Raw genomic sequence first — 56,070 nt, forward strand, 5'->3', positions numbered from 1 at the left:
ACTTGTTTGACTTCTTCATGGCTCAATCCTCTCAGAGAAAAGAGCCTCCTCAAAACCCGGGGCGATTCATTTGCTTCAATAACAATAGCTGCTAGCGCTTTACCCATAAGAGCTAGAGGCCAAAAACACTCAAACTCCATGCGGTAGCAACCGTTGCAGCAGCCCTTCCGCTCCAGCCTTCCCCCGCTCTGGGGGCAAGCCCGCCTGCCACCGGGCCGTTCTGCAACAATGCCGCACGACCTAGACAACGTGACCCCTCTCTACAAAGAGGAAGCTGGAGAAGTGCCTTTCGTAGTTGCTATGTGGCGAAATTCTCATGCCAAATCAGCCTTTAGCAGCTGTGGAATAAGCGAAAGCAGCTATGAAAACCATAGTGAATGCAAGGTAACTCTGCCATGAAGAAAGCAACCAACGCCACCGAACCCGCAAACCACATCGCGGTATTCCAGGAAACCACCATCCGCCGCGTCTGGCACAACGAGGAATGGTGGTTTGCACTCAGTGATGTCATTGTGGTGTTGACCGATTCAGCAGACCCTCGGCAGTACATCAAAAAGATGCGCAGCCGTGATGCGGCGCTTGATGCCAACTGGGGTACAACTTGTACCCCCCTTGCGCTACTGGCCCCAGACGGCAAGATGCGCGAAACCAATTGCGCCAACACCGAAGGCCTTTTCCGCATCATCCAGTCCATCCCGTCGCCCAAGGCCGAACCCTTCAAACGCTGGCTGGCGCAGGTGGGCTACGAGCGGGTGAAGGAAATCGAAAACCCCGAACTGGCCAGCGCTCGTGCGCGCGAGCTGTACCAGGCCAAGGGCTACCCGCAGGCATGGATTGAAAAGCGCCTGCGTTCCATCTCCGTTCGTGGGGAGCTGACCGACGAGTGGAAGGCGCGGGGCGTGGCGGAGGGAAGGGAGTATTCGATACTCACCGCCGAAATCGCCCGCGCTACTTTTGGCGTGACGCCTGGCGAGCACAGCCAGATCAAGGGCTTGGACGTTGTGAAGACGGGCAACAACCTGCGCGACCACATGACTGATCTGGAGTTGATCTTCACCATGCTGGGTGAAGCCAGCACCACCGAGATTGCCCGCCGCAGCGATGCTGTGGGCTTTGATGAAAACCGTACTTCCGCCAAAGAAGGCGGAAAAATTGCCGGTAACGCCCGCAAAGCGCTGGAGGCCAAGACGGGTAAGAAGGTGGTGAGCAAGGCCAATTACCTGCCCGCGCCAACCACGTCCGATCTGTTGGCAGACATTACGCCAGCCCCGCCCGCAAAGCCCAAAGCGCGTAAATAACAGCCAGCTTCATCGTCTGCATCGATGAGAGCGGCGACGAAGGCTTTGATTTCCTGCTGGGCGAAAAGGCCGCCGGGCCCGTTCACAGCCGCCAGCATCCCCCGGCCGCGTCGCGCATCTGACATGCCTGTCCGGGTGCCCCACCCATAATTTGGGCATGACGACCTCCCTCCGCTCCACCCTTGATTTCCTGCTCTATAACTGGCTCCAGGCCGAATCGCTCAGCGCACGCGAGCGTTTTGCCGACCATTCGCGCGAGACGTTTGATGCCGTGCTCGACACCTGCGAGCGCATCGCGCGCGAGAAGTACGCGCCGTTCAATCGCACGGTGGACACGCAGGAGCCGCATTTCGACGGCGAAAAAGTGATCCTGCCGCAGGCGACCAAGGATGCGTACGACGCCTACGCCGCCTCGGGCATGCTCAGCGCGGCGCAGGATTACGACATTGGCGGCATGCAGTTGCCCTACACGGTGGACGCGGCGGCCAATGCCTTTTTTGCCGTGGCGTCGATCAGCATCAGCTCCAGCCTGCTGAGTGCGGGCAATGCCAATCTGCTGATGGTGCACGGCACCGATGTGCAGAAGAAGGTGTTCGCGCTCAACGAGTTCTCGGGGCGCTTCTCGGGCACCATGTGCCTGAGCGAGCCGCAGGCGGGCTCATCGCTCAGCGACGTCGCTACACGCGCCGTGCCCGATGGAGCTGGTTTCGAGGCTGATCCGCTGGGCGCGCGCTACCGGTTGACCGGCAACAAGATGTGGATTTCCTCCGGCGAGCACGAGCTGTCAGAGAACATCGTCCACCTTGTGCTGGCCAAGATTCCCGACGAACACGGCAAACTGGTGCCCGGCACGCGCGGCATCTCGCTGTTCATCGTGCCGAAGAAGCTGGTCGATTTGGAGGGCAACCTCACGGGTGTGCGCAACGATGTGGCGCTGGCGGGCCTGAACCACAAGCTGGGCTGGCGCGGCACCACCAACACGCTGCTCAACTTTGGCGAGGGCAAGTACCCGGTGAACGGCCAGCCCGGCGCCGTGGGCTACCTGGTCGGCCAGCCCGGCAAGGGCCTGGCGTGCATGTTCCACATGATGAACGAGGCGCGCATCGGCATCGGCATGGCTGCCACCATGCTGGGCCTGGCGGGCTACTACGCCAGCCTGGACTACGCCAAGAACCGCCCGCAGGGCCGACCCGTGGGGCAGGGCGGCAAGGATGCCGCGCAGCCCCAGGTGCGCATCATCGAGCACGCCGACGTCAAGCGCATGCTGCTGGCGCAAAAGAGTTATGGCGAGGGCGCGCTGGCGCTCAACCTGTTCTGCGCCCGCCTGGTGGACGAACAGCATACCGGTGCGCCAGACGCCGCCGACGAGGCGCGCCTGCTGCTCGAAGTGCTCACGCCCATCGCCAAGAGCTGGCCGAGCGAGTTCTGCCTGGAGGCCAACTCGCTGGCCATCCAGATCCACGGCGGCTACGGCTACACGCGCGACTTTCCGGTGGAGCAGTACTGGCGCGACAACCGCCTGAACATGATCCACGAGGGCACGCACGGCATCCAGGCGGCCGACCTGCTGGGCCGCAAGGTGCTGATGGAAAACGGCCGGGGCATGCAATTGCTGGCCGGGCGCATGCAGGCCACCATGGCCCAGGCCGCTGCCGTGCCTGAACTGGCAGGGTATGCGGCTGCGCTGGGCGACGCCTTGCAGCAGGTGGGCAGCGCCACGCAGGCCGCCTGGGCCACCAGTAACCCCACCGAAGCGCTGGCGAACGCCGTGCCCTACATGCAGGCTTTTGGCCATACCGTGCTGGCCTGGACCTGGCTCGACGTAGCCCTGGCTACGTTACGCTCGGATGCTATGCTTTCAATAGCTGCCAGCGCAGGAAGAATGGGCGCTGCACGCTATTTTTACCATTACGAATTACCGAAAATCGGCGCCTGGCTGCAGGTAGTGAGTCGCCGCGACGCCACCTGCGCCAACCTGCCTGAAAATGCTTTTTGAGCCGCAGCAGTGCGCAGGGATTGGTGTCCCCCACGGCTTGAAGCCGCGATGTGGGCAGCGCAGTGGCCCAAGGCAGGTTTGAATACCATGCCCTGTGCACAGGCCTGTGTTCCGTTGCCGTGCTGGGCGTACCAATCGCGCAGGCGACAGGTTTTGCAGTAACGGCATCGCACAATCTTTTTTTATGCCGGGCAGCCGCTGTGGTCTGACCCGGCTTATTCAACCTTCAGGAGACAACAACATGACCCGTACCATCCAGCAATTGTTCGACCTCAAGGGAAAAACTGCACTCGTCACCGGTGGCTCGCGCGGCCTGGGCCTGCAAATGGCGCATGCGCTGGGCGAGGCTGGAGCCAAAATCATGCTCAGTTCGCGCAAGGCTGCGGACCTGGAAGCGGCCACCGCCGAACTGCAGGCCGCGGGCATTGATGCCCGCTGGATTGCGGCGGACTGCGCCCAAGAGGCTGAAATCCACCGCCTGGCCCGCGAGACGATGGAGCGCATGGGCAACATCGACATCCTGGTCAACAACGCTGGCGCCACCTGGGGCGCACCGGCCGAAGACCACCCGCTGGACGCCTGGGACAAGGTCATGAACCTGAACGTACGCGGCTACTTCTTGCTGAGCCAGTACGTGGCCAAGCACAGCATGATCGGGCAGCGCAGCGGCAGCATCATCAACGTGGCCTCGATTGCTGGTTTGGGCGGCAACCCCCAAGGCATGAACACCATTGCCTACAACACCTCCAAGGCGGCGGTGATCAACTTCACGCGCACGCTGGCAGGGGAATGGGGCAAGTACGGCATCCGCGTCAACGCCATCTGCCCGGGTTTCTTCCCGAGCAAGATGACTGCAGGCCTGCTCAAGACCCTGGGTGAAGAAAACCTGACGGCCCATGCCCCTCTGGGACGCCTGGGCGATGATGAAGACCTCAAGGGCCTGTGCGCGTTGTTTGCTTCGGATGCAGGCAAGCACATCACCGGCCAGTACCTGGCCGTGGATGGCGGCGTGAGCGCACTGGTCGGGGGCTGACCAGCATGGCCACGGCCGCCGAGTCCAGCCTGGGGTTTGGCGTTGAAATCCCTTTCGTCAACCTGCTGGGTTTCGAACTGGTGTGCATGCAGGACGGTGCATCCGAGCTGCACTACGAAGCGCGGCCTGAGCACCTCAACTCGTTTGGCGTGACGCATGGCGGCGCCTCGATGACGCTGCTCGACGTGACCATGGCCACGGCAGCGCGCAGCGTGGCGCCCGAGCTGGGTGTGGTCACCATCGAGATGAAGACCAGCTTCATGCAAGCCGCGCAGGGCCCCTTGGTGGCCAAAGGGCGTTTGATCCACCGCACGGCCACCATGGCCTTCACCGAAGCCACGGTCTTCGACGCCAAAGGGCGGCCGTGCACCCACGCCACCGGCACCTTCAAGTACGTGCGGCGCCTGCCGGTCGGGCCGGGCAGCGTGAACGAGCTGCGCGCCATTGCCACCGATTGACCTTGCCGTTGCCCACGGTATCTATTTCAGGTCAAATTGGCATCTAGCGCTTGATGGTATTGCGAAAGCAGCTATCAAATTTATAGTAATCATTTTCAGGAGTGCTTCCATGCCCCGCAATCAACAGATTCTTCTCGACAACCGCCCACAGGGCGAAGCCGTGGCGAGCAACTTCAAACTGGTCGCCACCGATACCCCCACGCTGCAGGACGGCCAGGTCCTGGTGCGCAACCATTATTTGAGCCTGGACCCCTACATGCGCGGCCGCATGAACGATGCCAAGAGCTACGCCCAGCCCCAACCGCTGGGTGAAGTCATGCAGGGCGGCACGGCAGGCGAAGTGGTCGAGAGCCGCAGCCCCAAGTTCGCCGTGGGCGACAAAGTGGTGGGTTTTGGCGGCTGGCAGGAGTACAGCGTAGTGGACGCCAGCCAACCCGGCTCCTTGAAAAAGGTGGACACCACGCACGTGCCGCTGTCGCACTATCTGGGCGCCGTCGGCATGCCCGGCGTGACGGCCTGGTATGGCTTGGTGAAGATCATTGCGCCGAAAGAGGGTGATACCGTGGTGGTCAGCGCCGCCACCGGCGCGGTGGGCAGCGCCTTTGCCGCCCTGGCCAAGGCGCGCGGCTGCCGCGTGGTGGGCATTGCCGGTGGCCCCGACAAATGCAAATACGCCGTAGACGAACTGCACTTTGACGCCTGCATCGACTACAAGGAACACAGCGACGGCAAGGCCATGGGCAAAGCGCTCAAGGAAGCCTGCCCCAAGGGCATTGACGGTTACTTTGAAAACGTGGGCGGCTGGATCATGGACGCGGTGATGCTGCGCATGAACGCCTTTGGCCGCATCGCGCTGTGCGGCATGATCGCCGGCTACGACGGCGCGCCCCTGCCCATGGCAAACCCGGCGCTCATCCTGGTGAACCGCCTGAAGATCGAAGGCTTCATCGTCAGCGAGCACATGGAAGTCTGGCCCGAGGCGCTGACCGAGCTGGGCACGCTGGTGGCCACCGGCAAGCTGCGCCCGCGCGAGAGCGTGGCCGAAGGCATTGCCGCAGCGCCCGAGGCGTTCCTTGGCCTGCTCAAGGGGAAGAACTTCGGCAAGCAGGTCGTCAAGTTGGTATGAACATGAACAACCCCCTGAGTAACCGTCTTCAAAGTCAAGTCCTATGAAGCGAAGCATCCCAAGGTTTGCCTGTTCTGACCATGGCGTTGAGCATGGTCAGCATGCTTGCGCATGCACGCGACCAAGGCCACCTTGGGCAGCTTGCCTGCGGCCCTCAGCCCCTTCTCTCGGTTATCGCCGGGAAGGGGGACGAGGCCAGCGCCCGGAGTGCAGACGACATTTCCATCTCGTGGCGGCCCTTGCGCGGCGTCCCTGGTATTGGGTCGTGCCAGATTCGCAGGGCGTGAATTGATCTGCAGCGCAGCGTAGTGGAGCATTGCAATGACGTTGAGCTGGACCTGCAAGCGCTTTGATGACCTGGGCGTGCACGCCCTGCACGATGCGCTGGCCTTGCGGTGCCGGGTGTTCATTCTTGAGCAAGGCCCTTACCAGGACCCGGATGCCGCCGACAAGCAGGCCTGGCACCTGTTGGGCTACAACGCTGCGGGCCAGCTCCAGGCCTGCCTGCGCGTGGTAGACCCTGGCGTCAAGTTTGCCGAGCCCTCCCTTGGCCGCGTGGTGACGGCGCCCGAGGCCCGTGGCCAGGGCCTGGGCCGTGCGTTGATGACCGAGGGCCTGGCGTGCTGCGCCAAAGCGTGGCCGGGCAGGGCGGTGCGCATCAGCGCACAGGCGCATCTGCACGATTTTTATGCGGCGCTCGGTTTTGCGCCGGTGGGCGCGCCCTACCTGGAAGATGCCATTCCCCACATTGAAATGCTGCGCCCCGCAGAGCCAGCCCTTGCCAAGGAGACACCATGAGCACAGAACTCATCCTGCACCACTACCCCGCGTCGCCATTTGCCGAAAAAATCCGCATGGTGCTGGGCTTCAAGCAACTGCCCTGGAAGTCCGTCATCATCCCCAGCGTCATGCCCAAGCCCGATGTGGTGGCGCTGACGGGCGGCTACCGGCGCACGCCCATCCTGCAGATCGGCGCCGACATTTACTGCGATACCAGCCTGATCTGCGAGGTGCTGGACCACAAGCAACCCGAGCCCGTGCTGTATCCGCCGCACTTGAAGGGCGTCTCCCGCGTGTTCGCCCAGTGGGCCGACAGCACCCTGTTCTGGACGGCCATGGCCTACAACATGCAGCCCAAGGGCGTGGCCGCGCTGTTCGCCAAGCTGCCGCCCGAGGCCGGGGCGGCCTTTGCCGAAGACCGCAAGGCCATGAGCGTGAACATGACGCGCCTGCGCACGCAGGATGCCGCGCCCGCCTACCGCTCCTACCTGCGGCGCATCGCGCACATGGTCGAAGAACACGACTTTTTGTTTGGCATTGCGCCCTGTGTGGCCGACTTTGCCGCCTACCACCCGTTGTGGTTTACGCGCGTGTGCACGCCGTCGGTGGCCGATGTGTTCGACCATGTGCCCGCCGTGCTCGAATGGATGGATCGCATGGCCGCACTGGGCCATGGCCGCATGGAGCGGTTCACCGCCCAGGACGCCATCACCGTGGCCGCTGGTGCCGAGCCGTTGCCGCACATGAGTGATGTGTTCCAGGACGAACATGGCATTGCCCTGGGCAGCGAAGTCACCGTGGCGCCCGAGAGCTTTGGCCCCGAGGCCACGCAGGGCACGCTGGTGGCCGCCACCCGCACGCGCTACATCCTGCGCCGCGAAGACCCGCGTGCAGGCACCGTCAATGTGCATTTTCCCCGCATTGGTTATGTACTAAAGAAGGCAACCTCCTGAGATACGCCGCTCCGTGCAGCCGCCTGACGCGGCAGCTCTTTGAGGCCGTCCAAGCCTGCGCAGGCAGGCTTGGAGCCGCGGCTCTCAGCCCCTTCTCTCGGCTACGCCAGGAAGGGAGACACCGCCAACGCAGCGGGGCAGCCCTTGCGCAGCGGTCGCTGGCCTGGGCGGCGCCCGTTTCAAGTACGACGCCCTGAATCATCAACAACTGAAGGAGACACATCACATGATCGAAAATTTTACAGGCAAGACCGCGGTTCTGACGGGAGCGGGTTCTGGCTTTGGGCTGGAATGCGCGCGCATTGGCGCCCGTTTGGGCATGAACCTGGTGCTGGTCGATGTGCAGCAGGACGCGCTGGACGCCGCCACCGCTGAGATGCAGGCCGCAGGGGCCCAGGTGCTGGCACGCAAGGTCGATGTGTCGAACGCTGCGCAGATGGAGCAGCTCGCACTGGATGTGCAGGAGCGCTTTGGTGCGCCGCACCTGGTGTTCAACAACGCTGGCGTGGGTGCCGGCGGCCTGGTGTGGGAAAACTCGGTGAGGGACTGGGAATGGGTGCTGGGCGTCAACCTCATGGGTGTGGTGCATGGTGTGCGCCTGTTCACCCCCATGATGCTCGACGCTGCCGCCAAAGACCCGGCCTGGCGTGGCCACATCGTCAACACGGCCAGCATGGCCGGTTTGCTGGCGCCGCCCAACATGGGTATCTACAACGTGAGCAAGCACGCCGTCGTCAGTCTGAGCGAAACGCTGTACCAGGATCTCTCGCTGGTCACGGACCAGGTCAGCGCCAGCGTGCTCTGCCCCTATTTTGTGGCCACGGGCATCAACGACAGCCATCGCAACCGACCGGATGCCTTGCAGTCGGGCAAGCCCACCAAGAGCCAGCTCATCGGCCAGGCCATGATTGGCAAGGCGGTCAGTTCGGGCAAGGTGACCGCCGCCGAGGTGGCGCAAAAGGTGTTCGATGCCGTGGGTGCGGGCCAGTTCTATATCTACAGCCACCCCAAAGCCATCGGCGCCGTGCAGACGCGCATGGAAGACATCCTGCAGGCGCGCAACCCCACCGACCCCTTTGCCGACAAGCCCGAGTTGGGCGTGCAGTTGCGTGCACAGTTGCGTGCCAACTGAAATATGGGTGAAAATAGTTGCTAACGCTCATGGAATAAGCGTTAGAAGCTATTGAAAGCATAGTAATGAGCACGTTGGCAGGCCATGCTTTGTTCGAAACCGCCATAGGCGTTTGCGGCATCGCCTGGGCGCCACGCGGCATTGCTGCGGTGCAGTTGCCCGAGCAGGACGCAGCAGGCACCCGTGCGCGCCTGCTGCGCTATGCCGGCCCCTTGCCAGAAGCAGCCCCCCCGCCCGAGGTGCGCGCCGCCATGGCCCAGATTGCGGCCCTGCTGGCAGGTGAGCCGCACGACCTGAGTGCCCTGGTGCTGGACATGGGCGGCCTCACCGACTTCCAGCGCCGTGTGTACGCCATCACCTGCCGCATCCCCCCAGGCCAGACACGCACCTATGGCGAGATTGCCGCCGAGCTGGGCGACAGACACCTCGCCCGCGCGGTGGGACAGGCGCTGGGTTTTAACCCCTTTGCGCCGGTGGTGCCCTGCCACCGCGTGCTGGCAGCGGGGCAACGGCCAGGCGGTTTTTCTGCGCACGGCGGCGCAGCCACCAAGCTGCGCATGCTGGCCACTGAAGCTGCTTTTGCTGCGCAGGACGGGCAGCTTTTTTAAAACGCCTTTGCACGGGGCGTGGCAATTTCTCCCCTGTTCCTCCCTTGCGCAACGCATGCCAGCGTTTCTCATGGGACGGCTGTCGGCCCCAAAGAGGCTGGAGGCCGCCCAGGCGTGTGTTTCATTCTGTTTCCCAATCATCCGTGTCTCGGCGCGAAGCCGCAGACAGTGCTGTAGCACGGCAAAGCGAAGCAACAACGACACGGATGGTTTAGAAATCGAACTAGAACCCGAGTTTTGATCCCGCCCCGAGCAGGGTCGCGATCCCAAGGAGCGCAAAAATCGCGGCGGCTATCGTATGCACCAGCTTCATCGGGATTTTTGACGCGAGCTTGTCGCCGACGAACACGGCAGGCACATCGGCAATCAGCATCCCGAGGGTGGTGCCGATCACCACCATCAAAGGTGCCGCGTAATGCGCGGCCAGAGCGACCGTGGCGATCTGTGTCTTGTCGCCCATTTCGGCCAGAAAGAAGGTGATCAAGGTGGCGCCGAACACGCCAAACCTTTGGGCGATCTGTGCTTCCTCGTCTTCAATTTTGTCCGGAATCATGGTCCAGGCGGCCATGCCGATGAACGACAGGCCCAAAGCCCAGCGCATGATCTCGGGACTGACCACCGCAGTGATCCAGGCCCCGAGAGCACCCGCGAGGCCATGATTGACCACGGTAGCAGCCAGGATGCCGAGGATGATTGGGACAGGCTTTTTGAAGCGGGCTGCGAGGATGAAGGCGAGGAGTTGGGTTTTGTCGCCAATTTCAGCAAGGGCGACGACTCCGGTCGAGACAAGGAGGGATTCCATCAATGTTTCCAGGCCGGTTTACAGACGATTGACCACCACGCATCCCCGGCCAATCGGAGGCGTGGTGGTCAAAGGTCTTGCCAAGCGCATTCTGTTTCCAAATCATTCCTAGGCGCGAAGCCTACGATCAGTGCTGTAGCACGGCAAGGCCAAGCAACAACGACACGGATGGTTTGGAAATGGAATCAGAGACCGCTTACGCCATGACCGGTGGGTCAAGTATGTTGACGTAAGCCTCTTCGATGCGAAGAGAGGCTACTCCCCAATGACCCGAAAATTATAGCGGTGGCGGCCCGTCCATTGCAGAGCTGCGAGGGCGATACATCGGCTGGGCGCAGATTCGCCTTTTGTCGTTGATCGAAGGGGTTGGTTTTGCTCCGGAAAAGAGCGTTGCGCCCTCATGATGAAGTCTTGTTATCCGGTAAGGCAGCAACCCTACAATGGTTATTGCCCTGATTTTGACCATGCAACGGACTACCTCCACCTTTACCCGCCACATCTGGTACACGCTGGCTGTGCTGCTGGCCATGGTGGCGGCATTTGGGGGTTATGTCGTTTCCGAGAAAGCCATCGATGCGGCCAATGGGCAACGTCTGCGCTCGCTGCACCTGGCAGACGAAATGCGCCGCTCGACCGACGACCTCACCCGCCTGGCACGCATGGCCGTGATGACCGGCGATGGCTTGTACCAGCGCCACTACGAATCCTTGCTGGAGATTCGTGAGGGGCGCAAGCCAAGGCCCCCGCGCGACCGCGTGGTCTCCTTCGACGTGCCCTCCGATGTGGATTTGTCGGCACCGCCCGGCGTTGCGGTCGCCTTGCTGGATCTGATGCGCGATGCTGGCTTTACCGAGCAGGAATTTTCCCTGCTGGCCCAGGCCAAATCGCTCTCCGACCAACTGAGCCGCACCGAGCACGAAGCCATGCAGTTGCGACAGGACCAGGGCAGTAATGCCGAGGCCAGCCATGCGCGGGCCCGCGCCATGCTGCACGATGCGGCTTACATCTCGGCCAAGGCGGCCATCATGGCGCCGATTGAAGAATTCCACGCCCTGGTGATGGAGCGCTCCTTGGCCGCCGTGGCGCGGGCCGAGCGCAATGCCCTGGCCATGCGGTGGATCTTCATCGGTCTGGGCCTTGCACTGGCGTTCATGCTCTACCGTACCTCAAAGGCTCTGCGCAGCGTCATGGGTGGGTCGGTCGATGAGGTGCAGGCGCAGATCGCCCGCCTGGGCAAGGGTGATTTCAGCGGATCGCTGGTGCTGGCGCACAGTGCGAGCGGCAGCGTGATGGCGCGGCTGGCGCAATCGCAGGCGCAACTTCAGGCAATGGAGAGCGAGCGCATCCGCACACAATCTGAATTGGAGAGCAATGCAGCGCGCTTGAAAGAAGCCCAGCGGCTGGCCGTTCTGGGCCATTGGGAGCTGGATCTGGCAACCCGCCAGCTGGCGTGGTCGGATGAAACCTACGCGATTTTCGAGCTCGACCCCACGCAGCCGCCGTCTTATGAGGTTTTTCTCGGTGTCATTCATCCCGACGACCGCGACAGCGTCAGCAAAACGTATTCCGAATCCGTGCAGCGCCGGGAGCCCTACCACATCACCCATCGCCTGCTGATGCCTGATGGCCGGGTCAAGCATGTCCATGAGCGGGGCGAAACGCATTACAACGCAGCGGGCCAGCCTCTGCGTTCCCTTGGTACGGTGCAGGACGTTACCGTGAGCCTGCAAGGCAAACTGGCTCTGGAGCGTGCCAACCGGGACCTGCGCCTGCTGAGTGACTGCAACACAGCTTTGGTGCATGCCGAGGAGGAGCACAGCCTGCTGGCAGAAGTCTGCCGCCTGTGCGTGGAGCGGGGCGGTTATCTCATGGCATGGGTGGGTTATGCCGTGCACGATGCGGCGCACTCCGTGCAGGTGATGGCCCAATCGGGGGACCACGATGGCTATCTTCACAACCTGCCCGTCACCTGGGCCGATGAACCGCACGGCCGTGGGCCTGTGGGCACCGCCATTCGCACGGGCCTGCCGTGCGCCATCGATCACATCAAGAGCGATCCGCGCATGGCCCTGTGGCGCGAGCAGACGGACCAGCGCAGCATGCGCTCGTGTGCGGCCCTGCCGCTGGTCTGCAATGCCGGTGTCATCGGTTCGCTGGCACTGTATTCGGCGGAGGAGGACTGTTTTGATTCCGATGAACTGCGCCTGTTGATGGAGTTGGCCTCCGATCTGGCGTATGGCATTGCCACTTTACGCACCCGCAGCGAGCATGCCCAGACCAAGGCGCGATTGGAGTTCTTGTCCAACTTCGACCCACTGACCCATTTGCCCAACCGCCTGCTGCTGCGGGACCGCTTTGAGCATGCTGCGCGGGTGGCTCAGGGCAACCCGCGCCGGATTGGCATGCTGTACATTGATCTGGACCATTTCAAACAGATCAACGACAGCCTGGGCTATGCCGTGGGTGATCAGGTGATCGTGAAGGTGGTCGAGCGGCTGCAGCAGTGCGTTCCTGTTTCTGCCACTGTCAGCCGCATGAGCGGTGATGAGTTCGTGGTGCTGCTGGCGGGCCTCTTTGATGCCCCAGCCCTGGCAGGCGTAGGCAATGCGATCCGTGATGCGTTGACCGAACCGATTCAGATCAATGGCCGTCCGCTCAATGTTTCGTGCTCCGTGGGCATCGGCCTGTATCCGGCCGATGGCGATGATTTCGAAACCCTGCTCAAACACACCCATGCGGCCGTGGCCAGCGCCAAGGAAGCCGGTCGCAACGCCTGCCGTTTCTTCTCGCACGAAATGAACGACGGCATGTTGGAGCAGATTCACCTGACCGGCGGCCTGGCCAATGCCTTGCGCCAGGGCGAATTTTTGCTGCACTACCAGCCCCAGATCGATCTGGCCAGTGGCCGCATTGTTGGAGTGGAGGCGCTGGTGCGTTGGCTGCACCCCACCGATGGCCTGCTGCCGCCTGGCAAGTTCATTGGCCTGGCCGAGCGCAGTGGGCACATCGTGCCGTTGGGCGAGTGGGTTCTGCGCGAGGCCTGCCGCCAGGCCCGCCAATGGCAAGACCTGTTGCCCGAGCCGCCGGTGGTGAGCGTCAACCTTTCGGCCCTGCAATTCAAACGCGGCAACGTGCTGGAGATGGTGGCTGACGCCTTGGCCGTTTCGGGCCTGCAACCCGCCTGCCTGGAGCTGGAGCTCACCGAATCCATTTTGCTGCAGGACGTGGAATCGACCATTCATACGCTGCAGGGCCTCAAGGCGATGGGGGTGAAGCTGTCCATCGACGACTTTGGAACGGGCTATTCCAGCCTGTCGTATCTCAAGCGGCTGGCCGTCGATACCCTCAAGATTGACCAGACCTTTGTGCGCGACATGCTGATGGGCACTGATGGTGCCTCGATCGTGCGGGCCATCATCCAGTTGGGGCACAACCTGCAATTGACCGTGATCGCCGAGGGCGTAGAAACCGTGGCGGAGTGCGATTTCCTGGAAAAATCAGGGTGCGATCAGGTGCAAGGCTACCTGTTCAGCCGCCCGGTGCCCGCCGACCAGATGGGGCGCCTGCTCCAGAGCGGAATCCAACGGCCCGGGGGCCCCATCCAGCCGGTGCACGATTTATAGGCACCCTCATTGATAGGGTCGCACCAGCCGAACGGGCAGGCGGCTGCTCTTGGCAATGTCGCCGCTGGCTTCGCCGGAGGACATGTCTACCGCCCAGCCATTGCGAAACGATCCCAGGTGGCTGGATGTGCCGCCCCCGCTGCCGTGCATCACACTGCCGTAGTTGTACGTGTTGATGCGGCCCGTGTGCACACGGGTGGAGCTGGACCAATGCCAGGTGCCGGGCGCTGCAGGAAACAGCGCCAAGTCCACCCCCGCGGGTACAGCCCTTTTATTCACCAGATGGCGCAATTCATTGGCGCGGGGCAGGCGCCACGCAACGCCTTCGGCCTTGCTGCGGGCGGCGGCTGTGGCCATGGCCTCGGCCCGGTCGAACAGCAAGGGCAGGCCTTCGCAGGTCTTGCCGTTCCAGTGCGTGCCTTCAACACAGCGTGCCCAGGCCACTTTGGAGCGCTTGTCGATCACCAGGGTGCCGTCTTCTGAGAGCTGCATGCGCGCCGGGGCGGGCGCCGCGGTGACTGATGCTGCTGCCTGTTCTTGAGCCAAGGCGGCCGAAGCGAAGCCGAGGGCTGCCAGGCAGGCAAGCCATGTGTGGCAGGTCGGTCGGATGAATTTCATGGCGGTGCTCCAGCAAGTAGGGGGTGCGCCGCGCAAGGACGGCGATCCTGTTGTTCTGTGGACCGATGGTACCGGCGCGGCACGCTGTTGCAAGCCTGGTGGAAAGCCAGGGCGGTTGTGCCAGGCGCTCGTACTGCGCTTTTGCCGCATGTGGAGCGGTGGCATCACCGATCAAAATCCGAATGCACTGGCGCTGATTGGTTCACCATCATGGATCAAGTGCTCGGTATGCCGGTCCTGTCCCTGCAGGCACTCAGGGGTGTTCGCCTTCACCGGGTGCCACGGCTGCGTGTTGCGCGGTGCGCCAGTGTTTGGGTAGAAAGTCATAGAGCGGAGTGGGGTCGCGCCCGAACAAAGGCGATCTGGCGGGCGATGTGCTCGGCAGCAAGGTGCCGTCTGGCCCAGTCTCCATCATTGCCAATTGTTGCATCCAGGCAATATCGATCCCTCCCTGGGGGCCGGGGCGTGAAGAGATCAGCTCCAGCATGTGCCGGGCTTCCCGGCTGCCATGGGCGGCCGCCAGTTGGTACAGGCGCATGGCTTCCGTAAAGTTGGCGGGGACTCCTTCACCCCGGTGGTACCTGCGGGCTTGCAGCCACCATGCGCTGGCCGTTTGGCTTCCTGCTCCGGGTGGTTTCTTGGCTAACTTTATGCGCTCGGTCAGCAGGCGTGCGTTGTTTGCGGCAGCGTCCGACTGTCGTGCGGCCGCCTGGAATTGCCGCAATGCCAGATCGAATCGCCCTGTTGCCAGGTTTTCAAGTCCCAGTTCGTTGAGTGCGTTGCTGTCGCCGGCCTGGGCTGCGCGCAGCAGCAAGTCGCGGAACCTGATGGGGGCGTTGGGCGGTGTCTGGTGCAGGGGGCCGGGCTGTGCAATCTCCAGCGCTGCGAGCTGAGTATTCAGGGCCCATTCCAGGTAAAGCGCACGGCCGGGCGCCACTTTGCGCAACCGGTCGATCCAGGTGCGCGCCAGTTCGGGGTTGGGTGTGCCACCGCAGCCGTCCATCTGGCACCAGGCCAGACCAGCGGCGGCCAGAGGGTTGCCCAGAAGGTAGGCGCGTTCAAACCAGTGCTGTGCCTGCACTGGATCGAACGGCATGGCTTTGCCGTGCAGGGCAAGCAAGCCTAATAGCCAAGCGGCTTCTTTCGGTGAAGGCTCACTTGCTATGTCGGCCGGTGGCCTGCCTTTGCGACCTGGCGGCACTGGGGTGCTTTGGGCGGTGGAGCGCAGCTTTTCCATGGCTTTTTCCTGCGCCGAATCGTCTGAGACCGGCATTGAGGGGGGAGAACGCGCTCAGCAGGGAGCGGTCAACCGGCGGGTTCACCTGTGTGATCTGCGAGCGAACCTGGGCATGCGCTGTGCCCACGGTGAAGGCCAATGCCCCGCTGCACCACACAAGGGCGTGTGCAACTGGCGCATGGCCTGCGCAAAGATGTCGGCACTGGGCCAGTTGGAGTTGCTGCCCTGCTGGCCCTATTCCAGTCGCGTCATCACCCCGGCGCTCGTGCGCTGTCAACAGCGGGTTGCGCGGGACGGCAATGTAGCGTGCCGCCGCCTGCAGCAGGCCGAGCTTGCGGTCAGTGGCCCCCAGCAGCATCACCTCGCCATCGCTTGTCATGCTGCCGCCGTCAAAACAGCCCTCTACAACGCATCTGCCCAGTTTGCCAAATTCAATCATGTGCGGCTCCTCTTCTTCGGTACAGTTTGGCTTGGCGGTCCTGTGTTGTGGTTGGCGTCATTCCATTTCCAAATCACCCGTGTCGTTGTTGCTTTGCCTTGCCGTGCTGCAGCACTGATCGTAGGCTTCGTGCCTAGACACGAATGATTTGGAAATGGAATCAGATGCCAATGACAACGCGCTTTCGGGCAGGGTCACCGACGCATTTGCGTGAAATATTCGGGTCAGGCGGGCGGCCCCCGATGTTCTCGCCGCGCATCAGTGCATCCTCCTCCAGGCTGGGTGCGTTCACCAGAGAGAGAAACGTCCGACGTTCGGCTGGCGCCATCCTCGCGCGCTGCGAAGCGGTGCAGACATCAACGTTCGACCTGGGTCAATTGATCGCGCCAAAACACCGGCATCAAGTCATACAAAGGGGTCGGCTCGCGGTGCAGCAGATGCGTGGTACCAAGCACCCCCATCGTTGGAATGGTCGTGGCGAGGTCGACCTGGGCAAGTTGCTGCATCCAGCCCGGGTCGATACTGCCACCGGGCGCGGGCCTGGAATAAATCAGGGCCAGCATGCGCCGCGCCTCCACACTGCCGCGCTGGTCGGCCAGCCGATAAAAGCGAATCGCCTCTGTGAAATTCGACGGGACGCCCTGGCCCCGGTGGTATTTGCGCGCAGTCGTCAGCGCCTCTGCGGCGCTCGCGGTAAGCGGCGACTTCTGTGGCGCCGTGATCGGGCTGTTGCCGCGTGCGGCCAACTGCTGCAGGTTTTTTTGTGCGGCCTGCGACTGGGGGCCGGCGCGGCGAAAGTACTGCTCGGCCTGCTCAAAGCGCTCGTTGGTGACGGCGTCCATACCCAGCTCAATGTTGGCGTGCATGTCGCCGGCCGCAGCGGCTTTCTCGAGCAACGGGCGGTTGGGCAACTCCAGCACCTGATCCTGATTCATTCCTGGCTTGGCCACCTGCAGCGGCGTCTGGCGCATGGCCAGCACCCATTGCAGGAAGTCGGCGCGCGCGCGGTGGCGCGGGCGCAACTGATCGATGGCACGCGCAGCGGCCATGGGGTCGGGAGGCCCCGTGCAGCCGTCGAGGTAGCACCAGGCCAACCCGGCGTAGGCCCAGGGCTCACGCCCGAAACGCGCCGCCTGCTCGAACCAGCGCTGCGCCAGCGCCGTGTCGCGCCGAACACCCGCGCCGTGCAGGTATATCAAGCCCAGCGTCCAGGCGGCCTGGGCCGACTGCGTGGTGCTGCCGATCGTGCGTGGCGCCTCTGCGGTACGCAGCAGGCGCCGCAACTCACGATCGACCGCCTGCGCCTGCTGCGTGTCGTGCGTGGTGAGCGAGTCTTTCGTGACTGGCGGGGCAACGATGCTTGGCTGATCGTCGAGTGGCCTGGGGTCGATGCTCGGCATCGTCGCCGGTGCCGATTCAATGTACGGCACTGTGGCAGGCTCTGCATCAATGTGCTCCTGCTTGGGCGAGGGCATTTGCACCTGGGCAATGACGGTGGCTCGCGTACGTGCGCTGGCGCCTGCGCTCGGCCCGGTGGCGGCCAGCACTACCAGTACCAAGGACGCAAGTCTCGTGATGCGGGTGCAGGGTTTCATAGGAGGTCTGGCTTCCTGGTGATACGGCTCAGTCGGCTGCGTGATTCAATGCCACGGGGCGAACGGTGCCGAACCCGTGGCTGCTGTCACGCCATTACGTTGCAGGTCGCCGTTGAGGCAACGCCGGGGCAGGTGGTGACGGTGGTGGCGGTGGGCGGCGTGGCTGCACGATCCATTGGATCGATTGCGAGGTCAGGCCGTTTTTCCCAGTCACTGCGGTAAAACGTTCCAACACTCCTTGCGCTCCCTGCACACCGCTCATCAGGGTCAGCGCGGGCACTTGCATCTCGGTGGGTAGCTTGGGCGCGACGTCTTCTTGCGTGGCGACGCAGATCACGCCTTCGGTTCCAGGGCTGCCCGCCTCAAGGATGAAGCCGGGGTTGGGCGCCATCCAGTCCGGGATACGGATGGCCTGGTTGGCTGACACCAGCGAATTGGGTTGCAGCCCGTTGGGTAGCAATCGCATCACCCACCCGGCGCTGTCGGCGTAGTAGCAGTACAGGTGCGAGGCGTGCGAGACCGTGGTCGACAGGAAGATTTGCTCGCCTGATGTGAATGCAGGAAGCTCGCCGGCCGGCTGCGGATTCTCGATCTGTAAGTTGATCGTCCAGGGTTGGGCAGTGGCCAGCCCAAGCGTAGTCGCGGTGGTGCCGTCGGCAGCCGCAACTGTCTCGCGTCCGCTGCTGTTCCAGCCGATGCGGGTGAGCGAGCCGTCCTCAGCCAACGCGACGAAGTGATTCAACGCCGCCTCGTAGGTCGGAAAGTCGATGGTGCCACTCACCGTCAAACCCCGGTCGGCCTGAAACCTGGCCAGCGCACGACGCATGATGGGGTGGTTGTTCGAGAGGGTTTCCGATTCGCGCGGCAGATAGCCCTGGCTGGTCAGCGAGGCCTTGACCAGATTGAATTGCCCGTCGGGACCACTTTCGTTGTACCACTCGTGCATTACCCGCTGAAAGTGCGGATGCGCCTGATCCAGCGTCAGGCATTGCCAATAGGGCACGCGGGCCCACTTTCCAACGACTTCAATCATCGCCAGATCGACGAGCGTGCGCATTGCGGCGCCAGTGCCAATGGCATAGTCGCGCCCGACGTTGAACTTCACCCCGTAGGTGCCGATGCGCCCCCCCACGTCAAGTCCCTCGCCGCCGCCGCCGGTCACTACCTCGTTGGCCGAATCGATGCCGGGAATGAGGGTGCGCGTGCGAAAGTCGCCCAAGTGAACCTCGAGACCGATGATCGTGGCGCTGCGCGATCGGCTGTAGCCAAGGTCAACGCGCGCGCCCGAGACGCCCGCGTCCATGCTGTTGTTGGTGACGCTCTGGTCGACAAAGGCAATCGCACCCGACACATACAGCGCGGGGCGCTGCAACTGCATCTGGTTGTTGTTGAGCAGGATCGTCGTGAGGTTCTGCACCGTGTCCTGGCGCGCGATATCAACCTCGAAGTCGACGAAGCGGAAGGCATTGCTCAAGCGCGACATCTGCGACAGGGAGGTGGTGATCATCTCCTTGGTCGCTACGGGCACCTTGCCAGAGAAATCGATGAATTGCTTGCTGGTGATCAGCGTGGTGGGCAGTTGCGCCTCACGCAGCATGCGGTCCATGCAGACCAGCGATTCGGAAAAACTGGAGACGGATCGCACCGGGCGCACCACCGGACGGTCGGCCACCGAGGCGTGCCGCTGGTATTCGGCGTCCTTGCGCGCGTCCAGGGGCGTCGCACAGCCCGCCAGCAGGGCGGCAGTGGCCAGGGTGGCCGCCAGCCAGTGGCGAGTCCCATGCGCTGGGCGACGCTCTGAACCCGGGGTTGCACTGCGTTTGGTCATGACCTTCCCCTTGTGTCGATCTTGTTGTGTTGCTGCTTAGGGCAATGCTGAACAAGTCCCTCACGCGCTGCGCATCCGTACCTCGGGCGGTCTGCGGCGTTGCAAATCCTCGCCATAGCTGCGGCTATGGATGCGGTTTGCGCCTTGCATCCCATCCCGATGCACGGCGCGCATCATCGCGGTGACTTATTCAGCATCGCCTTAGGCAACGCCGTTCGGAATCTAGTTAAACGCAGCCCTCAAAACAACCGACAAGAACCTTGATAAGGATTGTGGGTTGTGGGCTTTCACGTGCAGGTCAATTGCAGATGTTGACCAGGTCACCGCGGATCACGACCACCTGGTCTTGGCCCATGGTGGCACCCGCACCGGGCGCACTGGGCTGCACCGTCTGCACGCAGGTGACGCCGCCCAGGCTGTTGGTCTGCACACTCGACACCACGTCTTTCTCGGTCTTGATGCCGTCGGTATTCGCCGAGAACGACTTGGCGACGTAGTGCGCGATCTTGGCCTTGGCGTCGTCCGGCATGCCGGTTTTGTAAACGATGCCACTCGATAAAGACCGCGGGGCCGTTGGCATTTGCAGGTAGCTGACTTTGCCGTTGATGTGCACAGGATCTTCACCCGGTGCCGCCAGGGCGCAAGTGGTTGCGCCGGCCAGCATGACCACGATGAGCTTGCCCATCGCGCTTGCGGATTTGCGTTTCATGGTGGTTCTCCTAGTGTTCGCCAGTTGGCAAATGGGCCTTGGCCGATTTCAGCCGACCAAGGCCTGTGGCAGCGCATCAGAGGCTGTTCCTGCCCCAGCCGCAGTAGCCGGTAGGGCAGTCAGGCAGTTTGAAGTTAGGCGGATCGCAGGCGTCGTTGGACGACAGGTTTTGCACCGCGAGGCTCCTGACGCCGTTGGCCTTGTTCATCACGATGCCGCTGACGTGCGTGAACTGACTGGAAGTCCCGGAGATCGTCACGTCGCCAAAATTGGACGACAGATTCTGGAAGGCCTGAGCGTACCTGCCCGTGGCTTCGTTGCTGATGGTGCCACCGAGGCCGGTGACGGTTTGGTCAGATTGGCCCCCACTCTTGATCTTCACACCATCGTAGTTGCTGGCCAGGTTTTGCACTGCGGTCGTGTCAGCGCCATTGGCGAAGTTGGTGACGGTGGTCCCCAGCAGACCGACCGCCTGATGACTCTTGCCATCAATCGCTACGGTACCGATGTTGGTGGCCAGCGACTGAATCGCGACGGCTCCCGCACCCATGGCCTTGTTGTCCACGGCACCGCCGACGACAGTGGTGCTTTGGGTGCTCTCACCAGCGATCGTTACGTTGCCTACGTTGCTGGACAGGCTTTGCACGGCCAGGGCAGCGTCCTTGCAGTCCACACCATTGCATCCGCCAACCGATCCGGCGCCGGCGGCTGTGTTTGTCACAGAGCCGCTGATGTTGGCCTCCTGTTTGGACGACCCGCCTTTCTTGACCTCGACCTTGCCCACGTTGGACGCAAGGCTTTGAACCGCGACGTCCCCAGGGTTCGTGGCCGTGTTCATGACCCTACCGCCGTAGTTCACTTCGGTAGTCTGTTCCGAACGGCCCGCGATGGTGATGTCGCCCTTGTTGCTCGACAGGTTCTGGACGGCAGTGGCGTAGGCGTTGGCTGTGTTGGACACAGTCGCACCTCTGTCGACGCCGGTGTGCTGGATCGACGTTCCGCTGATTTCGATCTTGGCCGCCGCGAGGGAAGCGGGGTCAGCCAAGGCTGCCGCAGATGCGAGAGCGGTGAGGGTGAACAGAGCAAGCTTTTTCATGACAGTTCCTTCGAGATTGCACAGCTACACAGGCTGCATTGACAGGGAATCTGCGTTGCAGCCGCCTGACAGTGTCGAATCGTGGGCTGATCCCTGTTGGGGGAGCCGCGCGTTTCAGCGCTGTCTGGTTTCAGTGTGTGTGGTGTGCCAAATTGCGCCAATCCACCAAACGGGTTAGCGCATGCGATAGATCTGCGTGCGGTGTAGCTGATGGAGTGCCTCTGTTGCTGAGCCAGTGCAGGGGTCAAAAAGCGTTTTGGCAGGTACGAATGTTCGGTAGTAACGACCTGCAACAAACGCAACGGCATCTGTGTTCTTCACTATTTCGTCTCATTATTTGTTGCAATGTGTTCTGAGAGGTTTTCGACTTGCAACGTCAAAGCAAAACCGGCTTGAATAGGGACATTTCTTCCCGCATTTGCAGCCCATCGCCTGGTCATGCGGCCTAAAAATGGCGAGAAGTCAACCCTGTCGTGGTTTTGTTGGCTGTGGTTTCTCAATTCGACAACCCCTTTGCGCCCATTTGGGCCATTATTGGTTCCAGCAATGGTCAGGCATGCGGCGAATTACATGGCAAGAGGCGTGGCTTTTGTTGCAGCAACGTATGTGGCTGTATTGGTGGACGCCGCCGACGTCGTATGAGTGTGCTGACCGGCCGTTTTAAGGAGTTGTTGTCGTGAACCTTAGTTTGCAAACCAGCGCCAATCCGCCCGTCCCTTGCCCGCCCGAGGTGGCACACATGGGGCCTTTTTCCACGTTCAACAACGCCCCATCGGTGTGGCCTGACTTCATGATGGGCCAAGAAGCCAAGCCGGTGCGGGTGCTGCTCGTTGACGACGATGAACACATCCGACGGGTGATTGCGCAAGAACTCATGGGCGACTCGCGCACCTTGTTGGTGGCACAGGCATCCAGTGTGCGTGAAGGGCGCAAGGCGATCAAACAGCATGAATTCGACGTGCTGCTGGTTGACCTGAACCTCGGAGATGGTCAGGGTTTCGAATTGCTGGAATCGTTGCGGTTCGTGCGCCCACAGGCCCAGGCTGTAGTGATTTCGGTGATGGAAAGCGATGAGCAGGTGCTGCGTGCGTTTGAGCTCGGTGCAGCAGGCTATTTGGGCAAGAACTGCTGGTTCGGCAACTACTTGCAGGCAGTTTTGCAAGTGGCCAATGGCGGTGCGTCGATCACCCCCAATTTGGCACGGCGGCTGCTGCACCGCTTTGATCACGCCCACGCCGCAGAGTCCATGAAACGTGAGCCTGATGTGGCGGAGCATTTGTCTGTGCGCGAGAAGGAAATCCTGCGCATGGTGGCCAATGGCTTCACCAGTGCCGAGATTGCTTCCCGACTCTTGATCAGTCCGATGACTGTCAACACGCACATCCGCAACATTTACCGCAAGCTGCAGGTACGAACGCGCGCGCAGGCCGTTCGTTTCGCATCGCTGTGGGGCTTGTTGTAGCGTGTTGGGCGCGCGCTGGCAGTGTGTCTGGTGAAAGGTTGACCGCCATGTTCCTAAGTCGCAATCGCCGCCAAGCGATGTATTGCACGGCGATCTGGTGCGTACAACTGTTCTTGATTGTTCTCGCCATCTACCTGCTATTGCGGGAGCGTGCCCACTACATGTTGGCGCTGCAAGCGGCATTGCTTGCGACGGTGTTGTTTCGAGGTCCGGTGATCTGGCAAAGATTTGAGGGCGCTTTGTCCCGGAACCGCCGCAGCAGCAAGCGGGCCAGCCCAGAGGTGATGGCCGAACGCCACCGCATTGCACGGGACCTGCATGACGGTATTGGCTTGCAACTGGTGGCCGCGATGGCCATGCTCGATGCACGCAATCCGAAAGAGTTTCGTATTTTGCAGGAGCTGGAACTGTGCATGCTGGGCCTGCGCATGGCCGTAGACGCGATGGCCATGTCCAACGAGCCGCTCATCGTACGCCTGGCCGGGCTGCGCCATCGTATCGAACCTTTGCTGGAGTGCCGGGGCGTCAGGCTCGAGTGGAATGTCCAGTCGCCCGATGATGTGTCGTTGCCCGAGGGCCCCAAAGCGTCCGAGATTATTTTCATCATGCAGGAGGCACTCGGTAACGTCGTGCACCATGCACAGGCCACGCAGGTCCAGGTGACGATGATGCACGAGCCGAATCGGGGGATATGGTGCTTTGAAGTGTGCGACAACGGCGTTGGATTGCCCGCAGGCCTGGATGCCGTCGATAGTGGACATGGCCAGGGCATGAAAGCCATGCGCCATAGGGCAAAACAGGCAGGGCTGCACCTTGCGCTGGAAACCCCTGAAGGCGGCGGTACGCGGGTACGCCTGGAGGCGCGTGGCTATTGGCAGTCTGACGCGAGGGAGATGTTCTTCAGTTGATCGCCTTGCCGTGCTACAGCACTGTCTGCGGCTTCGCGCCTCGACACGAATGATTTGGAGACAGAGTACCGCCGGTTTTGCAGCTATGGCACACTCGCGCGCTTCGTGTTTTGAAACCTCAGCAGCCCATGCAGCAGATCATCCGGCAACTGGCCGCAGAAATCAAAATCAAGGAACAGCAGGTGGTCGCCGCCGTCGAACTGCTGGACGGCGGAGCGACGGTGCCCTTTATTGCCCGTTACCGCAAGGAAGTCACCAACGGGTTGGACGATATCCAGCTGCGTGAGCTGGAAGCCCGCCTGTCCTACCTGCGCGAGTTGCAGGATCGCCGCGTTACCGTACTCAAGAGCATTGACGAGCAGGGCAAGCTGACCGACCCGCTCCGCGCCGCCATTGCTGCTGCGCCGACCAAGCAGGAATTGGAAGACATTTACCTGCCGTTCAAGCAAAAGCGCCGTACCAAGGGCCAGATCGCCAAGGAATTTGGCATTGAGCCGCTGGCCGACAGGCTTTTTGCTGATCCCTCGCTCGACCCGGCCGTGGAGGCGGCCGCGTTTACCAAGCCCCCTGAAGTGCTGGACGATGGCAAGCCGGGCGCGGACTTTTCGACGGTGCCCGCCGTGCTCGATGGCGTGCGTGACATCCTTTCAGAGCGCTGGGCCGAAGACCCGGCGCTGGTGCAAAGCCTGCGCGAATGGCTCTGGGCTGAAGGCCTGCTGGCAGCGAAAAAAGTGGAAGGCAAGAACGAGAACGACCCTGAGGTTTCCAAGTTTCGAGACTACTTCGACTACGACGAGCCGATTGGCCGGGTGCCTTCGCACCGTGCGCTGGCGGTCTTTCGGGGCCGGGCGCTGGAGATGCTGGAAGCCAAGCTGGTGCAGCCCGAGCCGCAGGCGCATCCCACATCCCCGCCCGACCCGCGCAAACCGAGCCTGGCCGAAGGAAAAATTGCCCTGCACCTGGGTTGGAGCCATGCGGGGCGCCCTGCCGACGACCTGCTGCGCAAGTGCGTGGCCTGGACCTGGCGCGTCAAGCTGAGCCTTTCGACCGAGCGCGACCTGTTTGCACGCCTGCGCGACGAGGCTGAGAAGGTGGCGATCAAGGTGTTTGCCGACAACCTGCGCGACCTGCTGCTGGCAGCTCCCGCGGGACCGCGTGTGGTGATGGGGCTGGACCCGGGCATTCGCACTGGCGTGAAGGTGGCCGTGGTGGACGCCACGGGCAAGCTCGTGGAAACCGCGACCGTCTACCCCCACGAGCCGCGCCGCGACTGGGAAGGCTCGCTGCACACCCTGGCCAAGCTGGCCGAAAAGCACGGCGTGAACCTGATTGCGATTGGCAACGGCACGGCCAGCCGCGAGACCGACAAGCTGGCGGCCGAGTTGATTAAATTAATGGAAAAAGTGCCTGTAACGCAGACAGGTAAAGCGCGAGCAGCTATCGAAAAAGTAGTAGTCAGCGAGGCCGGTGCCTCCGTCTACAGCGCCAGCGAATACGCATCGCAAGAGATGCCTGATGTGGACGTGAGCCTGCGCGGCGCGGCCAGCATTGCGCGGCGCCTGCAGGACCCGCTGGCCGAGCTGGTCAAGATCGACCCCAAGAGCATTGGCGTGGGCCAGTACCAGCATGATGTGAACCAGAGCGAGCTGGCCCGTACGTTGGGCACGGTGGTGGAGGATTGCGTGAACTCGGTAGGTGTGGACCTGAACACGGCCAGCGTGCCGCTGCTCAGCCGCGTGTCGGGCCTGTCCGCCAGTGTGGCCAAGGCCGTGGTGCGCTGGCGCGAGGCCAATGGTGCGTTCAAGACCCGCAAGCAGCTCCTGGAGGTGAGCGGCCTGGGCGCAAAAACGTTTGAGCAAAGTGCGGGCTTCCTGCGCATTCGGGGTGGCGACAATCCGCTGGATATGACCGGCGTGCACCCGGAGACCTATTCCGTGGTGGAGCAGATCATGCAGACGACGGGCAAGCCTGTGGCCGAGATCATGGGCCGCGCGGATATGCTCAAAACCTTGAAGCCCGAGCTGTTTGCCAATGAGAAGTTTGGCGTCATTACCGCCCGGGATATCCTGGCCGAGTTGGAAAAACCCGGCCGAGACCCGCGCCCCGACTTCAAGGTGGCGCGCTTCAATGACGGTGTGGAAGACATCAAGGATTTGAAGGAAGGCATGATTCTGGAAGGCACGGTGAGCAACGTGGCCCAGTTCGGCGCCTTCATCGACCTGGGTGTGCACCAGGACGGCCTGGTGCATGTGAGCCAGCTGGCGCACAAGTTTGTGACCGACGCACGCGAAGTGGTCAAGACCGGCGACATCGTCAAGGTTAAGGTGATGGAGGTGGATGTCGAGCGCAAACGCATCGGCCTGTCGATGAAGCTGGGCGAGGCACCGCCGCGCCAAAGTGGTGACCGGGGCGCTCCACGCGAGAACCGGTATGAAGGGGCAGGGCGCGGCTACCAGCAGCCGCAGCGCCGGGCGCCCGAATCGGTGCAGCAGTCGGCCATGGCATCGGCCTTTGCGAAGTTGCAACAGGCGAAAAAACAGTAAGCGGCGCAGGGTACATAATCCATTTCAATCCCACCATCCATCTCAGTTCCACTACAGCGCTGACCCCATGGATTTGAATGCTCTGCTGGCCTTGCCCGCTGTCCTGCCCAGCTTGCCGCGCACCGTGGCATTGCTCATGAATGAGTTGGCCCATGAGGAGCCCAACCTGCGGCGTGTGAACCAGCTGTTTGGCACCGACCCGGCGCTGTCAGCCCGCTTGCTGGAAATGGCCAACTCCGATGCGTTCCAGGGCTCGCGCCAGGTGGCGGGCATTCCGGAGGCGCTGGCGCTGCTGGGTACGCAGCACCTGCGCACGCTGGTGAGTTCGGCTCCGCTGGGCATGACATCGCGGTCGGTGCCAGGCATCAATCTGCAGCAGTTCTGGCGCTACAGCCTGCACACGGCCAAGATCGCCCGCTCGTTGGCAGGCAGCGTGCACCAGAACCAGATTGCCGCCTACACGGCAGGCCTGTTGCATGGTCTGGGCGAACTGCTGATCCACCTGTCTGATCCCGAGCGCGTGCAGTCGCTCAACACCCTGGTGCCGCCGCTCGACCTGCGCCGGGGCAAGATCGAGACGCGCATCTTTGGCTACTGCTACAGCCGCGTCACCGCAGCCCTGGCGCGACGCTGGCAACTGCCCGAGGTGGTGGTGGATGCCCTCAACTACCAACATGCACCGTTTGAAAATGATACCTACGAGCCTCTGGCGGGGGTGATCCACCTGGCGGTCTGGCGTGTGCGTGTGCATGAATTGGGCCTGGACGAAAGGGAGCGTGTGGTGTCTTTCCCCGATGAAGTTGGGTTGGCCCTGGGGCTGGACATTGATATGGTCCTGCGCCAGGACCCCATCGACTGGAGTCCGCGCCCAGAAGCCGGTGCCGAGGCGGCGGACTATCTGGTCTGATCACGGACCATGGCTGTGCGCCAGCCTGCTTCCCGCAGCATGAAAGCTTTGTGTATCTACGCAGGCCCCAGCGCACTGCGGCACCTGCGTGCACAAGGCCTGCGTCCGCAGGATGTGCACACCATTTCCGCCGCAGCTGGGGGACCCAAAGGCCTGATTCTGGGGCCGATCGACCGGTTCATCTTTGGCGACTGGTTGCCCCCATCCCAGCAAGTGGTGCACCTGGTGGGTGCGTCCATCGGCGCCTGGCGCATGGCCACGGCCTGCCTGCCGGACAGCCCAGCCGCTTTTGCGCGGCTGGAGCACGACTATATTCACCAACATTACGAACCGCCGCCCGGGCGCAAGCGACCCACGCCGCAGCATGTGAGCGAACGCTTCGGCCAGACCCTGCAGGCCTTTTATGGCGAGCAGGTGGTAGACCTGCTCGCGCACCCGCGCTATCGGCTACACATCGTGGCATCACGGGGCCGCCATGTGCTGGGCCGTGAACGCCCCGTGCTCACCCCACTGGGGTATCTGGGCGCTTTCCTGAGCAACGCTGTACATCGCAAGACCCTGGGTGCCTGGCTGGAGCGCGTGGTGTTTTCCTCGCCAGACCGTGAGCAGCCGGGCAGCGGCTGTGCGCTGCTGCCTTTTGAAACGCACGACTACCGCACGCGCCAGGTGCTGCTGACGCAAACCAACTTATTGCCCGCCTTGCAAGCCAGCTGCTCCATCCCCTTTGTGCTGCAGGCCGTGCAGCACATTCCGGGGGCGCCGCCCGGGGCCTACTGGGATGGTGGCATCACCGACTACCACCTGCATCTGCAGTACGGTAGCGCCTTAAATGCTATTAATAATATAGCTGTTGGCGCTTGTCCAGTAAGCGCTGGAGGCCAAAAACAATCAAAATCTGCAGACTTGGTGCTGTACCCGCATTTCCAGCCGCAGGTGGTGCCCGGCTGGTTCGACAAGTCGCTGAGGTGGCGCCACAAGGCGACTGCGGCGCTCGATTCCGTAGTGCTGCTGGCGCCCAACCCCGAATGGGTGCGCACGCTGCCCAACGGCAAACTGCCCGATCGCCAGGACTTTGTGCACTACGGCACCGACACTGCCGCCCGCGTGCGCGCCTGGCAGGCCGCGACATCGGCCAGCGGCCAGTTGGCCGAGGAATTTGCCCAGTGGCTGGAACGGCCTGACATGCGGGCCGTGCAGCCCTTGTGATTACATGGACGCGGTCAGCATGGCGCGGTACTCATCTGCCGTGGCAATGCGCGGATTGGTCTTGTGGCAGTGGTCGGCCAGTGCGCCCTTGATCACATCGTCGAACTGGCTCTCGGTTACGCCCATGGCGGCCAGGCCGGTGGGCAGGCCCAGGCGGGCGTTCATGTCACGGAGGGCCTCGGGAATATCGCTTGCGCTGGTCAGGCCCATGGCATGGGCCATGCGTTCGAGGCGCTTGTCTTTTTGAACCGACTGCGCCTCGGCGTTGAAGCGCACCACAGCAGGCAGGAACATGGCGTTGAGCGTGCCGTGGTGCAGGCGCGGGTTTACGCCGCCCAGGCTGTGGCTGAGCGAATGCACAGCGCCCAACCCCTTCTGGAAGGCCATGGCGCCCTGCATGCTGGCGCTCATCATGTTCAGGCGTGCCTCGAGGTCGGCGCCGTTGCGCGTCGCCCGTTCGATGTGCGCCCAGCCGCGTGTGAGGCCGTCCAGGGCAATGCCGTCGGCCGGGGGGTTGAAGGCGGCCGACATGAAGGTCTCCATGCAGTGTGCGATGGCGTCCATGCCGGTGGCTGCCGTGAGCAGGGGCGGTAGGCCCAGGGTGAGTTCGGGGTCGCAGATGGCGGCTTTGGGCAGCAGGTTCCACGAGTGAAAGCCCAGCTTGCGGTGGTCGTCCACGATGATGATGGCGCCGCGCGCCACTTCGCTACCGGTGCCGCTGGTGGTGGGTACGGCGATCAGGGGGGCTGCGCGGTCCGTGATGCGCGGTGACCCGCCTTCGATGGTGGCGTAGTGCGTGAGCGGGCCTTCGTGCGTGGCGGCGATGGCGATGCCTTTGGCACAGTCGATGGCAGAGCCGCCGCCCACTGCAATCAGGCCGTCGCAGCCCTGCGCCTTGTAAACCGCAGTGGCGGCGCGCACGGCGGCTTCGGTCGGGTTGGCGGGGGTCTGGTCAAAAACGGCTACCGGCAGGCCCTTCAGGGCATCCAGCGCTTTCTGCAATACGCCTGCCGCCTTCACGCCGGGGTCGGTGACGACGAGCGGGCGCGTAATGCCGGTGCGCTCGCATTCCTGCTTGAGGAGCCCGATGGCACCATTGTCGAACTGGATCTGGGTGAGGTAGTAGATGAGTGCCATGGTGGAATGGGGGTGTATGGGGCGGAAGATTGCTACTTGCGTTTACGATTGCTGCAAACACTTTAAACCCGGAGACAGACATGACCAAGTTGCCTCGCCTCGTTCCCCTTGCCCTGGCCGTCGCTTTTGTGACAAGCGCCCAGGCGGCTTGCCTGAGTGATGCGCAGGCTGCCGATTTGGTGGCGCATTACCTCTCGCGTCAGCCTGCGGCCAATATTGAAGGCCTCTCGGACGCCGACGGCGCCTGCACCCGTGCCAAGGTCAATGCCTTGTTGGAGCCTCGCCTGGGCAAGGTGGTGGGCTACAAGGCGGGTCTGACCAATCCGGCTGTGCAAAAGCGTTTCAACACCGACAAGCCGGTGTGGGGCAAGCTCTACGAAGGCATGGTGCTGGAAAACGGAGCCACGGTGGAGGCTGCCTTTGGTGCCCGCCCGTTGTACGAGGCGGACATGCTGGTGCGCGTCAAGAGCGCCGACATCAACCAGGCCAAGACCCCCATGGAGGTATTGCAGGCGATCGATCAGGTGATTCCGTTCATTGAGCTGCCCGACCTGGTGGTGCAGGCGCCACCCAAACTCAACGGTGCCGGCGTCAGCGCCATCAACGTGGGCGCCCGCTTGGGCGTGGCTGGAGCCCCTGTGGCTGTGCCGGTGCTGCGTGCGGAGCGCTATGCCATGCTGGATGCGCTGCGCGATATGCAGGTCAGCCTGCAGGACGCCAGTGGCGCACGGCTGGGCGGGGGCAAGGGCAGCGACATCCTGGAGCATCCGCTCAACGCTGTGGTCTGGCTGGCGGGTGCGCTGGCACAGGAGGGACTTGCCATGCAGCCGGGCGACCTCATCAGTTTGGGCTCTTTCTCGCCGCTGCTGCCTCCCAAGGCGGGCTTGTCGGTCACCGCAACCTTTAGCGGTCTTGCGGGCGCGGCACCTGTGCGCGTGAACTTCAAGTGACGGCTTGCGCCGGGGGCGCACTGTGAGCGATCTGCATATCCACCACAAACGCCTGACGGTGCCAATGCGCAGCGTGCTGCAGGGCATGCTGCGTGCTGGGCGCCCAGCGCTGCATACTTTGTCACCGAGCGCCGCGCGGGCTGCCTACGAGGCAGGGTCGGGCGTGCTGGAACTGGCCAGTGCCCAGCTTGCGCGGGTAGAGGACTTTCGCATTCCTGCCCGCGATGGCCATGCATTGGCTGCGCGCCTGTATGCGCCATCGGATGCAGCAGGCCTGCCTGTGCTGCTGTACCTGCATGGTGGTGGATTCACGATTGGCAGCATTGCGACGCACGATGTTCTGTGCCGCGAACTGGCCCGCCTGTCGGGCTGCATGGTGGTGTCTTTGGACTACCGGTTGGCACCAGAACACCGGTTCCCGGTGGCCAGCAACGATGCCTGGGACGCCCTGGCCTGGCTTGCCGCACACGCCGACACCCTGGGGGCAGACCCTGCCCGGCTGGCGGTGGGGGGGGACAGTGCAGGCGGCACGCTGGCTGCTGTGAATGCCATTTTGGCGCGCGACGCCGGTTTACCGCTGGCACTGCAGTTGCTGTTTTATCCGGGCTGTGCCGCGCACCAGGACACTCCGTCGCACGCTACGTATGCGCGCGGCCTGGTGCTGGAGGAACCGGCGATCAGCTGGTTCTTTGGCAACTATGTGAGCACGCGGGAGCAACGCGAGGACTGGCGTTTTGCGCCGTTGTTCGCCCCGGATGTTGATGGCGTGGCACCTGCCTGGGTGGGCCTGGCCGAATGTGATCCGTTGGTGGACGAAGGCGTTGAGTACGCCGACAAACTGCGTGCGGCGGGCGTGGCGGTGGATCTGGAGATCTACCGCGGCGTGACGCACGAATTCATCAAGATGGGCCGCGCCATCCCCGAAGCGCGCCAGGCCCATGCCGACGCGGCAGCTGCGCTGCGCCGGGCTTTCGAGAGAGATTGAGCACCATGCAACGCTATGAATTTCGCTGTTTCCATCGCCTGCGTGTACGCTGGGTCGAGGTTGATATGCAGAAGATTGTCTTCAACGCCCATTACCTGATGTACATCGACACGGCCATGATGGACTATTGGCGTGCCCTGGCCTTGCCGTACGAGGCCAGCATGGAGGTGCTGGGCGGCGAGATGTACGTGAAGAAGGCCACCGTCGAATACCACGCATCAGCCATTCTGGATGACACACTGGATGTCGCCCTGCGCTGCGCCCGCATGGGCAATTCATCGGTGTTGTTCCAGACGGGCATCTTCCGGGGTGACCAGCGCTTGATCGAGGGCGAACTGGTGTACGTGTTTGCAGACCCGGCCACCCAGACATCGCGCCCAGTGCCTGCAGCGCTGCGCAAACTGCTGACCGACTACGAGGCAGGTCACCCGGTGGTGACCGCGCAGGTGGGCACATGGAGCGCTCTAGGCAAGGATGCCGCACGGGTTCGGCAAGAAGTTTTCGTGCAAGAAATGGGTGTTGCCCTTGAAGAGGAGTCCGACGGACAGGATGCGACGGCAGTCCACGCCGTGCTGCACAACGCCTTGGACATGCCGGTGGCTGCGGGGCGATTGTTGCCGTCGGTGGCCGGCGTGGCACGCATTGAGCGGCTGGCGGTGGACCGGTCTTTGCGCGGCGCGGGGTGGGGCAGCATGCTGCTCGACGCTCTTGTGCAGGCCGCCCAGGAGCGTGGCGACAGCCGCGTTGCGCTGGATGCCCAAGCCAGCGCCCAGGCCTTTTACCAACGTGCCGGTTTTGCCGTGTGCGGCGCGCCCTTCATGGAGGCGGGGCTGCAGCTCGTTCCGATGGAACGGGCTCTGTCGTCACAGCTTGCGTAGGCGGGCGATGGCTTCGCGCAACGTTTCATCCTTTTTGGCAAAGCAAAAGCGCACCACGCGCTGGTCGAAGCCGTCACCGTAGAAGGCCGACAGAGGGATGGCGGCCACGCCGATCTCACGCGTGAGCCATTGGCAAAAATCCGCTTCGCCCAGGTCGCTCACGGCCGAAATGTCTACGCACTGGAAATAGCTGCCCGTGCTGGGCAGCAGGCGCAGGCGCGAGCCTTCCAGCCCTTGGCGGAAAAGGTCGCGCTTGGCCTGGTAGAAGGCGGGCAACTGCAGGTAGGGTGCAGGGTCCTGCAGGTAGCGGGCCAGCCCGTGCTGCATGGGCGTGTTGACCGTGAAGACGTTGAACTGGTGCACCTTGCGAAACTCGGCGGTGAGTGCTGCGGGGGCAGCCACCGTGCCGACTTTCCAGCCAGTAACATGGAAGGTCTTGCCAAAACTCGACACGATGAAGGCACGGGCTGCCAGGCCTGGAAAGCGCGCAGCGCTTTGGTGCTCGGCGCCATCAAACACCATGTGCTCGTACACCTCGTCGCTGATGAGAAAGAGGTCGGTCGGTGCCAGCAGGTCTTGCAGCGCCTGCATGTCCTGCGCGCTCCAGACGGTGGCGCTGGGGTTGTGCGGGCTGTTGATGATGAGCGCGCGCGTGCGCGGCGTGATGGCTGCACTGATGCGGGCAAAATCGGGGCGAAAGCTCCCTGGCGTTAGCGGCACGCGCACCACGGTGCCACCCGCCAGCGTGATGTTGGGCGCATAGCTGTCGTAGCAGGGGTCGAGCACGATCACTTCGTCGCCTGGATGCACGATGGCCAGAATGGCGGTCAGGATGGCTTGTGTAGCACCAGCTGTGATGGTTATTTCGGCATCAGGGCAATACTGGCGTGCGGTAGTGGCTTCAATTTTTGTAGCAACGGTCTTCCGCAATGCGGGGATACCCGGCATGGGAGGGTACTGGTTGTGCCCGGCGCGCATGGCCTGGTGAACCGCGTCGATGAGCGCCGGGTCGCAATCGAAATCTGGAAAACCCTGGCCCAGATTGACCGCGCCATGCTCGGCCGCCAGGGCCGACATGACGCTGAAGATGGTGGTGCCCACCTGGGGCAGGCGGCTGGTGATGGCAGGCGTGCGTTCGTTCATGGGGATGGTTTCCTGTCAATGGGCGTCGCTGCGCCCATCCGATGGCCGCCGAGCAGGCCGCGCCAGCGGACGCCGTGGAACGGGCCTTGCCCGGCCACGGGCGTCGTCCCCCTGGCGGGGGACGACGCGAAGCGGCACAGGGGGGAGTGTCATAACTCGTAATCGTTCACCTGGCCGCTCATGGCGCGGGCCACCAGATCGCGGCTCAGCCGGTCGCTGAGCAGCTCGGCAAACTTGTAAACAAAATTGCGCAGGTAGGCGCCACGCTTGAAGGCCACGCGCGCCACACTCTGACCAAAAAGGTGCCCCACAGGGCGCACCACCAGGTCTCCCAGCGGGTCGTCCTTCATGGCCATTTCGGCGACGATGCCCAGGCCCAGGCCCAGGCGCACGTAGGTCTTGATCACGTCGGAGTCGATGGCCTCCAGTGCGATCCGGGGCTGCAGGCGGCGGGCGGCAAAGGCGTGGTCGATCTTGCCGCGCCCCGTGAAGGACGGGTGGTAGGTGATGAGCGGTTCGTGCGCGATGTCGTCCAGGCCCAGGCGCTCTTTCTGGGCCAGGGGGTGGCCGGGCGGCATCACCAGCACATGCTGCCATTCGTAGCAGGGCAGGGTGACGAGTTCGGGATACTCGGCCAGCGATTCGGTTGCCATGCCGATCTCCGCCACTTCGTCGATCACCATGCGCGCCACCTGGTCTGGCGTGGTTTGGTGCAGGCTGATATTGACCTTGGGATAGGTTTCGCGCAACCGGGCCACGGGCACGGGCAGTACATAGCGCGCCTGGGTGTGGGTGGTGGCAATGCTCAGGGTGCCGCTGTCCTGGGCGCTGAACTGTTCTCCGATGCGTTTGAGGTTGCCGACCTCGCGCATGATGAGTTCGATGCTTTTGAGCACATGCTGGCCCGGCTCGGTAATGCGTTTGAGCCGCTTGCCATGGCGTGCAAAGATTTCGATGCCCAGTTCGCCCTCCAGCTCGATGATGGCCTTGGAGACCCCCGGCTGTGAGGTGTGCAGCGCCTTGGCAGCCTCGGTCAGGTTGAGGTTGCGGCGAGCGGCTTCCTGGACGAAGCGAAATTGGTGCAGATTCATATCTGAATACGGCTAAAAAGTCGCATCATTATGCTGCATTTATCTAACGATGGTCTCTTCGCCGCAGGCAATGGAAGCCATCAGCGCTGTCATGCGCGGGTCTTCGCCAATGGCAGTCTGGGTGTTGAAACGCACTTGTGGGTGGCGCACGCGCAAATCCTCCAGCAGCACAGGCAGGTCTTCGCGGGCATGCTTGCCGGTGCCCAGGAACATGGGAACGATGGTGATGGAATGGGTACCTATGTCGATCAGTTCCTGCACGGCCTGCCCTAGATCGGGGGTGGAAAGCTCCAGATAGGCACACCGCACTGGCATCTGCGGATTATGGGTCTGGATATAAGTTTGCACGGCCTCGATGGGCGCACGCCAAAGAGGGTCGCGCGAGCCGTGGGCAAACAGCACGATGCCGGTGAGAGGGAGTGTGGTCATGGTGGGAGAAGTCAGCGCCTGAGAACCAGCCAGCCAAATGCAGCCAGCGAGAGCAAGGAATAAATAATGCCTGGAGCCGCTGCGGTGAGCCAGGGCGACCAATTTTGCAGATTGCCGGCAAAACCGAACAGGTTGTTGAGCAAGAAGAAACTGATCCCGGCCATCACGCCACCAAAGACATAACCTGCCGTTGAACCTGCACGAAAATGCAGGTAGGCAAAGGGCAGGGCCAGCACCACCATCACCAGGCAGCTGAGGGGATAGAACACCTTGCGCCAGAACTCGATCTCGTAGCGCTGGGCCGACTGCCCGTTGGCCTGCAGGTGGCGGATGTACTGGAACAGGTCTAGCGTGGCCATGCGGTCCGGTTTGAGCACTGCAGCAGCCACCATATCGGCGCTGATTTGCGTAGGCCAGCGCATGCTGGGTTCATTCTGGTATTGCACACGCGCTTCGTCTCCAGAGAGAAGTTGGAAGGCGCTGCGCTGAACCTGGCTCAGTGTCCAGGCATCATCGTCCTGGAACTGTGCAGAAACCGCATGGGTTTTGGACGCAAGACGTCCCTGGGCATCGAACTCGAAAATACGCACATCGTGCATGCTGCCGTCGGGGTTGATGGAGCGCACGTTGACGGCAAACGAGTTTCCATCCTGGCGTTCCTTGAGCCAGGCCCCCGTGGCGCCTGTGGTCAACCGGCCCCATTGGCTGGCTTTCACCAGTTGTGCAGCTCTGTCGCTCAGTGGCGCCAGATAGTCGCCCACCCCAAACGTGATCAGCACGAATATCCCGCCCAGTGCCAGCAAGGTGCGCAGCGCACGCCCCGGGCCCAGGCCGCTGGTACGCATGATGGTGAATTCAGAACTTTGCGCGAGTCGCGCCATGACAAAGATGGTTCCGATCAGTACGGTGATGGGCAGCAGCTCGTAGAGGTGGCTGGGAATGCTCAACGCCACGAAGAGCACTGCGTGCGAGACTTCGTAACCCCCGTTAGGGCCGCGTCCTACCCAGCGCAGTTCGTCTACCAGGTCGAAAAAAAAGAAGAGCGCCAGAAACCCCAGCGTGACAAAGGCCACGGCGGTGATGATTTCCCGATGCACCAGCTTGCGTATGGTTTTCATGCTGTGCCCTCGCGTTGCCATAGCCTGCGCGGTGTCCACTGGTGGTGGCGCGCCCCCAGCAGCAGCAATGCCAGAGCCATGGTTCCGCCATGCAGCAATGTCACGTAGCTTGTCAGCCCGATTTTTTCGGCGCCGACCCAGCTTTGGCCCAGAGTCATGAAGTTGTAATACACGATGAAAGCAAACAGGGCAAACATGAGGTTTCCGCTGCGGCTCGCACGTGGGTTCACGCTGGACAGAGCCAGTGCCATCAGCACCAGATTGAGAGCGGCAAATGCCAGTCCCAGGCGCCATCCCAGTTCTGCCTTGTAGATGGGGAGCGGTTGCTCCAGCAGTTGCAGGGTGTTGCGTGTCTTGACGGACCCTTCACTGGGGCCGCTGGGGGGGGCTTCGCCAATGCGGGTGCTGTATTCGGCGAATTCGCTGATCTTAAGACCGGGCTTGTCGGTGGAGGACTCCATCCGCTGGCCCTGCGACAACACAACCATGCGCTCGCCGTTGCGCACTTCCAGTCTGGCGCTGCGTGCCGATGTCACCGTTTCGCGGTTTTTTTCTGCCGTGGCAATGAAGACATTGCTGGCAGATTCCGGGTCCTGGCTTTCCTTGTCAATGAAGAAAACGCGGGTGCCGTTGGCGGACTCCTGGAACTCACCGGGAGCGATACGGTCGATGTCGCCGCGCTGCTCGTACTGCGTGCGCATTTCCTGGATCTGCTGGTTGGCCCAGGGCCATACCGCCAGAGACAGCAGCGATACCACCAGCATCACAGGCCAGGCAAAACGCAGCAGCGGGGGGAGTAGGCTTATCAAACCACGGCCGCTGGCAAACCAGATGACCATCTCGCTGTCGCGGTACATCCGTGAGAGAGTGGCTACGATGGAGACGAAAAGGCTCAGGCTCAGGATGGTGGGCAACTGGCCAAGCACGGTAAAGCCCATCACCAGCATCACGTCGGAAGGGCTGACGCTGCCGCGTGCGGCCTGACCCAGGGTGCGGATCAACATCATGGTCATGACCACGGTAATCAGTACGACCACGGTCGCGCCGAAGCTGCGGGCCAGTTCCTTGCGGATGGATGAATCGAATAACATTGGCACGACAGAAAAGGCTGATTATGAACTTTGATCTGAAGACCCTGAACCTCGCTGGCGCAGTTGCTGAAAAGTGTGATCTGTTGGTGCTGCTGGTGCCAGAAGCATTCGTTCCGGGAGCGGATGCGCTCTCTGACTTGGTCACGCAGGCCTTCAAAGCCAAAGACCTCGACGCCAAGCCTGGAAAACACTTGCAGATGTACCAGCCACAAGGGGTTGCGGCCCGCCGTGTGGTGCTGGCGGGTATCGGCCAGGGCGATGCGCGCGCGGTGCGACAAGCCATGGCGGCCATCGCTTCCGTGTTTCGGCAAGCGGCTGTCAAGCGTGCCGTTGTCTGTTTTGCGGCGTTGGCATCGCCTGCCGCCGTTGCAGCCGCTGTGCAAGGTGCGGCACAGGTCAGCTATGTCTATACCACGACCAAGCCCAAGGCAGAGGCTCGCAGCCTGGTCCGCGTGGTGATCGCAGTGGCCAACGCAAATGCCGTGAACGATGCCTTCGAGCACAGCGCGGCGGTGGTGACAGGGGTGGAATTTGCGCGTGAATGGGGCAACCGCCCCGCCAACCATGCCACGCCCGCCTTGCTGGCCGGAGCCGCCAAGGCCTTGGCCAAGCATCCAGGCATCCAGTGCAAGGTCATGGGGCCTCCAGAAGTGGCACGGCTGGGCATGGGCGCTTTCATGGCGGTGGCCCAAGGGTCGCACGAGCCCTTGCGCCTGATCGAGTTGCGCTACAGCGGGGCTGCCAAAACGCAGGCACCCGTGGTGCTGGTGGGCAAGGGCATTACCTTTGATACGGGCGGCATCTCCATCAAGCCAGCGCCCGAAATGGATGAAATGAAGTTCGACATGTGCGGTGCGGCCAGCGTGCTGGGTGTTTTCCGTGCGCTGGCCGAGCTGCAGCCCTCCATCAACGTCGTGGGCCTGATCCCTGCCTGCGAGAACATGCCCGATGGCCGTGCCATCAAGCCGGGCGATGTGGTCACCAGCATGAGCGGCCAGACCATTGAAATCCTGAACACTGACGCCGAGGGGCGTCTGGTGCTGTGCGATGCGTTGACCTACGCTGCGCGTTTCAAACCTGCGGCGGTGGTCGATATTGCAACCTTGACGGGTGCCTGTGTGATCGCACTGGGCGGCGTGCGCACCGGTATGTTTGCCTCGGATGATGCCCTGGCCAATGCCTTGCTGGCGGCGGGGGAGGCCAGCGACGACCTGTGCTGGCGCATGCCGCTGGACGATGACTATGCCGAAGGTTTGAAGACCAACTTCGCCGACGTCGCCAATGTGGCTGGTCGGCCTGGGGGCGCCATCTCGGCGGCCAAGTTCCTGCAGCGCTTTGTGGAGGGTGTTCCCTGGGCGCATCTGGACATTGCCGGAACGGCTTGGAAGGGTGGGGCCGCCAAGGGCGCCACGGGCCGACCTGTGGGCTTGCTAGTGCATTACCTGCTGGGCACGGCGACAGCGCCTGTCAGTGCAAAACCCAAAGCACGCCCACGCAAGGGGCCCGCGCGGGGTGCCTGAGAGGCCATGACAGACATTGAATTCCATTTCAATGCGCCAGACAAGCTGGTGCATGCGTGTCGCTATGCCCGCAAGCTCCTTAAAAACGACAGGCGCCTGGTCATCACGGGCCCCGAGCATGTGCTGGAAGATGTCGATGCTCTGTTGTGGAACATGTCGGCACACGACTTTGTGGCCCACTGCCGCGGCGATAGCGATCCACAACTGTTGGATGCATCGCCCATTGTGCTGACATCGGACCCTAGCCAGTCTCCCCACCGTGATGTGCTGCTGAACCTGGGGGATACGCTTCCTCTGGCGTTTGAACGGTATAGCAAGCTGGTTGAGGTGGTCAGCGCCCATGATGAATCAGACCGCGCGCATGCGCGCATGCGCTGGCGCCACTATACCCAGCAGGGCTATGGCCTGGTCCGCCATGATCTGGTGCAGAAAGCTGATTGATGTCGACCCTTCCACCCAGAACGCCGCCTCGGTTCGTGCCCACCTTGACCGAGGTCGTGCAACCCGGACCGATCGACACAAAGCCGGAATCTGCGGCTGTGCGCCCTGCGCAGACAGTCGGTGCATTGGCAAGTTCTGTTCGTCCATCCGTTCCGCCCGGCATTCCTGCCGCCGCGGTGGCGCTTCAGAAATCAGGCGTTTTGCCCGCTGTGCCACTGCCTCCACCGGCTGCAGCCGTTCGTGCTACCCCTGCAGTAGTACCGCCGCCCGCACCGCACTATGCTGCCTCACCAGTGCCGCCTCCACAGGATATTGCTGGTTCCGTACCTGCAAGGGAGCTCCAAAAAACGTCTCCTGTCGTGCAAGAAGCAGGGGGCGGGTCTGCGACAGCCCGGCCGGCTCGTGTGTTGGCGGATGGGTTTGAAGAGATGATGGTGCACCGCGTCATGCAACGTGTCGATGTGATGCTGGAGCAGCGTCTGCGCGACGCGATTGCCTTGGTGGTGCAGGAGCAGACGCGCTCCGTACTGCCGCGTCTGCGTGAAGAAATCGAGTCGGTCGTGCGCCACTCTGTTTACGAGGCGGTAGCCGACGAACTGGCCAGCGGATCACCAACCACTGCGCTGCGTTGACAGGGTTTTCGATGATTAATTCTTCTGCATTTCATCGTGTTCCCTAATGCCTTGTGGCGTAAATTGCGGTATGTTCCCCTGCGTTGAGAAACAAGAATAATCTCAGCGTTTATCTTTACTGGAGATTCCTATGCAATTGAAGTTGAAACTGACCGTAGTTGCTGCTATCGCGGCTGTCACCGGATTGGCCTCTGCACAAGAACAGGTGGTCAAGATCGGTCACGTGGCACCGGTTTCCGGCGCCCAAGCCCACTACGGCAAGGACAACGAAAACGGCGCGCGCATGGCTATTGAAGACATCAATGCCAAGGGCGTCACGATCGGTGGCAAGAAGATCAAGTTTGAACTGCAGGCCGAAGACGACGCAGCTGACCCCAAGCAGGGCACCGCTGCTGCGCAGAAGCTGTGCGACTCCAAGGTCGTTGGCGTGGTGGGCCACCTGAACTCGGGTACTACCATTCCTGCATCCAAGGTCTATAACGATTGCGGTATTCCCATGGTCACGGGCGCTGCAACCAACCCCACCCTGACGAAGCCTGGCTACAAGACCACGTTCCGCATCATCTCCAATGACAACGCCCTGGGCGCTGGACTGGCAGCTTATGCCCATGACGTGCTCAAGCTGAAGACGGTTGCCATCGTCGATGACCGTACCGCTTACGGCCAAGGCGTGGCCAATGTGTTCAAGAAAGTGGCTGCTGAATTGGGCATGAAGGTTGTCGATGAGCAATTCACCACCGACAAGGCCACCGACTTCATGGCGATTCTGACGGCCATCAAGGCCAAGAATCCCGATGGCATCTTCTTCGGCGGCATGGACCCCCAGGCTGGCCCTATGCTGCGCCAGATGGAGCAGTTGGGCATGGCCAACACGAAGTATTTCGGTGGTGACGGTGTGTGCACTTCAGAAATCGCCAAGTTGGCTGCAGGCGCTAAAACCCTGACCAACGTGATTTGCGCTGAAGGTGGCGCGTCGCTGGCCAAGATGCCTGGCGGTGTAGAGTGGAAGAAGCGCTACGATGCCAAGTACCCAGGTCAGTTCCAGGTTTACAGCCCCTACACCTACGATGCCACCACGCTGCTGGTTGACGCTATGAAACGCGCCGACTCTGTGGATCCCAAGGTTTACACGCCTGAACTTGCGAAGTCCAATTTCAAGGGCGTGACCGCCAATATTGCCTTTGAATCCAATGGCGAAATGAAGAACCCTGCCATCACGCTGTACAAGTATGTTGACGGCAAGAAGACTGCATTGAACTGATCCGTGGTCAGGTTTGCGCTGGTTTAGGCCAGTGCACGCAAAAAAGGCTTCCTTTGGGAAGCCTTTTTTATTTCAGCGCCTGACCTGTAGTGCGCCAGGGTTCACGATATTTGTGGGTGTACCTTTAATGAAATTCACCACGTTATCGAAAGCTGCACCGAAATACAGCTCATAGCTCTCCTGCTCGACATACCCAATATGCGGTGTGCAGATGCAGTTCTCCAGGCGCAGCAAGGCATGGCCTTGCAAAATAGGCTCGCTCTCGAAAACATCGACCGCAGCCATACCGGGGCGCCCACGGTTGAGTGCGGCGATCAGGGCATCGGGTTCGATGAGTTCTGCGCGCGACGTATTGACCAGCAGAGACGTGGGCTTCATACACGAGAGGGTTTCCAGCGTAACGACTCCCCGGGTTTCATCGGTCAGGCGCAAGTGCAATGAAATCACGTCGCATTGCGCAAAAAATTCGTGACAGGTGGAAGCGACCTGGTACCCATCCGTCAGGGCCTGGACGCGCGATGCATCGCTTCCCCAGATGCGCACATTCATACCAAAGGCCTTGCCGTAACTGGCGACGAGCTGGCCGATGCGGCCATATCCCCAGATGCCCAAAGTTTTGCCGCGCAATACGTTGCCAACACCGAAATTGGGTGGCATTCCTGCCGCCTTCAGGCCCGATTGCTGCCAGGCTCCATGTTTGAGGTTGGCTATGTACTGGGGAAGCCGCCGCATGGCCGCCATGGTGAGTGCCCAGGTCAGTTCAGCAGGCGCCACCGGGGAACCCACACCCTCGGCCACGGCAATGCCGCGTTCGGTGCAGGCGCCCACATCGATATGGCTGCCGACCTTGCCAGTCTGAGCGATCAGTTTCAGACGGGGGAGTTTCTCGATCAACTGTCGTGAAATATGCGTGCGCTCACGCACCAGCACGATCACGTCGGCATCTTTCAAGCGCACCGACAGCTGTCCCAAGCCTTTGACGGTGTTGGTATAGACCTTGGCGGAATAAGCGTCCAAGCGTGTGGCGCAGTGGAGCTTGCGCACGGCATCCTGGTAATCATCGAGGATCACGATATTCATCCCGCCATTGTGCCTTGGCTCCATGGCGGTTCGCCGGCAACAACACGTAAGGCTGCTCCGAGGTCAAAGCATGCGGAGCAGGAATGGGCAGGCGTTAGTGCTGGTTCTCGCTGGCGGCCAGTCGGTCAAGTTCAGCGCATACATCGGCCATACGCCCGGAAATTGCCATGCGCCCGCAGGCGCTGGTGTGGCTGCGCAGCACGCGCAAGGGCGCATGGGCGTCGCTGGTGCGGGGCAGGGGCCGCAGAGGGCGTGCTGAGGGTTTGTGGACTTTGCGCGCTGCGATGGTGCTGTGGCGCAAAGACTCATTCAGACCCTGATGTTGCAGTCTGACGGGGCTTGTGGAGGTGTGCAAAGGCAGCAGTGGGTGCAGCGGTTGCTGCGCATTACTGAGCGTGAGGTTTTGCAGGCCTGGCGTGTTGCGCCGGGTACTCCACCAGCGGTGCAAGGCCGTCAAAGGATGGGTGAGGGTGGCCGCAGCCAGCAGGGCAATTCCCATGTGAAAACTCCAGAGGTCAGAGGTTGAACACAGGCAGGATTGCAAAAAATGCACCGCCAGCAGGGCTGGCAGGCATGAATGGAGGCCTGCCAAACGCCCGCCACCTGCGGCGGTGCGTACGCTGCTACATGAGCATGGTGTTGCGGATCAGGCCGACAGCGAGCCCTTCGATGGCAAAAGGCTCGCCGGGTTCGACGACGATGACTGGGTAATCGGGATTCTCTGGCAGCAATTCGATGGCGTGGGCCGTACGCCGCAGGCGCTTGACCGTGACATCGTCGCCCAAGCGGGCCACGACGATCTGGCCGTTGCGCGCCTCATGTGCAATTTTCACGGCCAGCAAGTCCCCATCCATGATGCCAATGTCGCGCATCGACATGCCGCGTACTTTGAGCAGGTAGTCAGGCTTGTGCTGGAACAGGCTGTCTTCAACACAATAGGTCTGTTCCACATGTTCCTGCGCGAGAATGGGCGAGCCAGCGGCTACCCGACCTACCAGGGGCAGCATGAGTTGTGACAGGCCGGGAATAGGCAGGCTGTATTGTGTGCCGCGAGCGGCATTGATGGAGCGCACCGTCTCGCCGCACAAGCGAATGCCGCGCGAAGTGCCGCTGACCAGTTCGATCACACCCTTGCGCGCCAAGGCCTGGAGGTGTTCTTCAGCGGCGTTGGCCGATTTGAAACCCAGTTCGGTGGCGATTTCGGCGCGTGTGGGGGGGGCGCCGGTGCGTGAAATGGCAGTTTGGATCAGATCCAGAATCTGCTGCTGGCGGGCCGTGAGCTTGGGGACGTTGAGCATGGCAGGTTCCACAAAGGACGAGAAAAAGGATTGAAACTGTTTTTTAATCCAGTAGCTGTATTTTTAACCAGTTTTTCAGGGGATGCAAGTGAGCGCAGGAAAAATCGTTGTTTTGGGCACAGGCGGAACCATCGCAGGCAAAGCGTCTGTAGCGGGTGACAACATTGGGTATGTGGCGGGACAGGTGGATGTGCAGGAACTGCTGGAGGCTGTGCCCGGACTGGTGCAGGCGGCCCAGGGGCCGCTGCAGGTGGAGCAGGTCGCGCAGATCGATAGCAAGGACATGGAGTTTTCGGTCTGGGCTGACCTTGCGATCCGGTGCCGCCGCTATCTGGCCGACGAAACGGTGCGCGCCATCGTGATCACCCACGGTACGGATACCCTGGAAGAGACGGCTTGGTTTCTGCACTCGGTGCTGGATGCCGCCAAGCCGGTGGTGCTGACCTGTGCTATGCGCCCTGCCACCGCTATGGCTCCGGACGGGCCGCAAAACCTGCTGGATGCCATGGCCTTGGCCACGGCGCCGGGAGCCTGCGGCGTACTGGCCGTGTGCGCTGGGGTGGTACATGGTGCGCGACAGGTGCGAAAGGTCCATCCCTACCGGGTGGATGCGTTTGGTTCCGACGAAACAGGCCCTCTGGGCTGGATCGAGGAAGGGCATGTGCGATGGGCACAAAATAGGCCTATAGCGCTTATGGGATGGGCGCAATCAGCTCTTGAAAAGATAGCTAACGGTGCGCCTTGGCCGCGTGTAGAGATCGTCATGAATTACGCTGGCGCCCGTGGTGCCACGGTGGACGCTCTGGTGGGCGACGGCGTGCAGGGCTTGGTAGTCGCCGCCACTGGAAATGGCAGCCTGCACCATAACTTGCAGGCCGCTCTGGAACATGCGCAGACCGCAGGCGTAGCCGTGCGTGTGACAACGCGCTGTACCGAGGGTCAGGTGCTGCCGCGTGCCGGGGCTTCTTTGCCACTGGGCCATGGGCTCAGCCCGGTAAAGGCCCGCGTATCACTGATGCTGGAACTGCTCGGCGGCGGCGTTCCGGCCTGATTGCCGATGGGTTGAAGCCCAGAAACGCCAACGCCCCGCATGCGGGGCGTTGTGCTGGGGCTCGCGTGCGGGCCTACAGGAATGGCGCTCAGCCTGCCAGTGCGGCCATTGCGCGGGCGGTGATTTCTTCCACGCTGCCGGTACCGCTGATGGCGCGGTATTGGGGGGCGTTGGCGGGGTCCTGGGTCGCCCAGCCTGAGTAGTAATCGACGAGAGGGCGTGTCTGGGCGCTGTAGACCTCCAGGCGCTTCTTCACGGTTTCTTCCTTGTCGTCGTCGCGCTGGATCAGATCCTCGCCCGTTGCGTCGTCCTTGCCTGCCACTTTGGGCGGATTGAACTTGACGTGGTAGGTGCGACCGCTGCCGGGGTGCGAGCGGCGGCCACTCATGCGTTCGATGATGGCGTCAAAGGGCACATCGATCTCCAGCACGTAGTCCAGCTTGACACCGGCTTCCTTCATGGCGTCGGCCTGCGGTATGGTGCGCGGGAAGCCATCGAACAGGAAGCCCTTGGCGCAATCGGGCTCGGCAATGCGTTCCTTGACCAGGCCGATGATGAGGTCGTCGCTGACCAGCCCACCCGACTCCATGACCGCTTTGGCCTTCAGGCCCAATGGCGTACCCGCCTTGACGGCAGCGCGCAGCATGTCACCCGTGGAGATTTGCGGGATACCGTACTTCTGGCAGATGAAGGTGGCCTGCGTACCTTTGCCGGCGCCTGGTGCGCCCAACAGAATCAGTTTCATGGAAATCCTCTCGCTATGTGAATCTGGCTGCACAGCAGGTCGCAGGCGTGCTTACGCCCGGCCCGGATGCGGTGTTTTTTTGGAGGGCAAGGATAGCATGCGCAACTTTCGCTCTGGCTTACACACGATGGAGCGGCTGCGCGCAGGCGGCGCATGTGCTCAGCCCAGCAGTGCGCGCACCCGTGCCAGGTCTTGTGGGGTATCCACGCCCGGGCCGGGTGCTGTTGCGGTGACGTGCACGGCAATGCGGTGGCCATGCCACAGGGCGCGCAGTTGCTCCAGTGCCTCGACGGCTTCGGTGGGTGCTTGCGACAGCGTGGGAAATTGGCGCAGAAAACCTGCGCGGTAGCTGTAAATGCCGATATGGCGTAGCGGAGCAAACCCTGCCAGAGCAGTCACGTTGGGGTGTGCCTGCACGGCAGCACCTTGCCACCAGGCGGTGTCGGCATGGTCGCGTGCATACGGGATGGGCGCGCGGCTGAAGTAATGGGCCAGCCCCTGAGCGTCCAGCACAACCTTCACTGCGTTGGGATTGGTCAGGTCGGTCAAGGTTTCGATGCGATGCGCTGCCGTGCCCATGCTGGCTTGCGGGTGGGCTGCGAGCAGCGCGGCGACCGCGTTGATGAGCTGCGGGTCGATCAGAGGCTCGTCGCCCTGCACGTTGACAACCACGTCGTCGCCCTGCAAGCCCAGCAACGCGCAGGCTTCGGCCAGACGGTCGCTGCCGCTGGGATGGTCGGCGCGGGTGGCCACCGCCTCCACACCATGGCGCTGGCAGGCGTCGAGGATGCGTGCATCGTCCGCCGCTACCACCGTGCGCAGGGCCGCGCTTTGCGCCGCGCGCCGGGCCACCTGCACCACCATGGGCAACCCGCCGATCTCGGCCAGGGGCTTGTCGGGCAGGCGGCTCGATGCCATGCGTGCCGGAATCAGCACGGTGAAGCCGGCCGCAGCGCTCATTGTTCGAGTTCCTCGTCGCTCAGCGTGCGCGCCTCGGGTTCGAGCAGCACGGGGATGCCGTCGCGCACCGGGTAGGCCAGGCGTGCGCTGCGCGAGACCAGTTCCTGGCGTTCCCGGTCGTAGGTGAGGGGCCCCTTGGTGACGGGGCAGACCAGCAGTTCAAGTAATTTGGTGTCCATGGCGGCGCAATCGGAAGAAAGAAAATCAGGAAGGTGATGATAGCGAGCGAGCCCTGGCACGGGCTAGCAGGGCATCGAGGGCGATAAAGAAGCCGTCATCGATGGCTGTACGCAGCGGTACCGCCAGCGCATCGGGGTGGTATTGCCATAATTTAACGGCGTCTTTTTCAGTGCAAATAAGCGTGTAAGGCTTATCCTTTGGGCGGTTCCAGCTATCAAAATTAGAGTGATCTGGCAGCCCCTGCATTTGCGCCAACGGCAACCCCAGAGATTGCAGCATGGTAAAAAAATCCTGGGGCCTGGCAATGCCTGCCACGGCCAGCAGCGGCTGTTGGTGCAGGTCGGCCAGGGGGACACGCTGTCCGTCGGCACGCAGCGCAAAGTCGGCCAGTGAGCGCTGCAGTGCAAACGCTGGCGCGCCACTGTCAGCCACGGCGGACCCGGCATGCACCACCAGATCGACCGGGCGAGGCCAGGATTCGCGCAGCGGGCCTGCGGGCAAAAGGAACCCGTTGCCCGTGCCCAGGTCGTTAAAAACACAAATTTCAATGTCTCGCGCCAGCGCCAAGTGCTGCAGCCCGTCATCGCAGACGATGACATCGGTGTCCGGGTGCTGCGCCAAGATCAGCTGCACCGCAGCAATGCGCTGCGCTGCCACGGCCACGGGCACAGCACATTGGCGGGCGATCAATGCTGGTTCGTCGCCGACCTCGCGGGCGGGACTGCTGGCATATGCCATGCGGCAATCTTGCGTGCTGCGCCCGTAGCCCCGTGAGACCACGCCCGGGTGCCAGCCCTGCGCCTGCAGGTGGCGCACCACGGCCATGACCACGGGCGTCTTGCCCGCGCCGCCTGCCACCACATTGCCCACCACCACCACGGGCACGCCCGGGTGCTCGGCCCGCAGTACGCGGGCCCGGTAGAGCATGCGGCGCAGCGCCACGGCCAGGCACATCAGCAGCGACAAGGGCCACAGCAGCCACGCGAGCCATCCACGCTGGCGCCAGGCACGCTGCAGCACCGATCCAGGCGCCAGATTAGAAGAGGGAGAGAGTGGGGGCTGCGGCATGGCAGCAGCCGCGCTGCGTCAGGGCTTGCCAGCCCCCGCGCGGGCGGACGACTGGGTCGCGAAGGTGATTTGCGTCAGGCCCACGCGGCGTGCGGCCTCCATGACCGTCACCACGGACTGGTGGGGCGCGGTGGCGTCGGCACTGATGATGACGATGCTGCCGGGTCCGGCCTTGGCGGCGCCTTGCATGGCGCTGGCCAGCACATCCACGCTTTTGCCTTCAATGCCCGTCTTGTTAACGGCATAGCGGCCATCGGCGGCCACGGCCACGATCACCTCCTTGGGGTGGTCGCGCTGCTGGTCCGCGTCGGCCACGGGCAGGGTGAGTTGCAGTTCAGTGAACTTGCTGTACGTGGTCGTCAGCATCAAAAAGATGAGGATGACCAGCAGCACGTCGATGAACGGGATCAGATTGATCTCGGGTTCTTCCTTGACGCGGGGACGAAAGTTCATGGGCGGTAGGCCTCGAGGGTCACTTTCTGAGGCGCAGCAGGTGCCGCACGAACTGCTCGGAGGCCAACTCCAGCGTGAGCAGGTAGGCATCGACCCGGCCCCGGAAGTAGCGCCAGAAAATCAGCGACGGAATGGCCACAATCAGGCCAAACGCCGTGTTGTAGAGCGCCACCGAGATGCCATGCGCCAGCTGCGCCGGGTTGCCGCTGCCCATGCCGCCGCCTGCGCTGGCCTGGGAGCCGAAAATTTCGATCATGCCGACCACGGTGCCCAGCAGCCCCAGCAGGGGCGCAGCCGAGGCAATGGTGGCCAGGGCGCTGAGGTATTTCTCCAGGCGATGCGCAACCACCCGGCCCGAGCCTTCCATGGAGGCGCGCAGGTCCGATTCGCTGCAGCGGGGATTGCTGTTGAGGGTGCGCAGGCCGGTGGCCAACACCTCTCCGAGCGCAGAGTTTTGGGCCAGTTGGGCCACCACATCGGGTCCGGGCACGGCATGGACCGATACCGAAATGGCTTCATCCAGTAATTTGGGGGGGGCGATGCGGGCGGTTTTGAGTGATACGAAACGCTCAAAAATCAGCGCCATGGCCAGGACCGAGCAGGCAATCAAGGGCCAGATGGGCCAGCCTGCGGCTTGTATGATGGACAGCAATTATCTCTCCGCACGGGGATGGGCAAAGGGCGATTATGGCCCAGCTTTCGGCCTTTTCCTGCGGCGATGACCACCCCACTCCCCGGAATCCAGCACCCGCCCCTGTCACCCACAGTTTCTGTGGATAACTTTGTGGAAAACAGCAGGGGGGTGCCCCGGAAAATGGCGCCAAACCGTCACCGAAACAGAATGCTGAAATTTTGCGCATCAAAAAATACAACAAAAACAACGGGTTGCACGGAAACAAACGCTTTCCCCGGTGTTTTATAAGACAAAAAGTTACATTGTTGCCTCCTGGCGCTCCTGTGGAGTACTGCACCGCAGCAACGCCGGAAACACGCCTGGAACCCCATGTTTGACCCCCAAAACAACGCCCTGGCGCCGCGCATCTGGGAAGTTGGCGCGCTATGCCGCGCCGTGGCTGATGCTTTGCAGGCGCGCTTCAATCCGGTCGCGGTGCGCGGAGAGATCACCGGCTTTTCGCGCGCATCCAGCGGGCATTGCTACTTTTCCATCAAGGACACGCAGGGGCAGATCCGCTGCGCCATGTTCCGCAGCGCTGCCAGCCGCCTCGACTTTGTGCCGCGCGACGGTGAACTGGTCGAGTTGCGCGGGCGCCTGGGCGTGTACGAGGCGCGTGGCGACCTGCAGCTCGTTGTAGAAAGCCTGCAGCGGGCCGGCCAAGGTGCTTTGTTTGAACAGTTTTTGCGCCTGAAGGCCCGGCTGGAGGCTGAAGGCCTGTTCGACACGGCCCGCAAACGCCCGCTGCCCCTGATGCCGCGCGGCATTGGCCTGGTCACCTCGCCCGGTGCCGCAGCCTTGCACGACGTGGTGACGGCGTTGCGTCGGCGGGTTCCCCATCTGCCCGTGGTGCTGGTGCCAGCACTGGTGCAGGGCGAAGGCGCGGCACCATCCCTGTGCGCAGCGCTATCAAAACTGTATCTGATGGCGCAAGCTGGGCAAGCGCCAGGGGCCGATTTGGCTAAAAATCCTCCAATCGATGTGATTTTGCTGGTGCGTGGTGGTGGTTCCATCGAAGACTTGTGGGCCTTCAATGACGAGCAACTGGCCCGCACCATCGTGCAAAGCCCTGTGCCGGTGGTCAGTGGCGTGGGGCACGAAACCGACTTCACCGTGGCCGACTTCTGTGCCGATCTGCGGGCGCCCACCCCTACAGCCGCCGCCGAACTGGTGGCCCAGCCACGCGGCGTGTGGCTGGGTGCGCTGGACCTGCTGGCAACGCGGCTGGGCGACGGCGTGCAGCGCCAGATCGAGCAGCGCAGCCAGCGCCTGGACCAAGTGGCCGCACGCTTGGGCCGTCCGTCGGGCTTGGTGGTGCGCGAACAGCAACGCAGCGCCCGCCTGGCCGAGCGCATGCGCCGTGCAGTGCTATTGAAAATGCAGCTTCTCGCGCACAACCAGCAAGCGCTAGAGGCTGATTTTTTAGTAAAAATGCAGCAAAACCTGGCCGATCATCGCCAGCGCCTGGAGCGCGCTGCCTTGCGACTGCAGTTGCTCGATCCGTACCTGGTACTGCAGCGCGGCTACGCCCTGCTCAGCGATAGCCAGGGCCACGCGGTGACCAGCGTGCAGCAAACCCAGCCCGGCGCCGCCTTGCAGGCCACGCTGGCCGATGGCGCGCTCGACCTGGTAGTGCAGCCGCCCAAGCCACGGTAGAGCAGGGCGGCCCTGCGGGGCATACGCACAGGCCTGCAAGGGTTGGTGCTTCTTCCTACAATGGTCGGGTGACATCCCGCCGTCCGCGCATCGCGCGCATGGTGCCCTACAACAAAACCACCATAAGGAACACCCCCATGGAACATACCCTGCCCGCGCTGCCTTACGCCATTGATGCCCTGGCCCCGAACTACAGCCAGGAAACGCTGGAGTACCACCATGGCAAGCACCACAACGCCTATGTGGTGAACCTGAACAACCTGCAAAAAGGCACCGAATTCGAATCGATGACCCTGGAAGAAATCATCAAGAAATCCAGCGGTGGCATCTACAACAACGCAGCCCAGATCTGGAACCACACCTTCTTCTGGAACTGCATGGCTCCGAGCGGTGGCGGCGAGCCCAGCGGAGCGCTGGCTGCAGCCATCAACGCAAAATTTGGCTCCTATGCCGCGTTCAAGGAAGCCTTTGTCAAGAGCGCCGTGGGCAACTTCGGCTCCGGCTGGACTTGGCTGGTGAAGAAGGCGGACGGTAGCGTGGACATCGTCAACACTGGCGCTGCCGGCACGCCGCTGACCACTGCCGACAAGGCACTGTTGACCGTAGACGTGTGGGAACACGCTTACTACATCGACTACCGCAACGCCCGCCCGAAGTTTGTCGAGACTTTCCTCGACAAGCTGGTCAACTGGAAGTTTGCCGAAGCCAACTTCGCCTGAGCGAACAGGCGCTGCGGTGGCAGCGCTTCAAACCCGAAAAAAAGGGCCCGAAGAGCGATCCTCGGGCCCTTTCTCATGGGCGCGCGAAGATGAAATTTTGTAAGTCTTATAGAAGACTTCAAAAAAAAGTCGATTCATCGTCAGAATATTTCGTATTGTGATATTTGATTGCAAAATCGTCCCCCTTGAAATTTCGCCTCAAGCACAATCCTCTGGCGTCTGACCATGCGACGCGCGCTGGGCTGCAGCCCGGCTGTGCGACCCCTGTTTTTGTTCACTGAGAGAAAAGATGAGCATCCAGCAACCCACCATCCTCTATACCTTGACCGACGAAGCACCGCGTCTGGCCACGGCGTCGTTCTTGCCCATCGTGCGCAGCTTTACCGCGCCCGCTGGCATCCATGTGGAGGAAACCGATATTTCGGTGGCAGCCCGCGTTTTGGCTTCTTTCCCTGAGCGTTTGACGGACGCTCAAAGGGTGCCCAACACCTTGGCCGAACTGGGCCAGAAAACCCTGCAGCCCGATGCCAACATCATCAAGCTGCCCAACATCAGCGCTTCGGTGGGCCAGTTGATTGCCTGCATCAAAGAGCTGCAGGGCAAGGGCTATGCCATTCCCGACTACCCTGAAGACCCCAAGAGCGACGAAGAAAAAGAGGTGCGTGCGCGCTATGCCAAGTGCATTGGCAGCGCCGTGAACCCGGTGCTGCGCGAGGGCAATTCGGACCGCCGTGCACCCCGTGCCGTCAAGGAATACGCACGCAAAAATCCGCATTCAATGGCCGACTGGAGCCAGGCCTCGCGCTCGCATGTCTCGCACATGCATCACGGTGACTTCTATGCCGGCGAGAAATCGATGACGCTGGATGCCGCCTGCGACGTGAAGATGGAGCTCACGACCAAAAGCGGTCAGACCATTGTGCTCAAGCCCAAGGTGTCGCTCAAGGCGGGCGAAGTGATCGACAGCATGTTCATGAGCAAAAAAGCGCTGGTCGAGTTTTACGAAAACGAGATTCAAGACGCCTTCAAGACGGGCGTGATGTTCTCGCTGCACGTCAAGGCCACGATGATGAAGGTCTCGCACCCCATCGTCTTCGGCCACTGCGTGAAAATTTTCTACAAAGACGCCTTTGCCAAGCACGGCAAGCTGTTCGAAGAATTGGGTGTTAACGTCAATAACGGCATGGCAAACCTGTACGAAAAGGTCGCCACGCTGCCCACCGCCCAGCGCGAAGAGGTCCTCAAGGACCTGCACGCCTGCCACGAAGGCCGCCCCGAGCTGGCCATGGTCGATTCGGCCAAGGGCATCACCAACTTCCACTCGCCCAACGACATCATCGTGGACGCCTCCATGCCCGCCATGATCCGCAATGGCGGCAAGATGTGGGGCGCAGACGGCCGCCTGAAAGACGTCAAGGCCGTGATGCCTGAATCAACGTTTGCCCGCATTTACCAGGAGATGATCAACTTCTGCAAATGGCACGGCAACTTCGACCCGCGCACCATGGGCACTGTGCCCAACGTTGGTTTGATGGCGCAGCAGGCCGAGGAATATGGCTCGCACGACAAGACCTTCGAGATCCAGGAGGACGGCGTCGCCAACATCGTCGATCTGGCCACGGGCAAAGTGCTGCTTTCGCAGAACGTGGAACAGGGCGATATCTGGCGCATGTGCCAGGTCAAGGACGCACCGATCCGCGACTGGGTCAAGCTGGCCGTTACGCGCGCGCGCAACTCGGGCATGCCGGCGGTGTTCTGGCTCGATCCGTACCGCCCGCACGAGGCCGAATTGATCAAGAAGGTCGAGGCCTATCTGAAAGACCACGACACCACGGGCCTGGACATCCAGATCATGAGCCAGGTGCGCGCCATGCGTTACACGCTCGAGCGCGTGATCCGCGGCCTGGACACCATCTCGGTGACCGGCAACATCCTGCGCGACTACCTGACCGACCTGTTTCCCATCATGGAGCTGGGCACCAGCGCCAAGATGCTGTCTATCGTGCCGTTGATGGCGGGCGGCGGCATGTACGAGACCGGTGCGGGCGGCTCGGCGCCCAAGCATGTGCAGCAGTTGGTCGAAGAAAACCACCTGCGCTGGGATTCGCTGGGCGAGTTTCTGGCGCTGGCCGTATCGCTCGAAGACCTCGGCCTCAAGACCGGCAACGCACAGGCCAAAATCCTGGCGCAGACGCTTGATGCCGCCACCGGCAAGCTGCTGGAAAACAACAAAAACCCGTCTCCCAAGACCGGGCAGCTCGACAACCGTGGCAGCCAGTTTTATCTGGCCCTGTACTGGGCGCAAGCCTTGGCGGAACAAACCGACGACGCTGCATTGGCCGCCAAGTTTGCCCCGCTGGCTGCCAAGCTGGCCGCAGGCGAGCAGGCCATCGTGGCTGAGCTCGCCGCAGTGCAGGGCAAGGCCGTGGATATTGGCGGTTACTACCAGCCTGACCTGGACAAGCTCAACGCCATCATGCGCCCGAGCGCAACGCTCAACGCAGCCCTGGCCACCATGCAAAGCTGATCTCTGCGGCTGCATTTTTGCCAGATCGGGGCCTGCGCCCCCGGGTTGGGCAACAAGCGCAGCGCAAAAGGCCGGTCCACCCACGCGGGTAGACCGGCCTTTTTTGTGAGAGCGATCAGATGGGCAGGGCGCGGTCAGCGGTTCGCAGAGAAAGGCGTGCCGACCAGTTTGCTACCCGCCTTGATCGACTTCTTGGCAAACCAGCCCTGGTTCATCTCCAGCACAAAGCGAACGGGCTTGTCGGAGCAATGCGAATCGGTGGTTTCGGGTTTCATGTCGGCCAGGTTCACGATGGTGCCGTCATCGGCCACAAAAGCCGCTGTCAGCGCAAGCAAGGTGTTTTTCATCCAGAAGCACTGAATGCCCGGTTGATTGAACACAAACAACATGCCCTCATGCTGCGGCATCTCCCTGCGATGCATCAGGCCGATCTGGCGCTCCTGGGGGCTGAGGGCCAGCTGCGCATCGATGCGGTGCATACCCGCGGTGAGCTGCACGCGCTGCAGGTTCAACTGTGGCTCTTGCGCCTGGGCCAGCGCGCCTGTCAACGCCAGCGCCCCCGTGCACACCAGCGCAGCAAAACGGGACAGGGAAATGGTTGTCATGGGAGGTCTACCTTCAACAGAAAAAGTCCATCGCAGGCACAAAAAAGCCCGCGGATGCGGGCAATTTTGTCGCAAATGGGAAGAAGGCACAGGGCCTGCTCCCACTTTGCTGCGTCAGACAGCCTTGGCAGCCGACTTGTGGGCCTTTTTCTTTGCCACTTTTTTGTGGGCTTTCTTGGCGGTCATCTTGGTTGCTGCAGGTGCTGGTGCAGCTGCCGCCGCTGCTTCGGGAGCTGCAGCAGGGGCTGCGGTGGCAGCGGGAGCCTGCTGTGCAAACGCACCTGCGGCAAACAGACCGGCGATCAGGGCAGTGAGAAGCTTGTTCATAGAAACCTTTGACGTGCAAATGAAGAGTTTGATGCGTCGCAAAAAGACTGCGAAGCTTATTCACAACGCCCGCCAAACCGTGGCGTTGACAGGGTTTACCGGTTTTTTTGCCGATAGAATCAACCGGTTTAGAGAGTTTTGCCTAACCCGCTGAAGACCCTTCAGCATTCCATCGGAGACCTCACGTCCATGACCAGCTACCAGCACATCAAGGTGCCTGCCGAAGGCACGAAAATCACCGTCAATGCCGACATGTCGCTGAATGTGCCGGACCAGCCGATCATTCCCTTCATCGAAGGCGACGGCACGGGCGGCGACATCACCCCGGTGATGCTCAAGGTGGTGGATGCAGCCGTGGCCAAGGCCTACGGCGGCAAAAAGAAGATCCACTGGATGGAGGTCTACGCCGGCGAGAAATCGACCAAGGTCTACGGCCCCGACGTCTGGCTGCCCGAGGAAACGCTCGCCGCCGTCAAGGACTACGTCGTCTCCATCAAGGGCCCGCTCACCACGCCCGTGGGCGGGGGCATCCGCTCGTTGAACGTGGCCCTGCGCCAGGAGCTCGACCTCTACGTCTGCCTGCGCCCCATCCAGTACTTCGACGGCGTGCCCTCGCCCGTGAAAGAGCCGCACAAGACCAACATGGTCATCTTCCGCGAGAACTCGGAAGACATCTACGCCGGCATCGAGTTCGAAGCCGAATCGGACAAGGCCAAGAAGCTCATCAAGATCCTGCAGGACGAATTCGGCGTCAAGAAGATCCGCTTCCCCAATACTTCTGGCATCGGCATCAAACCCGTCTCGCGCGAAGGCACCGAGCGCCTGGTGCGCAAGGCCATCCAGTACGCCATCGACAACGACAAGCCCAGCGTGACCATCGTGCACAAGGGCAACATCATGAAGTTCACCGAAGGGGGCTTCCGTGACTGGGCCTACGGCTTGGCGGCCAAGGAATTCGGCGCCGAGCTGATCGACGGCGGCCCCTGGATGAAGTTCAAGAACCCCAAGACGGGCAAGGAAATCACCATCAAGGACAGCATTGCCGACGCCTTCCTGCAGCAAATTTTGCTGCGCCCGGCCGAATACAGCGTGATCGCCACGCTCAACCTGAACGGCGACTACGTTTCCGACGCGCTGGCTGCACAAGTGGGCGGCATCGGCATTGCCCCCGGCGCCAACCTGTCGGACACCATCGCCATGTTCGAAGCCACGCACGGCACGGCGCCCAAATACGCCGGCAAGGACTACGTGAACCCCGGTTCCGAGATCCTCTCCGCCGAAATGATGCTGCGCCACATGGGCTGGACGGAAGCGGCCGACCTCATCATCAGTTCCATGAAGAAGTCGATCGCCAGCAAGAAGGTGACCTACGACTTCGCCCGCCTGATGGACGGCGCCACGCAGGTGAGCTGCTCGGGTTTTGGCCAGGTCATGATCGACCACATGTAAGCGCGTCTCAGGGCCTCACCGGAGCGCCTTGAAACCTGTCCCCGCACCCATGGAGCATGGCGCGGGGTTTTTTTTGGGCCGCCATCGTCTGGGGGGACATATCTTCCGATATCAGATGACCTTGCAACGGGTGAAGGGCTGGCTTTGAAAAAGGAATGGGCGCCGTCACGGCATGTTACGGCGCCCATTCCTATCAAAGAAGGGCCACAGCCCCGCAGATCAACCCTTCTTTTGCAGCATCTTGAT

52 protein-coding genes, 2 pseudogenes and 1 riboswitch (1 of these 55 only partly in view) are annotated in these 56,070 nt (G+C 62.2%); of the genes and pseudogenes, 27 read left to right on the forward strand and 27 right to left on the reverse strand.

Annotation, left to right across the window (positions count from 1 at the left end; all coding sequences use genetic code 11):
- The first annotated feature begins 395 nt into the window (after positions 1-395).
- From ACYVOC_RS17380 to ACYVOC_RS17400, 5 genes are all read left to right on the forward strand, one after another.
- Entirely contained in the window at positions 396-1,298 is a 903-nt protein-coding gene (locus tag ACYVOC_RS17380) for a BRO-N domain-containing protein (protein ID WP_461162603.1), read from the forward strand.
- 157 nt (positions 1,299-1,455) lie between these two features.
- Positions 1,456-3,294: an acyl-CoA dehydrogenase gene (locus ACYVOC_RS17385; RefSeq protein WP_461162604.1), complete on the forward strand. Its 1,839-nt coding sequence runs from the start codon at positions 1,456-1,458 to the stop codon at positions 3,292-3,294.
- Between the two features lie 241 nt (positions 3,295-3,535).
- A complete protein-coding gene (locus ACYVOC_RS17390) occupies positions 3,536-4,327 on the forward strand; it encodes an SDR family oxidoreductase (protein ID WP_461162605.1) in 792 nt (263 codons plus the stop codon).
- Between the two features lie 5 nt (positions 4,328-4,332).
- Positions 4,333-4,785 carry a PaaI family thioesterase gene (locus ACYVOC_RS17395; RefSeq protein ID WP_461162606.1) on the forward strand — a complete coding sequence of 151 codons (453 nt, stop codon included), beginning with the start codon at positions 4,333-4,335 and terminating at the stop codon, positions 4,783-4,785.
- A 109-nt stretch (positions 4,786-4,894) separates the two neighbouring features.
- Entirely contained in the window at positions 4,895-5,911 is a 1,017-nt protein-coding gene (locus tag ACYVOC_RS17400) for an NADP-dependent oxidoreductase (protein WP_116003809.1), read from the forward strand.
- A gap of 34 nt (positions 5,912-5,945) precedes the next feature.
- Here the strand turns inward: ACYVOC_RS17400 and ACYVOC_RS17405 are convergent.
- A pseudogene (locus tag ACYVOC_RS17405) lies at positions 5,946-6,069 on the reverse strand (IS110 family transposase); the annotation flags it as partial.
- Between the two features lie 163 nt (positions 6,070-6,232).
- Between ACYVOC_RS17405 and ACYVOC_RS17410 the strand changes: the two are divergent.
- The 4 genes from ACYVOC_RS17410 (at position 6,233) to ACYVOC_RS17425 (ending at position 9,384) form a co-directional block, all read left to right on the forward strand.
- Positions 6,233-6,709 (forward strand): GNAT family N-acetyltransferase, encoded by a 477-nt coding sequence (locus ACYVOC_RS17410; RefSeq protein WP_461162607.1) that lies wholly within the window; start codon positions 6,233-6,235, stop codon positions 6,707-6,709.
- Positions 6,706-7,644, forward strand: coding sequence for a glutathione S-transferase family protein (locus ACYVOC_RS17415; RefSeq protein ID WP_116003811.1), 939 nt, complete (start codon positions 6,706-6,708; stop codon positions 7,642-7,644). Before ACYVOC_RS17410 ends, ACYVOC_RS17415 begins: the two co-directional genes overlap by 4 nt.
- Positions 7,645-7,870: 226 nt before the next feature.
- Positions 7,871-8,776: an SDR family oxidoreductase gene (locus ACYVOC_RS17420; protein WP_461162608.1), complete on the forward strand. Its 906-nt coding sequence runs from the start codon at positions 7,871-7,873 to the stop codon at positions 8,774-8,776.
- Between the two features lie 65 nt (positions 8,777-8,841).
- Positions 8,842-9,384, forward strand: coding sequence for a methylated-DNA--[protein]-cysteine S-methyltransferase (locus ACYVOC_RS17425; protein ID WP_461162609.1), 543 nt, complete (start codon positions 8,842-8,844; stop codon positions 9,382-9,384).
- Positions 9,385-9,607: 223 nt separating this feature from the next.
- Here ACYVOC_RS17425 and ACYVOC_RS17430 read toward each other — a convergent pair whose 3' ends face one another.
- Positions 9,608-10,186 (reverse strand): TMEM165/GDT1 family protein, encoded by a 579-nt coding sequence (locus tag ACYVOC_RS17430; protein ID WP_461162610.1) that lies wholly within the window; start codon positions 10,184-10,186, stop codon positions 9,608-9,610.
- 129 nt (positions 10,187-10,315) lie between these two features.
- A riboswitch (yybP-ykoY riboswitch) is annotated at positions 10,316-10,462 on the reverse strand.
- Between the two features lie 188 nt (positions 10,463-10,650).
- On the opposite strand from ACYVOC_RS17430, the gene ACYVOC_RS17435 reads away from it, so the two are divergent.
- A complete protein-coding gene (locus ACYVOC_RS17435) occupies positions 10,651-13,809 on the forward strand; it encodes a bifunctional diguanylate cyclase/phosphodiesterase (RefSeq protein ID WP_461162611.1) in 3,159 nt (1,052 codons plus the stop codon).
- Between the two features lie 6 nt (positions 13,810-13,815).
- Here ACYVOC_RS17435 and ACYVOC_RS17440 read toward each other — a convergent pair whose 3' ends face one another.
- From ACYVOC_RS17440 to ACYVOC_RS17470, 7 genes and pseudogenes are all read right to left on the reverse strand, one after another.
- Positions 13,816-14,427 carry an Lcl C-terminal domain-containing protein gene (locus tag ACYVOC_RS17440; protein ID WP_461162612.1) on the reverse strand — a complete coding sequence of 204 codons (612 nt, stop codon included), beginning with the start codon at positions 14,425-14,427 and terminating at the stop codon, positions 13,816-13,818.
- 253 nt (positions 14,428-14,680) lie between these two features.
- The gene (locus ACYVOC_RS17445; protein WP_461162613.1) at positions 14,681-15,700 is read right to left on the reverse strand and encodes an SEL1-like repeat protein; all 1,020 of its coding nucleotides are present in this window, start codon (positions 15,698-15,700) and stop codon (positions 14,681-14,683) included.
- 229 nt (positions 15,701-15,929) lie between these two features.
- Positions 15,930-16,103 (reverse strand): annotated as a pseudogene (locus ACYVOC_RS17450) (IS1380 family transposase); the annotation flags it as partial.
- Between the two features lie 356 nt (positions 16,104-16,459).
- Positions 16,460-17,698, reverse strand: coding sequence for a tetratricopeptide repeat protein (locus tag ACYVOC_RS17455; RefSeq protein WP_461162614.1), 1,239 nt, complete (start codon positions 17,696-17,698; stop codon positions 16,460-16,462).
- A gap of 94 nt (positions 17,699-17,792) precedes the next feature.
- The gene (locus tag ACYVOC_RS17460) at positions 17,793-19,526 is read right to left on the reverse strand and encodes a DUF4384 domain-containing protein (RefSeq protein WP_461162615.1); all 1,734 of its coding nucleotides are present in this window, start codon (positions 19,524-19,526) and stop codon (positions 17,793-17,795) included.
- Between the two features lie 298 nt (positions 19,527-19,824).
- Positions 19,825-20,235, reverse strand: a complete 411-nt coding sequence (locus tag ACYVOC_RS17465; RefSeq protein WP_461162616.1) for a hypothetical protein — start codon at positions 20,233-20,235, stop codon at positions 19,825-19,827.
- A gap of 76 nt (positions 20,236-20,311) precedes the next feature.
- Positions 20,312-21,331 (reverse strand): hypothetical protein, encoded by a 1,020-nt coding sequence (locus tag ACYVOC_RS17470; RefSeq protein WP_461162617.1) that lies wholly within the window; start codon positions 21,329-21,331, stop codon positions 20,312-20,314.
- Positions 21,332-22,070: 739 nt separating this feature from the next.
- On the opposite strand from ACYVOC_RS17470, the gene ACYVOC_RS17475 reads away from it, so the two are divergent.
- The 5 genes from ACYVOC_RS17475 (at position 22,071) to ACYVOC_RS17495 (ending at position 28,357) form a co-directional block, all read left to right on the forward strand.
- On the forward strand, positions 22,071-22,793 hold the full coding sequence (locus ACYVOC_RS17475) for a LuxR C-terminal-related transcriptional regulator (protein WP_461162646.1): 723 nt from the start codon (positions 22,071-22,073) through the stop codon (positions 22,791-22,793).
- A gap of 47 nt (positions 22,794-22,840) precedes the next feature.
- Entirely contained in the window at positions 22,841-23,701 is an 861-nt protein-coding gene (locus ACYVOC_RS17480) for a sensor histidine kinase (RefSeq protein WP_461162618.1), read from the forward strand.
- A 128-nt stretch (positions 23,702-23,829) separates the two neighbouring features.
- Entirely contained in the window at positions 23,830-26,244 is a 2,415-nt protein-coding gene (locus ACYVOC_RS17485) for a Tex family protein (RefSeq protein WP_461162619.1), read from the forward strand.
- Between the two features lie 67 nt (positions 26,245-26,311).
- Positions 26,312-27,151 (forward strand): HDOD domain-containing protein, encoded by an 840-nt coding sequence (locus ACYVOC_RS17490; RefSeq protein WP_461162620.1) that lies wholly within the window; start codon positions 26,312-26,314, stop codon positions 27,149-27,151.
- Positions 27,152-27,190: 39 nt separating this feature from the next.
- A complete protein-coding gene (locus ACYVOC_RS17495; RefSeq protein WP_461162621.1) occupies positions 27,191-28,357 on the forward strand; it encodes a patatin-like phospholipase family protein in 1,167 nt (388 codons plus the stop codon).
- On the opposite strand, the gene ACYVOC_RS17500 is transcribed toward ACYVOC_RS17495, so the two are convergent.
- Positions 28,358-29,494: an iron-containing alcohol dehydrogenase gene (locus ACYVOC_RS17500; protein WP_461162622.1), complete on the reverse strand. Its 1,137-nt coding sequence runs from the start codon at positions 29,492-29,494 to the stop codon at positions 28,358-28,360.
- An 80-nt stretch (positions 29,495-29,574) separates the two neighbouring features.
- Here ACYVOC_RS17500 and ACYVOC_RS17505 point away from each other — a divergent pair, with 80 nt between their 5' ends.
- Genes ACYVOC_RS17505 through ACYVOC_RS17515 form a run of 3 tightly spaced genes read left to right on the forward strand, consistent with a single transcriptional unit; the run spans position 29,575 to position 32,307 of the window.
- On the forward strand, positions 29,575-30,444 hold the full coding sequence (locus ACYVOC_RS17505) for a 2-keto-4-pentenoate hydratase (RefSeq protein WP_461162623.1): 870 nt from the start codon (positions 29,575-29,577) through the stop codon (positions 30,442-30,444).
- A gap of 22 nt (positions 30,445-30,466) precedes the next feature.
- Entirely contained in the window at positions 30,467-31,429 is a 963-nt protein-coding gene (locus ACYVOC_RS17510; protein ID WP_461162624.1) for an alpha/beta hydrolase, read from the forward strand.
- Positions 31,430-31,434: 5 nt separating this feature from the next.
- Entirely contained in the window at positions 31,435-32,307 is an 873-nt protein-coding gene (locus ACYVOC_RS17515) for a YbgC/FadM family acyl-CoA thioesterase (RefSeq protein ID WP_461162625.1), read from the forward strand.
- Here ACYVOC_RS17515 and ACYVOC_RS17520 read toward each other — a convergent pair.
- From ACYVOC_RS17520 to lptF, 5 genes are all read right to left on the reverse strand, one after another.
- Positions 32,293-33,450: a pyridoxal phosphate-dependent aminotransferase gene (locus tag ACYVOC_RS17520; RefSeq protein ID WP_461162626.1), complete on the reverse strand. Its 1,158-nt coding sequence runs from the start codon at positions 33,448-33,450 to the stop codon at positions 32,293-32,295. The genes ACYVOC_RS17515 and ACYVOC_RS17520 overlap by 15 nt on opposite strands.
- A 149-nt stretch (positions 33,451-33,599) precedes the next feature.
- The gene (locus ACYVOC_RS17525) at positions 33,600-34,541 is read right to left on the reverse strand and encodes a CysB family HTH-type transcriptional regulator (RefSeq protein WP_116003827.1); all 942 of its coding nucleotides are present in this window, start codon (positions 34,539-34,541) and stop codon (positions 33,600-33,602) included.
- 39 nt (positions 34,542-34,580) lie between these two features.
- A complete protein-coding gene (locus ACYVOC_RS17530) occupies positions 34,581-34,970 on the reverse strand; it encodes a sirohydrochlorin chelatase (protein WP_461162627.1) in 390 nt (129 codons plus the stop codon).
- A gap of 11 nt (positions 34,971-34,981) precedes the next feature.
- Positions 34,982-36,088 carry an LPS export ABC transporter permease LptG gene (lptG, locus tag ACYVOC_RS17535; protein ID WP_461162628.1) on the reverse strand — a complete coding sequence of 369 codons (1,107 nt, stop codon included), beginning with the start codon at positions 36,086-36,088 and terminating at the stop codon, positions 34,982-34,984.
- Positions 36,085-37,179: an LPS export ABC transporter permease LptF gene (lptF, locus tag ACYVOC_RS17540; protein ID WP_461162629.1), complete on the reverse strand. Its 1,095-nt coding sequence runs from the start codon at positions 37,177-37,179 to the stop codon at positions 36,085-36,087. The genes lptG and lptF overlap by 4 nt, the downstream gene beginning before the upstream one ends.
- A gap of 23 nt (positions 37,180-37,202) precedes the next feature.
- Here lptF and ACYVOC_RS17545 point away from each other — a divergent pair, with 23 nt between their 5' ends.
- The 4 genes from ACYVOC_RS17545 to ACYVOC_RS17560 all read left to right on the forward strand — a co-directional run bounded on the left by ACYVOC_RS17545 (position 37,203) and on the right by ACYVOC_RS17560 (position 41,033).
- A complete protein-coding gene (locus ACYVOC_RS17545) occupies positions 37,203-38,699 on the forward strand; it encodes a leucyl aminopeptidase (protein WP_116003831.1) in 1,497 nt (498 codons plus the stop codon).
- Between the two features lie 6 nt (positions 38,700-38,705).
- Positions 38,706-39,140 (forward strand): DNA polymerase III subunit chi, encoded by a 435-nt coding sequence (locus ACYVOC_RS17550; protein WP_461162630.1) that lies wholly within the window; start codon positions 38,706-38,708, stop codon positions 39,138-39,140.
- A gap of 446 nt (positions 39,141-39,586) precedes the next feature.
- Positions 39,587-39,772: a hypothetical protein gene (locus ACYVOC_RS17555; protein ID WP_233521110.1), complete on the forward strand. Its 186-nt coding sequence runs from the start codon at positions 39,587-39,589 to the stop codon at positions 39,770-39,772.
- Positions 39,773-39,902: 130 nt separating this feature from the next.
- The gene (locus ACYVOC_RS17560) at positions 39,903-41,033 is read left to right on the forward strand and encodes a branched-chain amino acid ABC transporter substrate-binding protein (protein WP_116003833.1); all 1,131 of its coding nucleotides are present in this window, start codon (positions 39,903-39,905) and stop codon (positions 41,031-41,033) included.
- Positions 41,034-41,105: 72 nt separating this feature from the next.
- Here the strand turns inward: ACYVOC_RS17560 and ACYVOC_RS17565 are convergent, their stop codons facing one another.
- The 3 genes from ACYVOC_RS17565 to lexA form a co-directional block, all read right to left on the reverse strand.
- Positions 41,106-42,113, reverse strand: coding sequence for a D-2-hydroxyacid dehydrogenase family protein (locus ACYVOC_RS17565; protein ID WP_461162631.1), 1,008 nt, complete (start codon positions 42,111-42,113; stop codon positions 41,106-41,108).
- A 94-nt stretch (positions 42,114-42,207) separates the two neighbouring features.
- Positions 42,208-42,612, reverse strand: a complete 405-nt coding sequence (locus ACYVOC_RS17570; RefSeq protein ID WP_461162632.1) for a hypothetical protein — start codon at positions 42,610-42,612, stop codon at positions 42,208-42,210.
- 124 nt (positions 42,613-42,736) lie between these two features.
- Positions 42,737-43,411 carry a transcriptional repressor LexA gene (gene lexA, locus ACYVOC_RS17575; RefSeq protein WP_116003836.1) on the reverse strand — a complete coding sequence of 225 codons (675 nt, stop codon included), beginning with the start codon at positions 43,409-43,411 and terminating at the stop codon, positions 42,737-42,739.
- Positions 43,412-43,493: 82 nt separating this feature from the next.
- Between lexA and ACYVOC_RS17580 the strand changes: the two genes are divergently transcribed.
- Positions 43,494-44,462 carry an asparaginase gene (locus ACYVOC_RS17580; RefSeq protein WP_461162633.1) on the forward strand — a complete coding sequence of 323 codons (969 nt, stop codon included), beginning with the start codon at positions 43,494-43,496 and terminating at the stop codon, positions 44,460-44,462.
- An 88-nt stretch (positions 44,463-44,550) separates the two neighbouring features.
- Here the strand turns inward: ACYVOC_RS17580 and adk are convergent, their stop codons facing one another.
- From adk to ACYVOC_RS17610, 6 genes are all read right to left on the reverse strand, one after another.
- On the reverse strand, positions 44,551-45,207 hold the full coding sequence (gene adk / locus ACYVOC_RS17585) for an adenylate kinase (RefSeq protein WP_116003838.1): 657 nt from the start codon (positions 45,205-45,207) through the stop codon (positions 44,551-44,553).
- A 159-nt stretch (positions 45,208-45,366) separates the two neighbouring features.
- Positions 45,367-46,167, reverse strand: coding sequence for a 3-deoxy-manno-octulosonate cytidylyltransferase (gene kdsB / locus ACYVOC_RS17590; RefSeq protein WP_461162634.1), 801 nt, complete (start codon positions 46,165-46,167; stop codon positions 45,367-45,369).
- A complete protein-coding gene (locus ACYVOC_RS17595) occupies positions 46,164-46,346 on the reverse strand; it encodes a Trm112 family protein (RefSeq protein WP_116003840.1) in 183 nt (60 codons plus the stop codon). The genes kdsB and ACYVOC_RS17595 overlap by 4 nt, the downstream gene beginning before the upstream one ends.
- A 25-nt stretch (positions 46,347-46,371) precedes the next feature.
- Positions 46,372-47,415 (reverse strand): tetraacyldisaccharide 4'-kinase, encoded by a 1,044-nt coding sequence (gene lpxK / locus ACYVOC_RS17600; protein WP_461162635.1) that lies wholly within the window; start codon positions 47,413-47,415, stop codon positions 46,372-46,374.
- An 18-nt stretch (positions 47,416-47,433) separates the two neighbouring features.
- The gene (locus tag ACYVOC_RS17605; protein ID WP_461162636.1) at positions 47,434-47,868 is read right to left on the reverse strand and encodes an ExbD/TolR family protein; all 435 of its coding nucleotides are present in this window, start codon (positions 47,866-47,868) and stop codon (positions 47,434-47,436) included.
- Between the two features lie 19 nt (positions 47,869-47,887).
- Positions 47,888-48,520 carry a MotA/TolQ/ExbB proton channel family protein gene (locus ACYVOC_RS17610; protein ID WP_116003843.1) on the reverse strand — a complete coding sequence of 211 codons (633 nt, stop codon included), beginning with the start codon at positions 48,518-48,520 and terminating at the stop codon, positions 47,888-47,890.
- A gap of 351 nt (positions 48,521-48,871) precedes the next feature.
- Between ACYVOC_RS17610 and xseA the strand changes: the two genes are divergently transcribed.
- The 3 genes from xseA to ACYVOC_RS17625 all read left to right on the forward strand — a co-directional run bounded on the left by xseA (position 48,872) and on the right by ACYVOC_RS17625 (position 53,443).
- The gene (gene xseA, locus ACYVOC_RS17615; RefSeq protein ID WP_461162637.1) at positions 48,872-50,197 is read left to right on the forward strand and encodes an exodeoxyribonuclease VII large subunit; all 1,326 of its coding nucleotides are present in this window, start codon (positions 48,872-48,874) and stop codon (positions 50,195-50,197) included.
- Between the two features lie 137 nt (positions 50,198-50,334).
- A complete protein-coding gene (locus tag ACYVOC_RS17620; RefSeq protein ID WP_116006020.1) occupies positions 50,335-50,916 on the forward strand; it encodes a Fe-Mn family superoxide dismutase in 582 nt (193 codons plus the stop codon).
- 289 nt (positions 50,917-51,205) lie between these two features.
- Entirely contained in the window at positions 51,206-53,443 is a 2,238-nt protein-coding gene (locus tag ACYVOC_RS17625) for an NADP-dependent isocitrate dehydrogenase (RefSeq protein ID WP_461162638.1), read from the forward strand.
- Between the two features lie 134 nt (positions 53,444-53,577).
- On the opposite strand, the gene ACYVOC_RS17630 is transcribed toward ACYVOC_RS17625, so the two are convergent.
- Both ACYVOC_RS17630 and ACYVOC_RS17635 read right to left on the reverse strand, forming a co-directional pair.
- Positions 53,578-54,048: a DUF192 domain-containing protein gene (locus tag ACYVOC_RS17630; protein WP_116003846.1), complete on the reverse strand. Its 471-nt coding sequence runs from the start codon at positions 54,046-54,048 to the stop codon at positions 53,578-53,580.
- 114 nt (positions 54,049-54,162) lie between these two features.
- Positions 54,163-54,375, reverse strand: a complete 213-nt coding sequence (locus ACYVOC_RS17635) for a hypothetical protein (RefSeq protein ID WP_116003847.1) — start codon at positions 54,373-54,375, stop codon at positions 54,163-54,165.
- 189 nt (positions 54,376-54,564) lie between these two features.
- Between ACYVOC_RS17635 and icd the strand changes: the two genes are divergently transcribed.
- Positions 54,565-55,824 carry an NADP-dependent isocitrate dehydrogenase gene (icd, locus tag ACYVOC_RS17640; protein ID WP_116003848.1) on the forward strand — a complete coding sequence of 420 codons (1,260 nt, stop codon included), beginning with the start codon at positions 54,565-54,567 and terminating at the stop codon, positions 55,822-55,824.
- 219 nt (positions 55,825-56,043) lie between these two features.
- Here the strand turns inward: icd and mmsB are convergent, their stop codons facing one another.
- Positions 56,044-56,070: the 3' end of a 3-hydroxyisobutyrate dehydrogenase gene (mmsB, locus tag ACYVOC_RS17645; protein ID WP_461162639.1), read on the reverse strand. It continues 870 nt past the right edge of the window; 27 of the gene's 897 nt are visible here — the last part of the coding sequence; its start codon lies off the right edge, out of view — the gene reads right to left on this strand; its stop codon occupies positions 56,044-56,046.

Source organism: Simplicispira piscis (assembly GCF_054783455.1).

Coding starts and splice junctions, on each gene's coding strand:
- ACYVOC_RS17380 (WP_461162603.1), top strand. CDS start 396: ATGAAGAAAGCAACCAACGCCACCGAACCCGCAAACCACATCGCGGTA.
- ACYVOC_RS17385 (WP_461162604.1), top strand. CDS start 1,456: ATGACGACCTCCCTCCGCTCCACCCTTGATTTCCTGCTCTATAACTGG.
- ACYVOC_RS17390 (WP_461162605.1), top strand. CDS start 3,536: ATGACCCGTACCATCCAGCAATTGTTCGACCTCAAGGGAAAAACTGCA.
- ACYVOC_RS17395 (WP_461162606.1), top strand. CDS start 4,333: ATGGCCACGGCCGCCGAGTCCAGCCTGGGGTTTGGCGTTGAAATCCCT.
- ACYVOC_RS17400 (WP_116003809.1), top strand. CDS start 4,895: ATGCCCCGCAATCAACAGATTCTTCTCGACAACCGCCCACAGGGCGAA.
- ACYVOC_RS17410 (WP_461162607.1), top strand. CDS start 6,233: ATGACGTTGAGCTGGACCTGCAAGCGCTTTGATGACCTGGGCGTGCAC.
- ACYVOC_RS17415 (WP_116003811.1), top strand. CDS start 6,706: ATGAGCACAGAACTCATCCTGCACCACTACCCCGCGTCGCCATTTGCC.
- ACYVOC_RS17420 (WP_461162608.1), top strand. CDS start 7,871: ATGATCGAAAATTTTACAGGCAAGACCGCGGTTCTGACGGGAGCGGGT.
- ACYVOC_RS17425 (WP_461162609.1), top strand. CDS start 8,842: ATGAGCACGTTGGCAGGCCATGCTTTGTTCGAAACCGCCATAGGCGTT.
- ACYVOC_RS17430 (WP_461162610.1), bottom strand. CDS start 10,186: ATGGAATCCCTCCTTGTCTCGACCGGAGTCGTCGCCCTTGCTGAAATT.
- ACYVOC_RS17435 (WP_461162611.1), top strand. CDS start 10,651: ATGCAACGGACTACCTCCACCTTTACCCGCCACATCTGGTACACGCTG.
- ACYVOC_RS17440 (WP_461162612.1), bottom strand. CDS start 14,427: ATGAAATTCATCCGACCGACCTGCCACACATGGCTTGCCTGCCTGGCA.
- ACYVOC_RS17445 (WP_461162613.1), bottom strand. CDS start 15,700: ATGCCGGTCTCAGACGATTCGGCGCAGGAAAAAGCCATGGAAAAGCTG.
- ACYVOC_RS17455 (WP_461162614.1), bottom strand. CDS start 17,698: ATGAAACCCTGCACCCGCATCACGAGACTTGCGTCCTTGGTACTGGTA.
- ACYVOC_RS17460 (WP_461162615.1), bottom strand. CDS start 19,526: ATGACCAAACGCAGTGCAACCCCGGGTTCAGAGCGTCGCCCAGCGCAT.
- ACYVOC_RS17465 (WP_461162616.1), bottom strand. CDS start 20,235: ATGAAACGCAAATCCGCAAGCGCGATGGGCAAGCTCATCGTGGTCATG.
- ACYVOC_RS17470 (WP_461162617.1), bottom strand. CDS start 21,331: ATGAAAAAGCTTGCTCTGTTCACCCTCACCGCTCTCGCATCTGCGGCA.
- ACYVOC_RS17475 (WP_461162646.1), top strand. CDS start 22,071: ATGGGGCCTTTTTCCACGTTCAACAACGCCCCATCGGTGTGGCCTGAC.
- ACYVOC_RS17480 (WP_461162618.1), top strand. CDS start 22,841: ATGTTCCTAAGTCGCAATCGCCGCCAAGCGATGTATTGCACGGCGATC.
- ACYVOC_RS17485 (WP_461162619.1), top strand. CDS start 23,830: ATGCAGCAGATCATCCGGCAACTGGCCGCAGAAATCAAAATCAAGGAA.
- ACYVOC_RS17490 (WP_461162620.1), top strand. CDS start 26,312: ATGGATTTGAATGCTCTGCTGGCCTTGCCCGCTGTCCTGCCCAGCTTG.
- ACYVOC_RS17495 (WP_461162621.1), top strand. CDS start 27,191: ATGAAAGCTTTGTGTATCTACGCAGGCCCCAGCGCACTGCGGCACCTG.
- ACYVOC_RS17500 (WP_461162622.1), bottom strand. CDS start 29,494: ATGGCACTCATCTACTACCTCACCCAGATCCAGTTCGACAATGGTGCC.
- ACYVOC_RS17505 (WP_461162623.1), top strand. CDS start 29,575: ATGACCAAGTTGCCTCGCCTCGTTCCCCTTGCCCTGGCCGTCGCTTTT.
- ACYVOC_RS17515 (WP_461162625.1), top strand. CDS start 31,435: ATGCAACGCTATGAATTTCGCTGTTTCCATCGCCTGCGTGTACGCTGG.
- ACYVOC_RS17520 (WP_461162626.1), bottom strand. CDS start 33,450: ATGAACGAACGCACGCCTGCCATCACCAGCCGCCTGCCCCAGGTGGGC.
- ACYVOC_RS17525 (WP_116003827.1), bottom strand. CDS start 34,541: ATGAATCTGCACCAATTTCGCTTCGTCCAGGAAGCCGCTCGCCGCAAC.
- ACYVOC_RS17530 (WP_461162627.1), bottom strand. CDS start 34,970: ATGACCACACTCCCTCTCACCGGCATCGTGCTGTTTGCCCACGGCTCG.
- lptG (WP_461162628.1), bottom strand. CDS start 36,088: ATGAAAACCATACGCAAGCTGGTGCATCGGGAAATCATCACCGCCGTG.
- lptF (WP_461162629.1), bottom strand. CDS start 37,179: ATGTTATTCGATTCATCCATCCGCAAGGAACTGGCCCGCAGCTTCGGC.
- ACYVOC_RS17545 (WP_116003831.1), top strand. CDS start 37,203: ATGAACTTTGATCTGAAGACCCTGAACCTCGCTGGCGCAGTTGCTGAA.
- ACYVOC_RS17550 (WP_461162630.1), top strand. CDS start 38,706: ATGACAGACATTGAATTCCATTTCAATGCGCCAGACAAGCTGGTGCAT.
- ACYVOC_RS17555 (WP_233521110.1), top strand. CDS start 39,587: ATGCAACGTGTCGATGTGATGCTGGAGCAGCGTCTGCGCGACGCGATT.
- ACYVOC_RS17560 (WP_116003833.1), top strand. CDS start 39,903: ATGCAATTGAAGTTGAAACTGACCGTAGTTGCTGCTATCGCGGCTGTC.
- ACYVOC_RS17565 (WP_461162631.1), bottom strand. CDS start 42,113: ATGAATATCGTGATCCTCGATGATTACCAGGATGCCGTGCGCAAGCTC.
- ACYVOC_RS17570 (WP_461162632.1), bottom strand. CDS start 42,612: ATGGGAATTGCCCTGCTGGCTGCGGCCACCCTCACCCATCCTTTGACG.
- lexA (WP_116003836.1), bottom strand. CDS start 43,411: ATGCTCAACGTCCCCAAGCTCACGGCCCGCCAGCAGCAGATTCTGGAT.
- ACYVOC_RS17580 (WP_461162633.1), top strand. CDS start 43,494: ATGCAAGTGAGCGCAGGAAAAATCGTTGTTTTGGGCACAGGCGGAACC.
- adk (WP_116003838.1), bottom strand. CDS start 45,207: ATGAAACTGATTCTGTTGGGCGCACCAGGCGCCGGCAAAGGTACGCAG.
- kdsB (WP_461162634.1), bottom strand. CDS start 46,167: ATGAGCGCTGCGGCCGGCTTCACCGTGCTGATTCCGGCACGCATGGCA.
- ACYVOC_RS17595 (WP_116003840.1), bottom strand. CDS start 46,346: ATGGACACCAAATTACTTGAACTGCTGGTCTGCCCCGTCACCAAGGGG.
- lpxK (WP_461162635.1), bottom strand. CDS start 47,415: ATGCCGCAGCCCCCACTCTCTCCCTCTTCTAATCTGGCGCCTGGATCG.
- ACYVOC_RS17605 (WP_461162636.1), bottom strand. CDS start 47,868: ATGAACTTTCGTCCCCGCGTCAAGGAAGAACCCGAGATCAATCTGATC.
- xseA (WP_461162637.1), top strand. CDS start 48,872: ATGTTTGACCCCCAAAACAACGCCCTGGCGCCGCGCATCTGGGAAGTT.
- ACYVOC_RS17620 (WP_116006020.1), top strand. CDS start 50,335: ATGGAACATACCCTGCCCGCGCTGCCTTACGCCATTGATGCCCTGGCC.
- ACYVOC_RS17625 (WP_461162638.1), top strand. CDS start 51,206: ATGAGCATCCAGCAACCCACCATCCTCTATACCTTGACCGACGAAGCA.
- ACYVOC_RS17630 (WP_116003846.1), bottom strand. CDS start 54,048: ATGACAACCATTTCCCTGTCCCGTTTTGCTGCGCTGGTGTGCACGGGG.
- ACYVOC_RS17635 (WP_116003847.1), bottom strand. CDS start 54,375: ATGAACAAGCTTCTCACTGCCCTGATCGCCGGTCTGTTTGCCGCAGGT.
- icd (WP_116003848.1), top strand. CDS start 54,565: ATGACCAGCTACCAGCACATCAAGGTGCCTGCCGAAGGCACGAAAATC.